General features: G+C 72.1%; 49 protein-coding genes and 1 riboswitch (1 of these 50 running past the window's edge). Of the genes, 37 read left to right on the top strand and 12 right to left on the bottom strand.

Translation table 11 applies throughout. The features are described from left to right. Positions 1-479: 479 nt before the first annotated feature. The 3 genes from G3I41_RS12165 to G3I41_RS12175 all read right to left on the bottom strand — a co-directional run bounded on the left by G3I41_RS12165 (position 480) and on the right by G3I41_RS12175 (position 4,770). Entirely contained in the window at positions 480-1,808 is a 1,329-nt protein-coding gene (locus tag G3I41_RS12165) for an SGNH/GDSL hydrolase family protein (protein ID WP_164400222.1), read from the bottom strand. 193 nt (positions 1,809-2,001) lie between these two features. Continuing rightward, complete coding sequence (gene metG, locus G3I41_RS12170) at positions 2,002-3,708, bottom strand: methionine--tRNA ligase (RefSeq protein WP_164400223.1); 1,707 nt, start codon at positions 3,706-3,708, stop codon at positions 2,002-2,004. 96 nt (positions 3,709-3,804) lie between these two features. Continuing rightward, complete coding sequence (locus tag G3I41_RS12175) at positions 3,805-4,770, bottom strand: hypothetical protein (protein WP_239081596.1); 966 nt, start codon at positions 4,768-4,770, stop codon at positions 3,805-3,807. A 167-nt stretch (positions 4,771-4,937) separates the two neighbouring features. On the opposite strand from G3I41_RS12175, the gene G3I41_RS12180 reads away from it, so the two are divergent. The 8 genes from G3I41_RS12180 (at position 4,938) to G3I41_RS12215 (ending at position 12,643) form a co-directional block, all read left to right on the top strand. Then, positions 4,938-5,186: a hypothetical protein gene (locus G3I41_RS12180; RefSeq protein ID WP_164400224.1), complete on the top strand. Its 249-nt coding sequence runs from the start codon at positions 4,938-4,940 to the stop codon at positions 5,184-5,186. A 24-nt stretch (positions 5,187-5,210) separates the two neighbouring features. Beyond that, on the top strand, positions 5,211-5,624 hold the full coding sequence (locus G3I41_RS12185; RefSeq protein WP_343242106.1) for an SseB family protein: 414 nt from the start codon (positions 5,211-5,213) through the stop codon (positions 5,622-5,624). Then, complete coding sequence (locus G3I41_RS12190) at positions 5,621-6,277, top strand: hypothetical protein (RefSeq protein ID WP_164400225.1); 657 nt, start codon at positions 5,621-5,623, stop codon at positions 6,275-6,277. Before G3I41_RS12185 ends, G3I41_RS12190 begins: the two co-directional genes overlap by 4 nt. A gap of 2 nt (positions 6,278-6,279) precedes the next feature. Further along, complete coding sequence (locus G3I41_RS12195) at positions 6,280-10,998, top strand: putative T7SS-secreted protein (RefSeq protein WP_343242107.1); 4,719 nt, start codon at positions 6,280-6,282, stop codon at positions 10,996-10,998. 110 nt (positions 10,999-11,108) lie between these two features. Further along, positions 11,109-11,441 carry a hypothetical protein gene (locus tag G3I41_RS36785; protein ID WP_164400226.1) on the top strand — a complete coding sequence of 111 codons (333 nt, stop codon included), beginning with the start codon at positions 11,109-11,111 and terminating at the stop codon, positions 11,439-11,441. Between the two features lie 163 nt (positions 11,442-11,604). Then, the gene (locus tag G3I41_RS12205) at positions 11,605-11,955 is read left to right on the top strand and encodes a hypothetical protein (RefSeq protein WP_164400227.1); all 351 of its coding nucleotides are present in this window, start codon (positions 11,605-11,607) and stop codon (positions 11,953-11,955) included. 15 nt (positions 11,956-11,970) lie between these two features. Further along, on the top strand, positions 11,971-12,264 hold the full coding sequence (locus G3I41_RS12210) for an RNA-binding protein (RefSeq protein ID WP_164400228.1): 294 nt from the start codon (positions 11,971-11,973) through the stop codon (positions 12,262-12,264). Between the two features lie 64 nt (positions 12,265-12,328). After that, positions 12,329-12,643 carry a hypothetical protein gene (locus G3I41_RS12215; RefSeq protein ID WP_164400229.1) on the top strand — a complete coding sequence of 105 codons (315 nt, stop codon included), beginning with the start codon at positions 12,329-12,331 and terminating at the stop codon, positions 12,641-12,643. 97 nt (positions 12,644-12,740) lie between these two features. On the opposite strand, the gene G3I41_RS12220 is transcribed toward G3I41_RS12215, so the two are convergent. The 4 genes from G3I41_RS12220 to gcvT all read right to left on the bottom strand — a co-directional run bounded on the left by G3I41_RS12220 (position 12,741) and on the right by gcvT (position 17,163). Further along, positions 12,741-14,123 (bottom strand): L-serine ammonia-lyase, encoded by a 1,383-nt coding sequence (locus G3I41_RS12220; RefSeq protein WP_164400230.1) that lies wholly within the window; start codon positions 14,121-14,123, stop codon positions 12,741-12,743. 165 nt (positions 14,124-14,288) lie between these two features. Beyond that, on the bottom strand, positions 14,289-15,548 hold the full coding sequence (gene glyA, locus G3I41_RS12225) for a serine hydroxymethyltransferase (protein ID WP_164400231.1): 1,260 nt from the start codon (positions 15,546-15,548) through the stop codon (positions 14,289-14,291). A gap of 20 nt (positions 15,549-15,568) precedes the next feature. Next, a complete protein-coding gene (gcvH, locus tag G3I41_RS12230) occupies positions 15,569-15,946 on the bottom strand; it encodes a glycine cleavage system protein GcvH (protein WP_164400232.1) in 378 nt (125 codons plus the stop codon). Between the two features lie 101 nt (positions 15,947-16,047). Continuing rightward, entirely contained in the window at positions 16,048-17,163 is a 1,116-nt protein-coding gene (gcvT, locus tag G3I41_RS12235) for a glycine cleavage system aminomethyltransferase GcvT (protein WP_164400233.1), read from the bottom strand. 142 nt (positions 17,164-17,305) lie between these two features. Further along, positions 17,306-17,399, bottom strand: a riboswitch (glycine riboswitch). A 184-nt stretch (positions 17,400-17,583) separates the two neighbouring features. Between gcvT and G3I41_RS12240 the strand changes: the two genes are divergently transcribed. The 10 genes from G3I41_RS12240 to G3I41_RS12285 all read left to right on the top strand — a co-directional run bounded on the left by G3I41_RS12240 (position 17,584) and on the right by G3I41_RS12285 (position 28,153). Further along, positions 17,584-18,267, top strand: a complete 684-nt coding sequence (locus G3I41_RS12240) for an AAA family ATPase (protein ID WP_164400234.1) — start codon at positions 17,584-17,586, stop codon at positions 18,265-18,267. A 124-nt stretch (positions 18,268-18,391) separates the two neighbouring features. After that, a complete protein-coding gene (locus G3I41_RS12245) occupies positions 18,392-19,162 on the top strand; it encodes an enhanced serine sensitivity protein SseB (protein WP_164400235.1) in 771 nt (256 codons plus the stop codon). Between the two features lie 116 nt (positions 19,163-19,278). Next, complete coding sequence (locus G3I41_RS12250) at positions 19,279-20,046, top strand: enhanced serine sensitivity protein SseB C-terminal domain-containing protein (protein ID WP_164400236.1); 768 nt, start codon at positions 19,279-19,281, stop codon at positions 20,044-20,046. A gap of 352 nt (positions 20,047-20,398) precedes the next feature. Next, positions 20,399-21,391 (top strand): ABC transporter permease, encoded by a 993-nt coding sequence (locus G3I41_RS12255; RefSeq protein WP_164400237.1) that lies wholly within the window; start codon positions 20,399-20,401, stop codon positions 21,389-21,391. Positions 21,392-21,435: 44 nt separating this feature from the next. Next, complete coding sequence (locus G3I41_RS12260; RefSeq protein WP_164400238.1) at positions 21,436-23,205, top strand: ABC transporter substrate-binding protein; 1,770 nt, start codon at positions 21,436-21,438, stop codon at positions 23,203-23,205. An 89-nt stretch (positions 23,206-23,294) separates the two neighbouring features. Then, positions 23,295-24,284, top strand: coding sequence for an ABC transporter permease (locus G3I41_RS12265; RefSeq protein WP_164400239.1), 990 nt, complete (start codon positions 23,295-23,297; stop codon positions 24,282-24,284). Continuing rightward, the gene (locus G3I41_RS12270) at positions 24,281-25,396 is read left to right on the top strand and encodes an ABC transporter ATP-binding protein (protein ID WP_164400240.1); all 1,116 of its coding nucleotides are present in this window, start codon (positions 24,281-24,283) and stop codon (positions 25,394-25,396) included. The genes G3I41_RS12265 and G3I41_RS12270 overlap by 4 nt, the downstream gene beginning before the upstream one ends. Then, the gene (locus G3I41_RS12275; protein ID WP_164400241.1) at positions 25,393-26,580 is read left to right on the top strand and encodes a dipeptide ABC transporter ATP-binding protein; all 1,188 of its coding nucleotides are present in this window, start codon (positions 25,393-25,395) and stop codon (positions 26,578-26,580) included. The genes G3I41_RS12270 and G3I41_RS12275 overlap by 4 nt, the downstream gene beginning before the upstream one ends. Positions 26,581-26,598: 18 nt before the next feature. Further along, on the top strand, positions 26,599-27,258 hold the full coding sequence (locus tag G3I41_RS12280) for a trimeric intracellular cation channel family protein (protein ID WP_164400242.1): 660 nt from the start codon (positions 26,599-26,601) through the stop codon (positions 27,256-27,258). A gap of 58 nt (positions 27,259-27,316) precedes the next feature. After that, entirely contained in the window at positions 27,317-28,153 is an 837-nt protein-coding gene (locus G3I41_RS12285; protein WP_164400243.1) for a thioesterase family protein, read from the top strand. 45 nt (positions 28,154-28,198) lie between these two features. Here the strand turns inward: G3I41_RS12285 and G3I41_RS12290 are convergent, their stop codons facing one another. Continuing rightward, positions 28,199-28,849, bottom strand: coding sequence for a TetR family transcriptional regulator (locus G3I41_RS12290; protein ID WP_164400244.1), 651 nt, complete (start codon positions 28,847-28,849; stop codon positions 28,199-28,201). A 114-nt stretch (positions 28,850-28,963) separates the two neighbouring features. Between G3I41_RS12290 and G3I41_RS36370 the strand changes: the two genes are divergently transcribed. From G3I41_RS36370 to G3I41_RS12300, 3 genes are all read left to right on the top strand, one after another. After that, a complete protein-coding gene (locus G3I41_RS36370) occupies positions 28,964-29,116 on the top strand; it encodes a hypothetical protein (RefSeq protein WP_203600827.1) in 153 nt (50 codons plus the stop codon). Further along, entirely contained in the window at positions 29,113-29,382 is a 270-nt protein-coding gene (locus G3I41_RS12295) for a DUF4190 domain-containing protein (protein WP_164400245.1), read from the top strand. Before G3I41_RS36370 ends, G3I41_RS12295 begins: the two co-directional genes overlap by 4 nt. 87 nt (positions 29,383-29,469) lie before the next feature. Next, positions 29,470-30,639 carry a cysteine desulfurase family protein gene (locus tag G3I41_RS12300; protein WP_164400246.1) on the top strand — a complete coding sequence of 390 codons (1,170 nt, stop codon included), beginning with the start codon at positions 29,470-29,472 and terminating at the stop codon, positions 30,637-30,639. On the opposite strand, the gene G3I41_RS12305 is transcribed toward G3I41_RS12300, so the two are convergent. After that, complete coding sequence (locus G3I41_RS12305) at positions 30,636-31,316, bottom strand: N-acetylmuramoyl-L-alanine amidase (RefSeq protein ID WP_164400247.1); 681 nt, start codon at positions 31,314-31,316, stop codon at positions 30,636-30,638. The genes G3I41_RS12300 and G3I41_RS12305 overlap by 4 nt on opposite strands. Positions 31,317-31,377: 61 nt before the next feature. On the opposite strand from G3I41_RS12305, the gene mnmA reads away from it, so the two are divergent. From mnmA to gatB, 10 genes are all read left to right on the top strand, one after another. Next, positions 31,378-32,508 (top strand): tRNA 2-thiouridine(34) synthase MnmA, encoded by a 1,131-nt coding sequence (mnmA, locus tag G3I41_RS12310; RefSeq protein WP_164400248.1) that lies wholly within the window; start codon positions 31,378-31,380, stop codon positions 32,506-32,508. Between the two features lie 185 nt (positions 32,509-32,693). After that, on the top strand, positions 32,694-33,233 hold the full coding sequence (locus G3I41_RS12315; protein ID WP_073963830.1) for a TIGR00730 family Rossman fold protein: 540 nt from the start codon (positions 32,694-32,696) through the stop codon (positions 33,231-33,233). A 38-nt stretch (positions 33,234-33,271) separates the two neighbouring features. Then, positions 33,272-33,961 (top strand): SDR family oxidoreductase, encoded by a 690-nt coding sequence (locus G3I41_RS12320; RefSeq protein WP_164400249.1) that lies wholly within the window; start codon positions 33,272-33,274, stop codon positions 33,959-33,961. Positions 33,962-34,096: 135 nt separating this feature from the next. Then, positions 34,097-35,122 (top strand): methionine synthase, encoded by a 1,026-nt coding sequence (locus G3I41_RS12325; RefSeq protein WP_164400250.1) that lies wholly within the window; start codon positions 34,097-34,099, stop codon positions 35,120-35,122. A 30-nt stretch (positions 35,123-35,152) separates the two neighbouring features. After that, on the top strand, positions 35,153-37,369 hold the full coding sequence (ligA, locus tag G3I41_RS12330) for an NAD-dependent DNA ligase LigA (RefSeq protein ID WP_164400251.1): 2,217 nt from the start codon (positions 35,153-35,155) through the stop codon (positions 37,367-37,369). 230 nt (positions 37,370-37,599) lie between these two features. Next, positions 37,600-39,777, top strand: a complete 2,178-nt coding sequence (locus G3I41_RS12335; RefSeq protein WP_164400252.1) for a bifunctional diguanylate cyclase/phosphodiesterase — start codon at positions 37,600-37,602, stop codon at positions 39,775-39,777. Between the two features lie 282 nt (positions 39,778-40,059). After that, positions 40,060-40,356, top strand: coding sequence for an Asp-tRNA(Asn)/Glu-tRNA(Gln) amidotransferase subunit GatC (gene gatC, locus G3I41_RS12340; RefSeq protein ID WP_018102521.1), 297 nt, complete (start codon positions 40,060-40,062; stop codon positions 40,354-40,356). 5 nt (positions 40,357-40,361) lie between these two features. Beyond that, complete coding sequence (gatA, locus tag G3I41_RS12345; protein ID WP_164400253.1) at positions 40,362-41,864, top strand: Asp-tRNA(Asn)/Glu-tRNA(Gln) amidotransferase subunit GatA; 1,503 nt, start codon at positions 40,362-40,364, stop codon at positions 41,862-41,864. A gap of 8 nt (positions 41,865-41,872) precedes the next feature. Continuing rightward, positions 41,873-42,106, top strand: a complete 234-nt coding sequence (locus G3I41_RS12350) for a hypothetical protein (protein WP_203600854.1) — start codon at positions 41,873-41,875, stop codon at positions 42,104-42,106. Between the two features lie 15 nt (positions 42,107-42,121). Continuing rightward, positions 42,122-43,630: an Asp-tRNA(Asn)/Glu-tRNA(Gln) amidotransferase subunit GatB gene (gene gatB, locus G3I41_RS12355; protein ID WP_164400255.1), complete on the top strand. Its 1,509-nt coding sequence runs from the start codon at positions 42,122-42,124 to the stop codon at positions 43,628-43,630. 58 nt (positions 43,631-43,688) lie between these two features. Here gatB and G3I41_RS12360 read toward each other — a convergent pair whose 3' ends face one another. Beyond that, positions 43,689-45,500 carry a protein kinase gene (locus G3I41_RS12360; protein ID WP_203600829.1) on the bottom strand — a complete coding sequence of 604 codons (1,812 nt, stop codon included), beginning with the start codon at positions 45,498-45,500 and terminating at the stop codon, positions 43,689-43,691. 280 nt (positions 45,501-45,780) lie between these two features. On the opposite strand from G3I41_RS12360, the gene G3I41_RS12365 reads away from it, so the two are divergent. The 4 genes from G3I41_RS12365 (at position 45,781) to G3I41_RS12375 (ending at position 52,232) form a co-directional block, all read left to right on the top strand. Continuing rightward, entirely contained in the window at positions 45,781-47,994 is a 2,214-nt protein-coding gene (locus G3I41_RS12365; RefSeq protein ID WP_164400257.1) for an MMPL family transporter, read from the top strand. Between the two features lie 64 nt (positions 47,995-48,058). Continuing rightward, positions 48,059-48,634, top strand: coding sequence for a hypothetical protein (locus G3I41_RS12370; RefSeq protein ID WP_164400258.1), 576 nt, complete (start codon positions 48,059-48,061; stop codon positions 48,632-48,634). Between the two features lie 217 nt (positions 48,635-48,851). Continuing rightward, on the top strand, positions 48,852-49,028 hold the full coding sequence (locus G3I41_RS36375) for a hypothetical protein (RefSeq protein ID WP_203600831.1): 177 nt from the start codon (positions 48,852-48,854) through the stop codon (positions 49,026-49,028). 75 nt (positions 49,029-49,103) lie between these two features. Then, on the top strand, positions 49,104-52,232 hold the full coding sequence (locus G3I41_RS12375; protein WP_164400259.1) for a helix-turn-helix transcriptional regulator: 3,129 nt from the start codon (positions 49,104-49,106) through the stop codon (positions 52,230-52,232). A gap of 29 nt (positions 52,233-52,261) precedes the next feature. On the opposite strand, the gene G3I41_RS12380 is transcribed toward G3I41_RS12375, so the two are convergent. Together G3I41_RS12380 and G3I41_RS12385 are read right to left on the bottom strand one after the other, a co-directional pair. Then, positions 52,262-53,413 carry a PQQ-dependent sugar dehydrogenase gene (locus G3I41_RS12380; RefSeq protein WP_203600858.1) on the bottom strand — a complete coding sequence of 384 codons (1,152 nt, stop codon included), beginning with the start codon at positions 53,411-53,413 and terminating at the stop codon, positions 52,262-52,264. Positions 53,414-53,678: 265 nt separating this feature from the next. Further along, positions 53,679-54,635: an aldo/keto reductase gene (locus G3I41_RS12385; RefSeq protein WP_164400269.1), complete on the bottom strand. Its 957-nt coding sequence runs from the start codon at positions 54,633-54,635 to the stop codon at positions 53,679-53,681. A gap of 175 nt (positions 54,636-54,810) precedes the next feature. Here G3I41_RS12385 and G3I41_RS12390 point away from each other — a divergent pair, with 175 nt between their 5' ends. Then, positions 54,811-55,773: a 2-hydroxyacid dehydrogenase gene (locus G3I41_RS12390; protein ID WP_164400260.1), complete on the top strand. Its 963-nt coding sequence runs from the start codon at positions 54,811-54,813 to the stop codon at positions 55,771-55,773. Positions 55,774-56,054: 281 nt separating this feature from the next. Further along, positions 56,055-57,671, top strand: the 5' portion of a protein-coding gene (locus tag G3I41_RS12395; protein ID WP_164400261.1) for an EAL domain-containing protein. Its footprint extends 1,239 nt past the window's final position; the window shows 1,617 of its 2,856 coding nt (coding positions 1-1,617); it begins with the start codon at positions 56,055-56,057; the stop codon falls past the right edge of the window.

A 57,671-nucleotide genomic window follows, 5' to 3' on the forward strand; every position in this document is an offset into this window, starting at 1 on the left:
GGTCGCGGTCCGGCCGTGCGCGCGTCCGCCCCGGCGGACCTGAGCCGGCGGGGTGGCCGGTCGTCGTCGGACACCCGGCCGTTCCCTCCGGGCGGCCGGACGCGGCCCGCACGGCCGGAACACGCCATGGGCGTGCCGGGGACGGGGTGGCTGGCATGGCTCTCCTCTTTCCTCCGCGCGGACCGGGCGACCGGAGCCGGGCCCAGGGCAGCGCGCCGCCTGACGTGCGCGGCGGTCGCGTCACCCCTCGTCACGTCCAGTGAACTCCCCGCGAGCACGTGAGGGAAGGAGCAGGTGACCGAAAATGTGTGATCGGCGCGAACTCCTGGGCAGTTATGAGCAGTTGGATTACTCCTGAGCCGCCCGCGCGTCGGACGGCGGCGGGCGCCGCATGGCCGGTTCGGTGAGTCGCACCGGGGGAACGCGAAAGGCGGGTCCGCGCACCCGGAACCGGTGCGCGGACCCGCCCTGCGAGGCGGTCAGTTGTAGCCGAAGCCCGCCGGGAGCGGCGACGGCTCGAACAGCCGGGCCGGGACGGCCTCGGCGAGGGCCCGGTAGCCGGCCGGGTTCAGGTGCAGGTGGTCGCCCACGTCCAGCGAGGCGCGGAGCGCGGCGGGCCGGTGCGGGTCGCGCACCGCCCGGTCGAAGTCCAGCACCGCGTCGAACCGCCCGCTGGTGCGGATCCAGGAGTTGACCGTGCGCCGGGCCTCCTCGCGGTACCCGTCCGGGTCGTCGTAGCCCGTGTTGCCGCCGAAGGGCGTCAGCGTCGCCCCGTACACCCGGATGCCCTGCGCGTGGGCGCGGGTGATGATCTGGTCGTACGCGGTGATGACGGCCTCGGCCGTGCGCTTCTGGGCCTCCGGGGTGGCGTCCGCCGTGCCGATGTCGTTGACGCCCTCGAAGACGATCAGCCGGTCCGTCCCGCTCTGCGCCAGGACGTCGCGGTCGAACCGGGCCAGCCCGTTGGGGCCCAGGCCGTCGGCGAGCAGCCGGTTGCCGCCCGCCGCCTGGTTGACCACGGACGTCCGGGCCGTCAGCCGCCGCTGGAGCACGTCCGGCCAGCGGTCGTTCCCGTTGGTCGTGGAGCCCCGGCCGTCCGTCAGCGAGTCCCCGAGCACGGCCGTCGCCGATGTGGTGCCCCGGGCCCAGACCTCGACGCCGCTGAGGAGGTACCAGTGGTCGGTGGTCGTCGCGCCGGGCAGGTCCCCGTCCCGTACGTGGTCGCCGCGCAGCAGGTACGAGGTCGTGCGGGAGCCCGGGTGCGAGGTGAGGGCGGTGGACGCCTGCCCGGTCGCCAGGTAGACCGTCGCCGTGAGGTTGGACCCCGGGGCGACCCGGAAGTCCAGCGGGTCGGAGACGGCCTGCGCCCCGGCCGGTACGTCGATGGACGCCGAGCCCCGGAAGGTCACCGTGTGCGAGGTCCCCGGACGGATCGCCCCGGTCCCCGCCTTCCCGTTCAGCGGGAGGGCCACGGAGACCTCGGTGATCGGCAGCACCGCACCGCCGAACGCGTTGGAGAACCGCAGCCGGATGTGGTCGCCGCCCGCCGAGACGTGGACGGTCTGCCGCAGCGTCGTGTCCGTCAGCACCGAGTCGTCGCCGGTGAAGGGGGCCGGGGGCATGTTCGACGGTTCCGTCAGCTGCGGCATCGACGTCCAGGTGCTGACCCAGTGCGCGCCGCGTTCCCGGGGGCCGGGCGCGCCGCCGGAGTGCGCGTCACCGGCGCCGAGGGCCGGGGCGACGGCCGCGAGGGTCGCGCACAGCGCCCCCGCGGTGATCAGGCTGAGGAGCGACGTTCTTCGCTTCATGGCGGTGTTCCCTCTGCGTGGTGGGGTTCTCCATGCACACGTGCGTGCCCCGGCCGGGCATGCGGCAGGCTAGCGCCACCGGAACTTTCGGTCAACGGTTCGAAATGTTTCGACGCAGTTCGGCGCAGGGCCCGAACGCGAAGTCGCCCGGCCGTTAGGACCCGGCCGGGCGACGACGTACGACTGTGCGGGACTACTGGGCGCCGAAGCGCGAGCGCCACGCCTCCAGGTCCTCGTCGGTGATCTTGGCGAAGAGCACCGGCGGCACCGTGAAGGCGGTCCCGGCCGGCACCGACGCCAGGGCGCGGGCCTCGTCGGCGCTCACCCAGGTCGCCGTGTCGTCCGCCAGGGCGAACGCCTCGCGCATGGCCCGCGCGGACGAGGGGATGAACGGCTCCGAGACGACCGCGTACAGGTGGATCAGGTTCATCGCGGTGCGCAGGGTGAGCGCGGCGCCCTCCTGGTCGGTCTTGATCTCCAGCCAGGGGGCCTTCTCCTCCAGGTAGGAGTTGCCCGCGCTCCACAGCGCCCGCAGGGCCTGGGCCGCCTTGCGGAACTGGAGCGCCTCCATGTGGCCCTCGTACTCCGCGAGCAGCCGCGCGATCTCCTCGCCCAGCTTCCGCTCGGCGTCCCCGGCCTCCTTGCCCGCCGGCACCTCGTCGCCGAACCGCTTGCGCGAGAAGGACAGCACCCGGTTCACGAAGTTGCCGAGGGTGTCGGCCAGGTCCTTGTTCACCGAGGTGGCGAACAGCTCCCAGGTGAAGGACGTGTCGTCCGACTCCGGGGCCTGCGCCATCAGGAAGTAGCGCCAGTAGTCGGCGGGCAGCAGTTCGAGGGCGGTGTCCGAGAAGATGCCGCGCTGCTGCGACGTCGAGAACTTGCCGCCGTAGTAGTTCAGCCAGTTGAACGCCTTGACGTGGTCGACCCGCTTGACCGGCTCACGGGTGCCGATCTGCATGGCGGGGAACATCACCGTGTGGAACGGGACGTTGTCCTTGGCCATGAACTGCGTGTACCGGACGTCGGACGCCTCGTACCACCAGGACCTCCAGTCCCGGCTCTCCGGCTCCAGGTCCGCCCACTCCTTCGTCGCCCCGAGGTACTCGATGGGGGCGTCGAACCAGACGTAGAAGACCTTGCCCTCGGCCGCGAGCTCCGGCCAGGTGTCGGCCGGGACGGGCACGCCCCAGTCCAGGTCACGGGTGATCGCCCGGTCGTGCAGGCCCTCGGTGAGCCACTTGCGGGCGATCGAGGACGCCAGGTGCGGCCACTCGTCGCTGGTCTCGTCGATCCACGCCTCGACCTCGCCGGACAGCTTCGACTGGAGGAGGAAGAGGTGCTTGGTCTCCCGGACCTCCAGCTCGCCGCTGCCGCTGATCGCGGAGCGCGGCTCGATCAGGTCCGTCGGGTCCAGGACACGGGTGCAGTTCTCGCACTGGTCGCCGCGCGCCTTGTCGTACCCGCAGTGCGGGCACGTACCGACGATGTAGCGGTCCGGCAGGAAGCGGTCGTCGGCGATCGAGAAGACCTGGCGGATCGCCCGCTCCTCGATGAAGCCGTTCTCGTGCAGCTTGCGGGCGAAGTGCTGGGTGATCTCGCGGTTCTCGGCGGAGGAGCTGCGCCCGAAGTAGTCGAACGCGAGCCCGAACCCGTCGTAGACCGCCTTCTGCGCGTCGTGCTGCTGCGCGCAGAACTCGGCCACCGGCAGTCCGGCCGCCTTCGCGGCCAGCTCCGCCGGGGTGCCGTGCTCGTCGGTGGCGCAGATGTACAGCGCCTCCTCGCCCCGCTGGCGCAGATACCGAGCGTAGACGTCCGCCGGGAGCATCGACCCGACCAGGTTCCCCAGGTGCTTGATCCCGTTGATGTAGGGAAGCGCGCTGGTGATCAGGTGTCGAGTCATCGTCGGATGCTCCCAATTTCTACTGTGTGGGTGCCTCTGTCGCAGGCCGTTCGCATCCTATCGAATGGGGACCAGGCCCCTTTACCGGATTTCCGGCTACTCGCGCAGTGCGACGCCGTGGCGCGTGCGCAGGCGGTGGATCTCCCACCAGGCCAGGGCCGACACGGACGCGGGGCCGCCGACCAGGGCCAGGACCTGGACGAGCGCCGGCCCGGGCGGCGGGCCGCTCACCACGAAGCCGATGATCATGAACTCCCACACCAGCACCCCGGTGAGCAGGGCGGGCAGGGCCGCGTGGACCTCCGAGGTGCTGAAGCCGCTTCGCACGACCGGTCCGGAGGCGAACAACACGAAGAGCACGATCCAGGCCATGGCCAGGTAACCGACGAGCGTGAGGAGGAAGCCCAGCAGGGCGGACTCCGCCCCGGTGCCGGTCTCCGCCCGGGTGATGCCCCAGGCGAGAAGGACCGCGAGCAGCGGGATCAGGCTGCACGCGCCCAGGTACCACAGGGCCGACCGTCCGGCGGCGCGCAGCCGCGGCCGCATGGCCGCCCGCTTCGCCGGCGAGGCCCACCGGTAGATCAACGCGACCACGAGGGGGGCGCTGAGGAGCAGCAGCCAGGGAGTGGCCATCAGCCGTATCACGTACTGCTCCTGGGCCTCGGCCATGTCTCCCGGCTTGCCGTACGCGATCAGCAGCAGGACCGAGATGGCGGCGGCGGCCCAGGCCCGCGCCCGCTGCGCCTGCACCAGGTCGGGGTCGCTGAAGCGGCGCCCGTGCACCGGGAAGGCCCTGCGTGCCTGTCGCCGGGCCGACCTGGCCAACGGGTAGGCGGCCAGTAGGGGCAGCGTCATCCCCCAGGTGCACGGAAGCAGGATCAGCGCCCAGACGCAGCCGTGGACGCGCTGCCGCCTGCCTCTGAGCAGCTCACCGAGGGTCGGCCAGTCGTCGCTGCGCAGCCGTTGCCACAGGGAAGGCCGCGGCGGGGCGTACGGAGGCGGGTACGGGCCGCCGCCCGGGGGCCAGGGCGGCGGGTAAGGGTTGTATCCCCCGGTACTCATGTCGCGTCCCTTCCCTGCCGTCATCGCGGTGACGAGCTGTCAACCAGTGGGGCGCGACGAGGATATGGGTGCTCAGGGGAATGCCCGGAGTGCGCCCTGGAATCGCCCGGCCAACGCCCCGCCGGGTCTGACGGGATCGCCGCACGCGCGCTGCGCACGCCCTGTTCGTGGGCATCGACGACCACCCGGACGCACCGCTGAGCGGCTGCGGCAACGAGGCGCGGATGGCGAAGAGTTGGTCCCTGGTCTGCCACGACAGCGCGCTCCCGGGCGGGGAGCTGCTGCGGGACACCGAATTCGGCGCCCTGCCCGACGGCGGGGGAACGGCCCTCACCGCATTTTCGCGAGGGCGGACAGGCGCAGGACCCGGCGAGAACCACCGGCCCCGCCGGGCCTCCTCGTCTACGGTGGCGTGAGTCGCCGCCGAAGGGGGAGGGGCCGTGGAGCGATCAGGTGCAGGGCCGGCCGAGCGCATAGCCGAGCGGAGGAGTGGCGCCGGGGACCCGCGGGCGCTGGTCGGTGAGATGCGGCGCGCGGTCCTTTTGGTGCCGATGACCGGCGACCGGCTGTGGTCCGCGCGGATGGGCGGGGTGCGGTGGATCCACGGCTTCACGGACGAGGTGGCGCTGGCCCGGTTCGTCCGGCACCACCTCCCGGGCGACGAGCCCGTGGAGTACGCGACGCTGTTGGGCGCGCGGATCGTGGACGAGATCGTGCCTGCCCTGGGCGAGCCCGCCGGTCTCGCGGTGGACATCGCGACGGAGGACGGGGCGATGTTCTTCCCGCCGGTCGTCGGCATCGTGCCGGAATCGGCCGCCGTCGACACCGGCGAGGCGTCGGAGGTGCGGGCATGAGCGGCGACGGCGCGGATCTGCACCTGGACAAGACGTCGGTCGCCAAGTTCACCAAGGGCCTGAACACGACGATCGACGAGCTGGGGGACCTCGGCGGCGCCACCGGTTCGGTGACGGGCAAGGGGTTCTCGGAGCTGGCGATGACCGGGATGGAGACCGGGCACCACGGCCTCTCGGTGGACTTCGAGGACTTCTGCGAGCGCTGGGAGTGGGGCGTACGGGCCCTGGTACGGGACGCGAGCGGGATCGCGAACCGGCTGGGCCTGGCGGCGGGTACGCAGTGGGCGAACGATCAGTACCTCGCGGGCACGCTCAAGGTGGGCGCCAACGCCGTGTTCGGCGGGAACCCGCACGCGACCGAGGAGGAGATCGCGCGGCAGGACTGGGGCGACGTCTTCACGCCGGACTACCTGAAGCCGGACTACAGCCCCGAGTCATTCGAGAAGGCCGGCCAGGACATGGAGCAGACCTGGAAGGACACCGGCCGCACGGTCCTCACGGAGGGCACCGGCGGCCGTCGGTCCGACATGTTCAACAGTGCGCTCGGGATCTCCGACCAGCAGTTCGACGGCATGCTGGACGAGACGTTCGGCCCGTCGCCGGAGGAACGCGCGCAGCAGGCACAGCAGCACAGTGAGCCGGGGGGCAACTGACCGTGGGTATCGGCGACATCATCAGCGACCTCACGCCGGACTCGGTCGAGGACGCGGTCGAGGACGGACTCGAGTGGGCCGGTGACCGGGTCGAGGACGTGGGGAACTGGACTGCCGACCGGCTGGACGACGTCGGCTGGGAGTCCGGTGCGGACTGGGTGCGCGAGCAGTCCCGTTCGGTCGCCAACCGGCTGGGCGCCGAGGCCGACGAGATGGACCTGGGGCAGACCGAGGACAAGACCAAGCTGATCTACGGCAGCCCCGGCAAGATCGACGCCACGGTGACGAAGCTCCGCGCGTTCCAGTCGGCCTTCGACGGCACCGGGGACGGGCTCAAGGGGCTGAACTCGGGCGAGCTCAAGGGGGAGACGGCGAACGCCCTGCGCACCGCCGTGAGCACGCAGCCGCCGAAGTGGTACGCGGCAGCCGACGCCACCACCAAGGCGCTGGGGGCGCTCGACGCGTTCGCGGACACCGTGAACTGGGCGCAGGGCCAGGCGCAGACCGCGATCGACAAGTGGAAGGAGGGCGTGAAGGCGTCCGAGGACGCGGCGGACGTCCACCGCAAGAAGGTGGACGACTACAACAGCGCCGTCGACCGATACAACGCCCAGCCCGCCGACAAGCGCGACCCGTCCTCACTGCCGCCGAGGCCGGCTTCCACGTTCACGGACCCCGGCAAGAAGCTGATGCAGGACGCGCAGGACATCCTCACCGAGGCCCGCCGACAGCGGAACACGGCAGCGGAGACCGCCCGCACGGCGGTGCGGGCCGCCCGCGACATGGCGCCGAAGAAGCCGTCGTACGCCGAGCAGGCGCGGGACGGGTTCGAGGAGTCCCAGGTCATGGGCATGCACCTGGACGGCGGGATCATCAAGGCGTCGGCGGGCATCGCCAATTTCGTGCGCGGCATCAACCCGATGGACCCGTACAACCTGACGCACCCGGCCGAGTACGCGACCTCGCTCAACAGCTTGGCCGCCGGTCTGGTGGTCGCCGCGAACGACCCGGTCGGCACCGGCAGCCGGATGGTCAAGGACTTCATGAAGGACCCGGCCGAGGGCGTCGGCCGGCTCATCCCGGATCTCGCGCTGACCGTTGCCACGGGCGGCGGCGGCGCCGCGGTGAAGGGCCTGCGCGTCGTCGACGAGGCGTCCGACATCGCCCGGCTGCGCAAGGTGGCGGACGACGCCCCGGAGGGCACCCACACCCGCAAGCCCGGCGAGCGCGTCACCGACGGCACCGACCCGGTCGACCTGGCCTCCGGCCGGATGTTCCTGCCGCAGACCGACGTCGTGATCCCCGGCATCCTGCCTCTGCTGTTCACCCGCCGCACCGAGTCCGGCCTGACCGCCGGCCGCTTCATGGGGCCCTCCTGGACCTCCACCGTCGACGAGCGCTTGCTGATCGACTCCATCGGCATCCTCCACGTCACCGCCGACGGCCTCCTGATCCGCTACCCGCACCCGGCCCCCGGCGCGCCCGTCCGGCCCGAGACGGGGCGGGCCCGCACGCTGCTTGCCCGCGACGCGAACGGCGACTACACGGTCACCGACCTCGACAGCGGCCTGGACCTCGACTTCGACGGGCCGCGCGGCGCGGAGCCCGGCGGCGACGGCGTGGCCTGGCTCGCCGACCTCACCGACCGCAACGGCCACCGGATCACCGTCGACCGCGACGAGGAGGGCCTGCCGCTGGCCCTGGTCCACTCCGCGGGCCGGCGGCTCGCCCTGACGACCGCCGACGGCCGGATCACCGCCCTGTCCCTGACGGGCGCGGGCGAGGACGGCGCGGACCTGCTCCTGATGAGCTACGGCTACGAGGACGGCGACCTCACCACCGTCACCAAGCCGTCCGGCGCCACGACCACCTTCGTCTACGACGACCGCCGCCGCGTCATCGCCTGGATCGACTCCAACGGCAGCCGTTACGACTACGTCTACGACGACCAGGACCGCGTCGTCGCGGAGGGCGGCGAGGCCGGGCACGTACAGATCACCCTGGCGTACACCGACCCCGACCCCGAGACCGGCCACCGCACCACCACGCTCACCACCGCCGACGGCCACACCACCCACCACCTTTTCGGCCCCGGCTGCCGCCGGCTCGCCGTCACCGACCCGCTCGGGCACACCACCCGGTTCACCCACGACCCGCACGGCAACCTGCACTCCCGCACCGACCCGCTGGGCCTGCGCACCGCCTTCGCGTACGACGAGGAAGGCCGGCTCGTCGCCACCACCGCGCCCGACGGCGGCGAGCTGCGCACCGTGCGCGACCCGTCCGGCCTGCCGGTGGAGATCATCGGCCCGGACGGCAACCGCGTGCTCCAGGAGTTCGACGAACGCGGCAACCGCACCGCGATCACCGACCCGGCCGGGGCCACCACCCGCTGCACCTACGACACCGCCGGCCGGCTCACGTCGGTCACCGACGCCCTCGGCGCCACCACCCGCGTGGAGTGCGACGCCGCCGGCCTGACCGTACGGGTGACCGACCCCGGCGGCGCCGTCACCCGCACCGAGCGGGACGCCCTCGGCCGGCCGGTCCGCATCACCGACCCGGCCGGCGGCGTCACCCGCCTGGAGTGGCACCCCGACGGCAAGCTCGCCCGGCGCACCGCACCCGACGGGGCCACCGAGTCGTGGACGTACGACGGCGAGGGCAACGCGCTCACGCACACCGACGCGTCGGGCGGCGTCTCCCGCTTCGAGTACACCCACTTCGACCTCCTCGCCGCCCGCACCGGACCGGACGGCGCCCGCTACGAGTTCGAGCACGACCGCGCGCTGCGCCTCACTCGCGTCACCAACCCGCAGGGTCTGGCCTGGAGTTACGCGTACGACGCGGCCGGCACCGTCACGTCCGAGACCGACTTCGACGGCCGCACCCTCACGTACGAGACGGACGCGGCAGGCCGCCTCACCGCCCGCACCGACGCCCTCGGCGGCACGATCACCTTCACACGCGACCCGCTCGACCGGGTCCTCCGCAAGGACGTCGACGGCCGGGTGACGACGTACGCCTACGACCGGGCGGGGCGCCTGCTCGAAGCCGTGGGCCCGGAGAGCGAGATCCGCTACCAGTACGACCGCTCGGGCAGGACCAAGACGGAACTGGTGGACGGCCGTCCCCTCTCCTACGCGTACGACGCGCTGGGCCGCCGTACCCGGCGCGTCACACCCACGGGCCACGTGACCTCCTACACGTACGGTCCCGACGGCCGCGCCCACAGCCTCACCAGCGGTGGCCACCGCATCGGCTTCACCCACGACGCCGCCGGGCGCGAACTCACCCGCGCCTACGACGACGCGCTGACCATGACCTCCGCCTGGGACGAGGCCGGACGCCTCACCGCCCAGCACATCGACGCCGGGACCCGCGCCGTCAACAGCCGCGTCTACACCTACCGCGCCGACGGCCACCTCATATCCGTCGCCGACCGGAAGTCCGGCACCCGCACCTTCGACCTCGACGCGGCGGGCCGCGTCACCGCGGTCCACGCCCGGAACTGGACCGAGCGCTACGCCTACGACGACGCCGGCAACCAGACCTCCGCCACCTGGCCCTCCGCCCACCCCGGCACCGAGGCCACCGGCTCCCGCGCCTACACCGGCACCACCCTCACCCGCGCCGGAGACGTCCGCTTCGAGTACGACGCGCTGGGCCGGGTCACCCTGCGCCGCAAGACCCGGCTCTCCCGCAAGCCCGACGCCTGGCGCTACACCTGGGACACGGAGAACCGCCTCACCTCCGTCACCACCCCCGACGGCACCCGCTGGCGCTACCGCTACGACCCGATCGGGCGCCGTACCGCCAAACAGCGCCTGACCGCCGACGGGAACGTGGCCGAGGAGACCCGGTTCACCTGGGACGGGCTCACCCTCTGTGAGCAGACCACCCACCAGCCCGACGACCCGAACTCGGTCGCCCTCAGTTGGGACCACCGCGGCCTCGCCCCGCTGTCCCAGACCGAACGCATCCTCACGGCCGACGACCGGCAGACGGAGATCGACCGTCGCTTCTTCGCCATCGCCACCGACCTCGTCGGCACCCCCACCGAACTCATCGACGGGACCGGCCACATCGCCTGGCGCGCCCGCGCCACCCTCTGGGGCACCACCGCCTGGTCCCGCACCAGCACCGCGTACACCCCCCTCCGCTTCCCCGGCCAGTACTACGACCCGGAATCCGGCCTCCACTACAACGTCTTCCGCCACTACGACCCGGAAACCGGCCGCTACGCCTCCCCGGACCCGCTGGGTCTGGCGCCGGCGCCCAACCCCGTCACGTACGTGGACAACCCCTGCACCTGGGCCGACCCCTTGGGCTTGGCGCCGGACTACCCGGGCGACGGTCCGGCCGTTGGCGAGTACACATCCAAGGGTGAGGGAAAGGACCTCAAACGCTCGGCGATGGTCGGCGACGACCAATGGCACTTCAATACCGGTCACGGCTATGCCCGTGAGCACACTGGGCCGGGCGGGATTACAAACACTCCGAGCTCCACCAACTTGGGCCCGGACCGGATCGAACGAGCGATCGTTTCCGATGTGTACGCGTACATGAGAGACGGCGGGAGCGTCCCTCGTCCCGGCACCCCCGAGTTCACCGGCCCGCTCGACAGGTCCGTGCAGTTGGACGGACACAACTTCGGCTATCGGGTCATTCACCGGCCCGACGGTGCCTATCAGCTGTCCACCTACTGGCTGAACCCGTAGTGAGCGGTTCATCGAGTTGCAAACTGACTGCTAAGGTCTGGGCGCCTGTCCCGCCAACGGACGCCGCCGCCGTCCGGAAAATCGGTGAAACCCGTTAGGAGAAGCACACAGTGCCCGACCCGACCCTCGCTGCCAGGAGCCTCAGCCGGGCCATCGACAGCGCCGACAGCCGGCAGATCAACGAAGCCACCCGCGATTTCGTCGAGAAGCTCACCTTCGCGACGGCCGACGAGATTCTCGCCATGCTTCGAGAGGTCCTTGCCGAGGACTGGATGGCGCTGCCGCCCTGGGCGCGGAATCTCGCCTACCGCCTGGCCTGCCTGCAACGTCCCGATGACCCGCGACTGCTCCGGGAAGCGGCCGCCGACCTGCTGTGCTTCGGACCCGACTGGGACGCGTTCGCCGAGGAACTCAAGGGGCGTGCGGCGGAACTGGAACAGTGACCGTCCCGCGGAGATCCCAGGGACGGTCCGTTGGGTGAGCGGGGAAGGCCCTGACAGTGCAGGGAGAAGCGAACGCGCTGGTCAGGGCCTGTGCGGTCAGCACTTGATGATGTTCACCGCGAGCCCGCCCCCGGCCGTCTCCTAGTGCTTGGTGAAGGCAGACATGTACCGAGAGTTCCTGACCCCCGACGACAAAGAGATCTACGAGGCCACCGGCCAATGGCCGGACGCGGACGAGAGCGGTGCGCGGGTCCTCACCCTGCACGATGAAGCGGGGCAGTCGGTCTCCTTCTCCTACGACGCGGTGGGGGGATCGGTGAGGATCCGCTGGGCGAACGATCAGGGGGCCGAGGTGCTGGACATCTTCCGTGAAGGCGCGACGCGTCTCTCCTTCACCTCGGGGAATTCGTCCAAGGGAATTTCCATTGAATTCCACATGGGCGAGTGCGCGGGCACCATGGAGATTCAGGTGACGCCCCGAATTTCGGTGCGCGACCGCCTGTTGTTCCAATAGGCAGCCTGGGAAGACGTGAAGCTTCGGCAGCTGGTCGGCAGCAGGGTGTACGGGGTGGTCCGTGTGCGGCGCCCGTTCGGAGTGTTCATCGGGTGGGACGGCGCTCCCGAGGTCATCGCATTCCTGGACATCGCCTCGTACAACCCCGATCCACCGGTGGACGAACTGCCCGAGGTCGGAGAAGGAGTCTCCGGCGAAGTGACTTTCCACGACGACCGAAAGAGGCAGATCCGAGTGCGGGTGGGCGCACCGTTCTGGAACGACGACGCCGGACGGACGGACACGGGCGGGAGCTCAGGTGCGGACTGAACCCGGCACCCCCGGCGAGTCAGCAGAACCTGCCAGGAGAGCGAGAGTCGCCCGGCCCGGCCCCGTGGCCAGGCGCCTGAGCCGGGCCATCGACAGCGCAGACAGCCGGGAGATCAACGAAGCCACCCGCGATTTCATCGAGGAGGTCACCTTCGCGACGGCCGCCGAGATTCTCGCCATGCTCCGCGAGATCCTGGCCGAGGACTGGATGGCGCTGCCGCCCTGGGCGCGGAATCTCGCCTACCGCCTGGCCTGCCTGCAACGTCCCGATGACCCGCGACTGCTCCGGGAAGCGGCCGCCGACCTGCTCTGCTTCGGACCCGACTGGGACGCGTTCGCCGAGGAACTCAAGGAACGCGCGGCGGAACTGGAACAGTGACCGTCCCGCAGAGATCCCAGGGACGGTCCGTTGGGTGAGCGGGGGAAGGCCCTGACAGCGCTGGAAGAAGCGAACGCGCTGGTCAGGGCCTGTGCGGTCAGCACTCGATGATGTTCACCGCGAGCCCGCCGCGGGCGGTCTCCTTGTACTTGACGCTCATGTCCGCACCGGTCTCCTTCATGGTCTTGATGACCTTGTCGAGGGAGACCTTGTGGCTGCCGTCGCCGCGCAGGGCCATCTTCGCCGCCGTGACCGCCTTCACCGCGGCCATGCCGTTGCGCTCGATGCACGGGATCTGGACGAGGCCGCCGACCGGGTCGCAGGTCAGGCCCAGGTTGTGCTCCATGCCGATCTCGGCGGCGTTCTCCACCTGCTCGGGGGAGCCGCCCAGGACCTCGGCGAGGGCGCCGGCGGCCATGGAGCAGGCGGAGCCGACCTCGCCCTGGCAGCCGACCTCGGCGCCGGAGATGGAGGCGTTCTCCTTGAACAGCATGCCGATCGCGCCGGCGGCCAGCAGGAAGCGGACGATGCCGTCCTCCTTCTCGGCCTCCGTGCAGCCGCCCGCGGCGAAGTTGATCCAGTAGTGCAGGACGGCCGGGATGATGCCGGCCGCGCCGTTCGTCGGGGCGGTGACCACGCGGCCGCCCGCCGCGTTCTCCTCGTTGACCGCCATCGCGTAGAGGGTGATCCACTCCATGGCGTGCGTCTGGGGGTCGCCCTCCGCGCGCAGCTGGCGGGCGGTCTTGGCGGCGCGGCGGTGGACCTTGAGGCCGCCGGGCAGGATGCCCTCGCGGGACATGCCGCGCGAGACGCACGCCTGCATGGCGCGCCAGATGTCCAGGAGCCCGGAGCGGATCTCGTCCTCGGTGCGCCAGGCGCGCTCGTTCTCCAGCATCAGCGAGGAGATCGAGAGGCCGGTCTCGCGGGCCAGTCGCAGCAGCTCGTCGCCGGTGCGGAAGGGGTGCTTCAGGACCGTGTCGTCGAGCACGATCCGGTCCTCGCCCACGGCGTCCTCGTCCACGACGAAGCCGCCGCCGACCGAGTAGTACGTCTTCTCCAGGAGCGTGGCGCCGTCGGCGTCGTACGCGAAGACGGTCATGCCGTTGGCGTGGTACGGAAGCGCCTTGCGGCGGTGCAGGATCAGCTGCTCGTCCGCGTCGAAGGGGATCTCGTGCATCCCGAGCAGGTTGATCCGGCCGCCGGAGCGGATCGCCTCGACCCGCTCGTCGGCCGTCTCGACGTCGACGGTGCGCGGGGACTCGCCCTCCAGGCCGAGCAGGACCGCCTTGGGGGTGCCGTGGCCGTGGCCCGTGGCGCCGAGGGAGCCGTACAGCTCGGCCCGGATCGAGGCGGTGTGGGCGAGCAGGCCCTCGTTCTTCAGGCGGCGCGCGAACATACGGGCCGCGCGCATCGGGCCGACCGTATGGGAGCTGGACGGGCCGATGCCGATCGAGAACAGGTCGAAGACCGAGATGGCCACGGGGGGACTCCTAAGGGTTGGTAGACGCCGTTGTCTGCCGGGTGGTGCGGTACGGGCGTGGGCGGCCCGGAGTGCATGAGACAAAACGGGGGACAAGGGACGGGGCACCCGCCCACTGTTCAGTGTGCGGGTGCCCCTCCCGTAGGCGCGAATGCGCCGGGTCGGCTACTTCAGGCCGGGGTACAGCGGGAACTTCTCGGCGAGCTTCGCGACCCGGGCCTTCAGGTCGTCCGCGTCGTGGGACGGCTTGAGGGCCGAGGCGATGATCTCGGCGACCTCGGCGAAGTCCTCGGCACCGAAGCCGCGGGTGGCCAGGGCCGGGGTGCCGATGCGGAGGCCGGAGGTGACCATCGGCGGGCGCGGGTCGTTGGGGATGGCGTTCCGGTTGACCGTGATGCCGATCTCGTGGAGCCGGTCCTCGGCCTGCTGCCCGTCCAGCTCCGAGTTGCGCAGGTCCACCAGGACCAGGTGCACGTCGGTGCCGCCGGACAGGACGGAGACGCCCACCTCGGTGACGTCGGGCTGGACCAGGCGCTCGGCCAGGATGCGGGCGCCCTCCAGGGTGCGCTGCTGGCGCTCCTTGAACTCCTCGCCCGCCGCGACCTTGAACGAGACCGCCTTGGCGGCGATCACGTGCTCCAGCGGGCCGCCCTGCTGACCCGGGAAGACCGCCGAGTTGATCTTCTTGGCGAGCTCCTGGGTGGAGAGGATCACACCGCCGCGCGGACCGCCGAGGGTCTTGTGCGTGGTCGTGGTGACGACGTGGGCGTGGGGCACCGGGTTGGGGTGCAGGCCCGCGGCGACCAGACCGGCGAAGTGCGCCATGTCGACCATCAGGTACGCGCCGACCTCGTCCGCGATGCGGCGGAAGGCGGCGAAGTCCAGCTGACGCGGGTACGCGGACCAGCCGGCGACGATCAGCTGCGGCTTCGCCTCCTTGGCCAGGCGCTCGACCTCGGCCATGTCCACGACACCGGTGTCGTCCACGTGGTACGGGACCACGTTGTAGAGCTTGCCGGAGAAGTTGATCTTCATGCCGTGGGTCAGGTGACCGCCGTGCGCCAGGTTCAGGCCCATGATCGTGTCGCCCGGCTTCAGCAGCGCGAACATCGCGGCGGCGTTCGCCTGCGCACCGGAGTGCGGCTGGACGTTCGCGGCCTCGGCGCCGAAGAGCGCCTTGATCCGGTCGATCGCGATCTGCTCGACCACGTCGACGTGCTCACAGCCGCCGTAGTAGCGGCGGCCGGGGTAGCCCTCGGCGTACTTGTTGGTCAGGACGGAGCCCTGCGCCTCCATGACCGCGACCGGAGCGAAGTTCTCCGAGGCGATCATTTCGAGCGTGGACTGCTGGCGCAGGAGCTCGGCGTCGACGGCGGCGGCGACGTCCGGGTCCAGCTCGTGGAGTGAGGAGTTGAGAAGCGACATCAGGTGGTCCCTTGGGGTCTTTAGTTGCCGGAGAACTCGGTGTACTCGTCGGCGGAGAGCAGGCCCTTCGGCTCCTCCGCGACGCGCACCTTGAACAGCCAGCCGCCTTCGAACGGAGCGGAGTTCACCAGCGACGGGTCGTCCACGACGGCCTGGTTGGACTCCGTGATCTCACCGGACACCGGCGAGTACAGGTCGCTGACCGACTTGGTCGACTCCAGCTCGCCGCAGGTCTCGCCCGCGGTCACCGTGTCACCGACCTCGGGGAGCTGCGCGTAGACGACGTCACCGAGCGCGTTGGCCGCGTGCTCGGTGATGCCGACGGTGGACACGCCGTCCTCGGCGGGCGACAGCCACTCGTGCTCCTTGCTGTACCGCAGCTGCTGGGGGTTGCTCATGGTCTGAATTCTCCTGTACGCGGGGAGTGCGGATGAACGGTGGTCTTGCGGTGTGAGACGGGACCGTGTCACGTACGCGACACCGGCCGGGTCCTACGGTTCTACTTCTTGCGCTTGTAGAAGGGGAGCGCCACGACCTCGTACGGCTCGTGGCTGCCTCGGATCTCCACCGCGACTCCGGCGGTGCCCGGCTCGGCGTGCGCCGCGTCGACGTACGCCATGGCGATCGGCTTGCCCAGGGTGGGGGAGGGGGCGCCCGAGGTGACCTCGCCGATGACCTGACCGCCGGCGACGACCGGGAACCCGGCGCGCGGCACCCGGCGGCCCTCGGCGACCAGGCCGACGAGCTTGCGGGGCGGGGCGGTCTCGGCGCGCTCCGCGGCGGCCTCCAGCGCCTTGCGGCCGACGAAGTCGCCGTCCTTCTCGAACTTCACGACCCGGCCGAGCCCGGCGTCGAACGGGGTCAGCGAGGTCGTCAGCTCGTGCCCGTACAGCGGCATGCCCGCCTCCAGGCGCAGCGTGTCACGGCAGGAGAGGCCGCACGGGATCAGGCCGTGCGCGGCGCCCGCCTCGGTGAGCGCCTTCCACAGCTGCTCGGCGTGGCCGGGCGCGACGAACAGCTCGAAGCCGTCCTCGCCGGTGTAGCCGGTGCGGGCGATCAGCGCGGGCACCCCGGCGACGACCCCGGGCAGCCCGGCGTAGTACTTCAGGCCGTCCAGGTCGGCGTCGGTCACGGCCGCGAGGATCGCCGGGGACTCGGGGCCCTGCACGGCGAGCAGCGCGTACGTGTCGCGGTCGTCGCGGACCTCGGCGTCGAAGCCGGCGGCGCGCGCGGTGAGCGCGTCCAGGACGAGCTGGGCGTTGCCGGCGTTGGCGACGACCATGTACTCCGTGTCCTGGAGGCGGTAGACGATCAGGTCGTCCAGGATGCCGCCGTCCTCGGCGCAGATCATCGTGTAGCGGGCCCGGCCGGTCGAGACCGTGCCGATGTTGCCGACCAGCGCGTAGTTCAGCAGGTCCACCGCCTGCGGGCCGGTGACCGTGATCTCGCCCATGTGGGACAGGTCGAAGAGGCCGGCCTTCGTGCGGACGGCGTTGTGCTCGTCGCGCTCGCTCGCGTACCGCAGCGGCATGTCCCAGCCCGCGAAGTCGGTCATGGTGGCGCCCAGCGAACGATGCAGTGCATCGAGGGCGGTGAGACGGGGGGTGCTGCTCATGAAAGGGCTCCCAGGGCATGACGACGGCGAGGACGATCCCTCCCCATCTGTCATCGGAACCTGAGAGGTTCGCCGAGAGGCCCCGCGAGGGTCGGCTTGCACCTTGGGTGGAGCCGCCGGGCGGCTCGCTTTTCAGATATGCCTCATCCACGCGGTACGGGGCCTGAGAGATTCAAGGGAGGATCTTGCTCCTTCGGCGCCCGGCGCGGTGACCGGGACTCTCCCGCGCGGATTCAAGCGGCCTGTATGCAGTTGGCGGGGTCATCATCGCACGCATTCCGGGGGAGCGGTGCGCCGGGAGCGGTGCCGCTCGTCACGGTCCTCCGGCGGGTCGGACGGTTGTGTCGCATTACCTTTTCTTTACACTTCTGGGGTAGATACCGGTCCTGCACGCGTCGGCCGTACGGCCAGGGGGAGGCGATGACGTTGCGCTACGCGACGACCGCGGGAACGACCAGCGCCGCACTGCCCGCGCAGTCCGGCTCACCGCCCCGGCAGGCGGTGGGCACGCATCCGCCCGTCGTCCGGGACCTGCGCGGCCGGGCCGGGCGCGGCCCGCGCGTCCTGCGCTTCGCCGCCGGGGACGTGGTGGTGGTCTCCGGACTCCCCGGCAGCGGAAAGTCGACCCTGCTCGCCCGTACCGCCCCGGCCCACGCGGTCGACTCCCAGGACACCAGGGACCGCTGGGCCCACCGGCTGCCCCGCTTACTCCCGTACGTCCTCTACCGCCCGCTCGTCCGCCTCGCCCACTACCGGGGACTGCGGCGGGTGCTGCGCTCCGGCGCCTCCGTCGTCGTCCACGACTGCGGTACGCAGAGCTGGGTCCGCGCCCTGCTCGCCCGCCATGCCCGGCGCCGGGGCACCGGCCTGCACCTGGTCCTGCTCGACGTCTCCGCCCGGACCGCGCGCGAGGGCCAGCGCGAGCGCGGCCGGGGCGTTTCCGCGTACGCCTTCGCGCGGCACCGCAGAGCCGTGGGGCGGCTGCTGCGGGACACCGAGGCGGGACTGCTGCCGCGCGGCTGCGCCTCGGCCGTCCTGCTCGACCGCGAGGCGGCCGGGGCGCTCACGCGCATCACGTTCGCAGACGCACAGACCGACGGCTGAAAACGGACCGTCCAACAGCCGGACAGTAGCCGGGGAGGGCGGTTTCCGGACGGGCCCCAGGGCCGACGGAGGCCGGGCGAGGCCGTACCCTCTTGCTGCACGGCACCGGGGCGAGAGGGAAGCAGTGGACATTCCGGCACAGGCCGGGAGCCTGCCGCAGGGCGGCTGGCCGGCCAACGAACTCGAAGAGGTGCTGGGCGCCTCGCTCGGCACCCCGGAGGCGGGCGGCCGCCTGCTGGAGGTGCTCGGCCGCAGCCACGTCTGGGTGCCGTTGCCCAACGGCGGCGGACCCGACGCCCGGGACCTCGATCTGCCCGCGATGGAGATCGACGGCACCGCGTACGTCCCCGTCTACAGCTCCGAGCACCAGTTCCTCACCTGCGTCGGCGACCGGATGTCCTTCACCGTCGCCCCCGCCGTCGAGTTCGCCCGCGGTCTGCCCCCGCGGCTCGGCATCGCGGTGAACCCGGGCGGCGCCGTCGGCCTGCCGCTGCCGCCGCCCGCCGTCGCCGAGCTGTGCCGGGCCGGGCGCACCCCGCTCGACGGCCCGGCCACCGGGGGCCGGGTCCGGCTGTACGAGCCGGACTGGAAGGAGGAGCCCGTCGACTTCCTGGCCGCCGCGGCCGGCGAGTTCCAGGAGAGCGGCGTCGTCCGCACCGCCCGCCGGGTCCTGGCCAGCGTCGAGGGCGACGACCCCGTGCTCTTCGTCGGCGTCGAGTTCTCCACCTGGGACGGCGCCGGACAGAGCGCCCCGATGGACGCCCTGGGCCGGGCGCTGGGCCGCGTCGCGGTGCCGTGGCCGGTCAACCTCGTCCTCCTCGACGTGGCGCAGGACCCGGTCGCCGACTGGATGCGCGACCGGGTGCGGCCCTTCTACACGCGCGTCCCGGAGTGACGGGGGGCGGTCGGCGGCGTCAAGCCGGTGACGGCGCGGCCGCATAAGCTGGTTTGATGGCCGAAGGCCGATGCCCGGTGGCCGAAGCAGAGGATCTACGAGGGGCGGGACCCAGGGTGAGTGCGTCAGGCACCGCGGCGGCCGGTCAGGTCGAGCACATGCTGCGACAGGTCGCGCCCGGGCGCTACGACGCGTACGAGGCGCTCCTCCAGGCCCTGTCGGCCGGCCGGGTCTGGATGCTCCTCTGGCACGGCCGCCCCGGCGCCCCCGACGCCCAGTACGGGAACATGGAGGTCGAAGGGCTCGGCTACGCCCCGTGCGTCACCTCCCCCCAGGAGCTCACCGCCAGCGGCTGGAGCCGGGACCACGAGGTGGTCGCCGGACTGGACATCGCCCGCGCCCTCTACCCCGACCGCTGGGGCGTCTGGCTCAATCCGCACGCCCCGGGCGGCGGAGTCGGCATCCCCTGGCTGGATCTGCGCCGCATCGCGACCGGCCTCGACCGGATGCCCGCCGGTCCGCTCAGGATCAGCGAACCGGCCATCGAGATCCCGCAGTTCTACGCCCAGCTCGCGCAGAACGCCCACCACACCCCCGCGATCCGCTCGCTGCGCCGCGCCTGGGTGCAGCCCGCGCTCGGCGCCCCGTACCTCGCCGTCGGACTCGACCTGTACGACACGAGCAGGCCGTCCGTCGACGCGGTGCGCGGGATGATGCGCCAGTCGATCGGCGCCGTCCCCGAGGGCCTGCCGGTCTCCACGGTCGCGATGTCCGACGAGTACGACCCGGTCGCGATGTGGTTGCGCGTCAACTCCCGCCCCTTCTACGACCGCGAGGCGCACGCCGCGCCCGGGTACGGGTATCCGCAGGCGCCCGCGTACTGAGTGCGCGTCAGGTCCCCGTCGAATCGGGGGCATTGCGGGCACTTCGGCGTTCATGTGCGAAGTGGTCGTTATCGCTGTTTTGTGACCGAGAAGCCCGATTGCCGAGTCCGGCTGTTCGGATACCGGAAGCATTTTGGCGTCATCACGTTTGAGCAAACATTCCCCGTGAGGTCTGGCGGGTGTGCACGCAGTGGCTGAAGACTCCCTCGCAACAGGTGCTCTGTGCCCGTAGTCGCCCCCCTTTTCCAGGTCCGGGCCCGACGGGCGCCGTCACTCGAATCGGGCTATGTAGGAGCCGCTACCGCGGCGGTCACGGGCCGGCCACCGCCGGTCGAGAGGGGTCTCCAGCGCAATGACGGCACCTATCGAGACCACCAGGGCGGATACCCGGCCCGAAGCGGTGCTGGAAGGCGCGGGCCGCAAGGAGATCGAGGGCCGTTCGCTCGGCCGCATCGCCTGGACCCGTTTCAAGCGGGACAAGGCGGCGATGGCCGGTGGCATCGTTGTCGTCCTGCTGATCCTCACCGCGGTGCTCTCCAAGCCGCTCCAGTCGCTCCTGGGGCTCGACCCCAACGCGTTCAACCAGAGCCTGGTCGACCCCGTGATGCTGGCGCCCAAGGGCGACTTCGGCGGGATCAGCTGGGACCACCCCTTCGGCGTCGAACCGCAGACGGGCCGCGACATCTTCGCGCGCATCCTCGAAGGCTCCTGGGTCTCGCTCGTGGTCGCCGTCGGCTCCACCCTGCTCTCCGTCGTCATCGGCGTCGTCATGGGTGTCGTGGCCGGGTTCTACGGCGGCTGGGTGGACAGCCTGATCAGCCGGCTGATGGACACCTTCCTCGCCTTCCCGCTGCTGCTCTTCGCGATCTCCATCTCCGCCTCCCTCCAGGGCAACGCCTTCGGGATGGAAGGGCTCACTCTGCGGATCGCGGTCCTGATCTTCGTGATCGGCTTCTTCAGCTGGCCGTACATCGGCCGCATCGTCCGCGCGCAGACGCTGTCCCTCCGCGAGCGCGAGTTCGTGGAGGCCGCCAGGTCGCTGGGCGCCCGGGGGCCGTTCATCCTCTTCCGCGAGCTGCTCCCCAACCTGGTCGCGCCGATCCTCGTGTACGCGACGCTGCTGATCCCCACGAACATCCTCTTCGAGGCGGCCCTGTCCTTCCTGGGCGTGGGTATCGCACCGCCGCAGGCGTCCTGGGGCGGCATGCTCACGCAGGCGGTCGACCTCTACGAGGTGGACCCGATGTTCATGGTCATCCCCGGCATGGCGATCTTCATCACCGTGCTGGCCTTCAACCTGCTGGGGGACGGGCTGCGTGACGCACTCGACCCTCGTGGCAAGTAAACGCGGCAGTGCCGCACAGGACTAGCGAGGGGGCTTTCCTCAGCATGCAGAACAGAAAGACAGCGGCGCTCGTCGCCGTCGCGATCGCGGTGTCGCTCGCCGCCACGGCGTGCAGCAAGGACTCGGACGGCGGCAGCGGCAAGGGCGGCGGTGGCGGCGGTGGCAGCGCCAAGGCCGACGCCGGTCTGACGAGCATCGTCAACCCGAGCACCAAGAAGGGCGGAACGGTCACCTACGAGCACTCCAGTGGCCCGGACTCCCTCGACCCCGGCAACACGTACTACGGCTGGGTGCAGAACTTCTCCCGTCTGTACGCCCGTTCGCTGGTGACGTTCAAGCCGGCCGCCGGCAAGGACAGCCTCCAGGTCGTCCCCGACCTCGCCACCGGCCTCGGCAAGGCGAGCGCGGACGCGAAGACCTGGACGTACACGCTCCGCAAGGGCGTGAAGTTCGAGGACGGCTCCGAGATCACCTCGCAGGACGTCAAGTACGCCGTCGAGCGATCCAACTTCGCGCCGGAGGCCCTGTCCAACGGCCCGACGTACTTCAAGGCGTACCTCGAAGGCGGCGACAAGTACAAGGGTCCGTACAAGGACAAGTCGTCCGAGGGTCTGAAGTCCATCGAGACCCCGGACAAGTACACGATCGTCTTCCACCTGAACAAGCCGTTCGCGGACATGGACTACCTGGCCGCGTTCTCGCAGACCGCGCCGATCCAGCAGAAGGCCGACAAGGGCGCAAGCTACGTCCAGAAGATGGTCTCCTCGGGTCCGTACAAGTTCTCGGCGTACGACGAGAGCAAGGGCGCGACCCTGGTCCGCAACCCGGAGTGGGACCCGAAGACGGACCCGATCCGCAAGGCGCTGCCGGACAAGATCCAGCTCAAGTTCAACGTCAACCCCACCACCGTCGACGAGCACCTGCTCAACGACGAGACCACCGCGGACATCGCGGGCACGGGTCTGCAGTCCAAGACCCAGCCCAAGGTCCTGGTCAAGGCGGCGGAGAAGGCGAAGACGGACAACCCGTACGCCGGCGCCCTGCAGTACCTCGCGCTGAACGTCAACGTGAAGCCGTTCGACAACGTCGAGTGCCGCAAGGCCGTCCAGTACGCCGTCGACAAGAAGAGCATGGTCGACTCGATCGGCGGCCCGGTCAAGGGCGACCCGGCCAGCACGGTCATCCCTCCGACCGTCGCGGGCTACAAGAAGTTCGACCTGTACCCGACCGAGGGCAGCAAGGGCGACGCGGCCAAGGCCAAGGAGCACCTGACCAAGTGCGGTCACCCGGACGGCTTCAAGACCACGCTGACGGCCCGTTCCGACCGTCCTGACGAGGTCACCGCCGCCACGCAGCTGCAGAACAGCCTGAAGGCGATCGGCATCACCGCCGAGATCAAGCAGTTCCCGGCGGACAAGTACTTCACCGACTTCGCGGGCGTTCCGGCCTGGGTCCACAAGAACAACGCGGGCATGATGATGATGGCCTGGGGCGCCGACTGGCCGACCGGCTTCGGCTTCCTCGACCAGATCGTCAACGGTTCGGCCATCAAGCCCTCCGGCGGCACCAACCTGATGGAGCTGAACGACAAGGGGATCAACGAACTCCTCGTCAAGGGCATCGGCACCGTCGACACCACGCAGCGCAACGCCACGTGGGGCGAGGTCGACCAGAAGGTCATGGAGAACGCCTCGGTCGTTCCGCTCTTCTACCGCAAGAACCTGCTCTACCGCCCGGACTCCGCGGCGAACGTCACCGTCACCGACGCGTACCTCGGCATGTACGACTACGTGCTCATGACGTCCACCAAGTAGCGCCTGTTCATCAAAAGCATCCCCTGAAAGGCAGGTGAAGGCGCCGGGCGGCGGGGTTTCCCGCCCCACCCGCCCGGCGCCGCACGGCTGTGGCTGCGTACATCATCCGACGCGTATTCGCCGCGGTGTTGCTGCTGCTGGTGGTCAGCGCAGTCACGTTCGCGATCTTCTTCCTGGTGCCCCGCCTCGGCGGGCAGACCCTCGACTCCATGGCCGCCCAGTACGTGGGGAAGAGCCCCGACCCCGACGTCATCGCGGCGGTCAAGAAGAACCTGGGGCTGGACCAGCCCCTGTACCTCCAGTACTGGCACTTCATCAAGGGCATCGTGGCCGGCGCCCAGTACCAGTTCGGCCCCGACCCCGTCATGTGCAACGCCCCGTGCTTCGGCTACTCGTTCAAGACGCACACCGAGATCTGGCCGCAGCTCGTGGACCGGGTCCCGGTCACGCTCTCGCTGGCCGTCGGTGCCGCCGTCATCTGGGTCGTCTCGGGTGTCGCCATCGGTGTCGTCTCCGCGCTGAAGCGGGGCTCGCTCTTCGACCGCCTCTCCATGGGCGTCGCCCTCGCCGGCGTCTCCCTCCCGATGTTCTTCACCGGCCTGGTCGTCCTCGCGCTCTTCGGCAACGGGGAGTACGTGCCCATCACCGAGGACCCGGTCGCCTGGGCGGGCAGCCTGGTCCTGCCCTGGTGCACGCTCGCCCTGCTGTACTCCGCGCTCTACGCCCGGCTCACCCGGGCCGGGATGCTGGAGACCATGAGCGAGGACTACATCCGGACCGCGCGCGCCAAGGGCCTCCAGGAGCGCACGGTGGTCGTCAAGCACGGGCTGCGGTCCGCGCTCACCCCGCTGGTCACGATCTTCGGCATGGACTTCGCGCTGCTCCTCGGCGGCGCGGTCATCACCGAACGCGTCTTCTCCTTCCAGGGACTCGGCGCCTTCGCGATCCAGGGCGTGACCACCGCCGACCTGCCCAAGGTGATGGGCGTGACCCTGGTCGCGGCCTTCTTCATCGTCATCTGCAACCTGCTGGTGGACCTCGTGTACGCCGCGATCGACCCCCGGGTGAGGCTCTCATGAGCGGCGCGACCAAGAAGGACTCGGCCAAGGACTCGGCCGCGAAGGACTCCCGGACGGAGGGGACCGTCCCGGCCCCCCGCTCGGGCGACGGCCACCCGTTCCTCTCCGTGCGCGACCTCAGCGTCCACTTCGACACCGACGACGGCCTGGTCAAGTCCGTGGACGGGGTCAGCTTCGACCTGGAGGCCGGCCAGACCCTCGGCATCGTCGGCGAGTCAGGCTCCGGCAAGTCCGTGACCTCGCTGGGGATCATGGGCCTGCACACCTCGGAGCGGGCCCGGATCGGCGGCGAGATCTGGCTGGAGGGCGAGGAGCTGATCGGCTCGGGCGCCGAGCGCGTACGACGGCTGCGCGGGCAGAAGATGGCCATGATCTTCCAGGACCCGCTGTCCGCCCTGCACCCGTACTACACGATCGGCGCGCAGATCGTGGAGGCCCACCGGGTCCACCACAAGGTCGACAAGAAGACCGCGAAGAAGCGCGCCGTCGAGATGCTGGACCGCGTCGGCATCCCCGAGCCGCACCGTCGGTTCGACGACTACCCGCACCAGTTCTCCGGCGGCATGCGCCAGCGCGCGATGATCGCGATGGCCCTGGTCAACAACCCGCAGCTGCTCATCGCCGACGAGCCGACGACCGCCCTCGACGTCACCGTCCAGGCGCAGATCCTCGACCTGATCCGCGATCTGCAGAAGGAGTTCGGCTCCGCGGTCATCATGATCACCCACGACCTCGGTGTCGTCGCCGAGATCGCGGACGAGATCCTCGTGATGTACGCGGGCCGGTGCGTCGAGCGCGGCTCCGCCGAGAAGGTGTTCTACGAGCCCCAGCACCCGTACACCTGGGGCCTGCTCGGCTCGATGCCGCGGATCGACCGGGAGCAGACCGAGCGGCTGATCCCCGTCAAGGGATCGCCGCCCAGCCTCATCAACGTCCCGCCGGGCTGCGCCTTCCACCCGCGCTGCCCGTACGCCGACGTCCCGCCCGACAACCTCACCCGCACCGAGCGTCCCGAGCTGAAGCAGGTCGGCGACGGGCACTACTCCGCGTGCCACATGTCGCGTGAGCAGCGCGAACGGATCTGGACCGAAGAGATTGCGCCGAAGCTGTGACTGAGCTGAACAAGAAGACTCCCGCGCCGGCCGCGGCCGGGTCGGACGGGTCCGGCCCCGAACCGCTCCTCAAGGTGGACGGCCTGGTCAAGCACTTCCCGATCACCAAGGGCGTGCTGAAGCGCAAGGTCGGCGCGGTCCAGGCGGTCGACGGGCTCACCTTCGACGTGCGCCCCGGGGAGACCCTGGGCGTCGTCGGCGAGTCGGGCTGCGGCAAGTCGACCATGGGCCGGCTGGTGACCCGGCTGCTGGAACCGACCGGCGGCAAGGTCGAGTTCCAGGGGCGCGACATCACCCACCTGTCCGCCGGGCGGCTGCGGCCGATGCGGCGCGACATCCAGATGATCTTCCAGGACCCGTACGGCTCGCTGAACCCGCGCCACACGGTCGGCGGGATCGTCTCCACCCCCTTCCGGCTCCAGGGCGTCAAGCCCGAGGGCGGCGTGAAGGCGGAGGTCCAGCGGCTGCTGGAGCTGGTCGGGCTCAACCCCGAGCACTACAACCGCTACCCGCACGAGTTCTCCGGCGGCCAGCGCCAGCGCATCGGCATCGCCCGGGCGCTCGCCCTCAAGCCGAAGCTGGTCGTCGCGGACGAACCGGTCTCCGCGCTGGACGTGTCGATCCAGGCGCAGGTGGTGAACCTGCTGGACGACCTCCAGGACGAGCTCGGGCTCACGTACATGATCATCGCGCACGACCTGTCGGTGATCCGCCACGTGTCGGACCGCATCGCGGTCATGTACCTCGGCAAGATCGTCGAGCTGGCCGACCGCACGTCGCTGTACCAGGCGCCGATGCACCCGTACACCAAGGCGCTGATGTCCGCGGTGCCGGTGCCCGATCCGCGCCGGCGCGGTGCCAAGAGCGACCGCATCCTGCTCAAGGGCGATGTGCCGTCGCCGATCTCACCGCCCACCGGCTGCCGGTTCCACACCCGGTGCTGGAAGGCGACGAAGGTCTGCGGGACGACCGAGCCGCCGCTGCTCCAGCTGAAGACCGGGCACCAGGTGGCCTGCCACCACCCGGAGAACGGCGAGGACCAGGTGCCGGGCGACGCGCCGCTGGTCGCGGACGTCATCACGGTCCGCTCGGCGCCCGCGGACGAGCCCGCGGCCGAGGCGCCGGAGGGGCCCGCGAAGGCCGCCGAGCCCTCCGAACCCGCCCCGGACGGTACGAAGGAGTAGTACGGGCACAATTGCCCGGTGCTCAACGAACTGTTCACGCCCTCCGTCCAGCACGCGCTCGACATCGTGGGGATCTTCGTCTTCGCGATCTCGGGCGCCCTGCTCGCCGTACGCAAGAACTTCGATGTCTTCGGCATCGCGGTGCTCGCCGAGGCGACGGCGCTGGGCGGAGGGCTGTTCCGTGATCTGATCATCGGCGCGGTGCCGCCCGCCGCCTTCACGGACCTGGGGTACTTCACCACCCCGCTGCTCGCCGCCGGTCTGGTCTTCTTCCTCCACCCGCACGTGGAGCGCATCCAAGCCGGCGTGAACGTCTTCGACGCCGCCGGTCTCGGGCTGTTCTGCGTCACCGGCACGGTGAAGGCGTACGACTACGGGCTCGGCCTCACCTCGTCGGCGGCGCTCGGCCTGGCCACGGCGGTCGGCGGCGGCGTGCTGCGCGACGTGCTGGCCAACGAGGTGCCGTCGCTGCTGCGCTGGGACCGGGACCTGTACGCGGTGCCCGCCATGGTGGGCGCCACCGTCATCGCGCTCTGCATCCGCTTCGACGCCCTCAACGCCCTGACCAGCGGCGCGGCCGTCATCACCGCGTTCGTCCTGCGCCTCCTCGCGCTCCGCTTCCACTGGCGGGCCCCGCGCGCCCACAACCGGCGCTCGGCGCGCGCGGAGGAGGCGTGACGTACATGGAGAACCAAAAAGCTACCGCTCAGTAATACAATCGGTGTACGGTGCCTCCATGGCACAGGCAACCATCGGGGACAGCGAGTTCGACCGGGACACCGCGGTCACCCTGCGCGAAGAGGGCGTCTACGACGCGGAGCTCTCGGCGGGCTGGACGATCATCCAGGCCGTGAACGGCGGCTATCTGCTGGCGATGCTGGGCCGTGCGCTCGGCGAGGCCCTGCCGCACGCGGACCCGTTCTCCGTCTCCGCGCACTACCTCACCGCGTCCGTGCCCGGCCCGGCGGTGATCCGGACCCAGACCGTCCGCACCGGCCGCACCCTCTCCACCGGTCAGGCGTCCCTCTTCCAGTACGCCGAGGACGGCACCGAGGTCGAGCGCATCCGCGTCCTCGCCACCTACGGCGACCTGGACGCCCTCAGCGACGACGTCCGCACCTCCGCGAAGCCGCCGGCCATCCCTCCGCGTGAACACTGCCTCGGCCCCAGCGACGGCCCGGCGCCCATCCCGGGCAGCTCCGCGATCACCGACCGGCTCGACATCAAGCTGGACCCGGCGACCATCGGCTGGGCGATCGGGCAGCCCTCCGGCAAGGGCGAGATGCGCGGCTGGTTCGGGCTGGCCGACGGCCGCGACCCCGACCCGTTCTCCCTGCTGCTCACCGTGGACGCGCTGCCGCCCACCTCGTTCGAGCTGGGGCTCAAGGGCTGGACGCCCACCATCGAGCTCACCACGCACATCCGCTGCCGTCCGGCCCCGGGCCCGCTCCGCGTCTCCATCACCACCCGCAACCTGGCGGGCGGCTTCCTGGAGGAGGACGCGGACGTCTGGGACAGCGCCGACCGCCTGGTCGCCCAGTCCCGCCAGCTCGCCCGCGCCCCGCGCGGCTGACCCTCCCGGTTCTCCCCGCGCGGCCGGCCGTCCCGGTCCTCGTTCTCAGGCGCCCTGTGCCGGCTCGTCGAGCCAGTGCAGGGCGCCCAGCGCGATGAGCCGGAGCCGGCGCCCGGCCGTGCGGGCCACCCGCTCGTCGTCCGCCGGGCCCGCGTCCAGCAGGGCCGACGCGGTGATCACCATGTGGTCCACGTAGAGACCGCCCAGCATCAGCAGGTCCTCCTCGCTCCAGCCCTCGGACCCCGATTCCGCCGCGAGGGCCGCCGCCACCTCCTCGGCGAACAGCCGCAGCTGCGCCGCGATGGCCTCGCGGACCGGGCCGACCCCGCCGTGCTGCTCCCGCGCGATGAAGCGGAAGTGTGCGGGCTGCTCCCGTACGTGGCGCCGTATCAGCTCCACGCTGCGGTCGAGCCGGACCTCGCTGTCGCCCGTCCCGGCGAGTACCGCGCCGATCATGCCGTGCAGGCTGCCCAGGGTCTGTTCGACCAGGGCCACCCCGAGAGCGGGCACGCTCCCGAAGTGCCGGTAGAAGGCCGTGGGCGTGATGCCGGCCGCCCGGGTCACCTCGCGCAGCCCGAGGCTGCTCAGGCTCTGCTCCGCCAGCAGCCCCAGGGCGGCGTCGAGCAGCGCCTGGCGCGTCTTCAGCTTCTGGCTCTCGCGGGTGCCGTTCCCTCGGATGCCGGCGGTGTGACTCATGCCATTCAGTAAACAACTGTTCTCCGGACCGGGGAAGGGGTGGAGAGGTTTAGACTCGGAAGTCAGTGAACAGTTGTTCTCTGAATGGTCCGTCCGCACAGGGAAAGGCCGAACATGATCGTCCTCGTCGCCGCACTGCTCCTGCTGGGGATCGTGCTGGGAGCGGTGGCTCAGATCCCCCTTCCGCTGTCGCTCGCCCTCGGCGCCCTCATCGGCTGCTGGCTCCTGGTCTTCGCCGTACGCGAGCGGGCGCGGGGCACCCGATGAGCGCGCCGGTGCACGCCGCCCCGCGCTCCCGCCGGGACGCCGACGGGCTCGCCGTCGCCTCGTTCGTGCTGGGGCTCGTCGGGCTGCTGGTGATGAACCTCCTGCTGGGCCCCGCCGCCATCGTCATGGCGCTCGTGGCCCTGGCCCGCTCCACCGAACGGCGCGGCCGCGCCTTCCTCGGCCTCGCGCTCGGCGTCGCCGACCTGGTGGTCCTCGCCTTCCTGGTCACCGGAAACGGCACCGTCTCCTGGGGCTTCGGCGGCTGACCGGCACCGCCGCACGCGGTGCGCGGGCCCCGGGAGCCCATGCGCCCGCCATACGCCCCGGCCGGGGCTCGTAGAATCGAGCCCACCATGGCTTACCTCGACCACGCCGCGACCACGCCGATGCTTCCCGAGGCGATCGCGGCGATGACCGCGCAGCTCGCCGTCACGGGCAACGCGTCCTCACTCCACGCCGCCGGGCGCCGGGCCCGCCGTACCGTCGAGGAGTCCCGGGAATCCCTCGCCGACGCCCTCGGCGCACGCCCCAGCGAGGTGGTCTTCACCTCCGGCGGCACCGAGTCGGACAACCTCGCGGTGAAGGGCCTGTACTGGGCCCGCCGCGACGCCGACCCCCGCCGCACCCGGGTCCTCGCCAGCCCCGTCGAGCACCACGCCGTCCTCGACGCCGTCGACTGGCTGGCCGCCCACGAGGGCGCGGCCGTCGAGTACCTCCCCGTCGACCGGTACGGGCGCGTCCATCCCGAGGCGCTGCGCGAGGCGGTCCTGCGCGATCCCGACGACATCGCGCTGATCACCGTGATGTGGGCCAACAACGAGATCGGTACGATCCTGCCGGTACGCGAACTCGCCGAGGTGGCGCGCGAGTTCGGGATCCCGATGCACGCCGACGCGGTCCAGGCCTTCGGCCAGCTCGATGTGGACTTCGCCGCGTCCGGGCTCGCCGCGATGACCGTCAGCGCGCACAAGATCGGCGGGCCCACCGGTGTCGGCGCGCTGCTGCTCGGCCGCGAGTACACCCCGGTGCCCGTGCTGCACGGCGGCGGGCAGGAGCGCCATGTGCGCTCGGGCACCCTGGACGTGCCGGGCATCGCCTCGTTCGCCGTCGCCGGAAGGATCGCCGCCGACCGGCACGAGGACTTCGCCCGGGAGACCGGCGCGCTCCGCGACGAGCTGGCCGCCGCCGTCCTGGCGGAGGTCCCCGACGCCCTCCTGGGCGGCGACCCGGCACCGGGCGGCCGGCTGCCGGCCAACGCGCACTTCACCTTCCCCGGCTGCGAGGGCGACTCGCTCCTGCTGCTGCTGGACGCCCAGGGCATCGAGTGCTCCACCGGCTCCGCCTGCACCGCCGGGATCGCCCAGCCCAGCCACGTCCTGCTCGCCACGGGCACCGATCCGGACCTGGCCCGGGGCACCCTGCGCTTCTCGCTCGGCCACACCTCGACCAAGCAGGACGTCCAGGACGTGGCCCGGGCGATCGGCCCGGCGGTGGAGCGGGCGCGGTCGGCGGGGCTCAGCTAGGACTTCTCCGCGGCGGGGGCCGAGGCCGCGCGGCGGACCAGCTCCAGGTAGCGGTCCCAGTCCCAGCCGCGGCCCGGGTCCGTGTGGTCGGCGCCCGGGACCTCCACGTGCCCGATGATGTGCTCGCGGTCCACGGGGATGCCGTACCGCCCGCATACCGACGCGGTGAGCTTCGCCGACGCCCCGTACATCGCGGCGGTGAAGTCCTGCGGACGCTCCACGAAGCCCTCGTGCTCGATGCCCACGCTGCGTTCGTTGTACGAGCGGTTGCCCGCGTGGAACGCCACGTCCAGCTCGCGGACCATCTGCGTCACGTGTCCGTCCCTGCGCACCACGTAATGCGCCGCCGCCCGGTGTCCCGGGTCCTGGAAGGCGCGGACCGCGCTGTCGAAGCCGCCCTGCGTGACGTGGACGACCACCCGGTCGATCCCGTAGTCGTCGGGGCGGTCGGCCCGCCGCCAGTTCGCCTCCGAGGCCGCCACCCACTTCGCCCCCGCGTAGTCCACCGCCCCCGGAGTGCGCGGCTTCTCCACGCCCGGCAGCCGCCACCAGGCGCGCTTCAGCCGGTCCCGCGCCAGCACCGCCGTGCCCACGGCCGTGACGGCACCGCCGATCAGCACCGAGCGCCGGCTGATCCCGGTCCCGGTGCCGCCGCCGTCCGTCCCCTTGGTCCCCATGAGACGGACAACGCTTATCCGCGAGCTTTCGGTTCCCGCCCGCACGTACCCTGGTGGGGCTATGACTCAGACTCCCCAGCGCCCCCTCCGCGTCCTCGCCGCCATGTCGGGCGGTGTCGACTCCGCCGTCGCCGCGGCCCGCGCCGCCGAGGCGGGCCACGACGTGACCGGTGTGCACCTCGCCCTCTCCGCGAACCCGCAGTCCTTCCGGACCGGTGCCCGGGGCTGTTGCACCATCGAGGACTCCCGCGACGCCCGCCGCGCCGCGGACGTCATCGGCATCCCCTTCTACGTCTGGGACCTGGCGGAACGCTTCCGCGAGGACGTCGTGGAGGACTTCGTCGCCGAGTACGAGGCGGGGCGCACCCCCAACCCGTGCCTGCGCTGCAACGAGAAGATCAAGTTCGCCGCCCTCCTCGACAAGGCCCTCGCGCTCGGCTTCGACGCCGTGTGCACCGGCCACTACGCCACCGTCGTCACCGGCGCGGACGGCAACCGGGAGCTGCACCGCGCCTCGGACATGGCCAAGGACCAGAGCTATGTGCTCGGCGTCCTGGACGAGCGCCAGCTCGCCCACGCGATGTTCCCGCTCGGCGACACCCTCACCACCAAGGACGAGATCCGCGCCGAGGCCGAGCGCCGGGGCCTCGCGGTCGCCAAGAAGCCCGACAGCCACGACATCTGCTTCATCGCGGACGGCGACACCCAGGGCTTCCTCGCGGACCGCCTCGGCGGCCGGGCGGAGGGCGACATCCTGGACGAGTCCGGTACGAAGGTGGGCACCCACGAGGGCGCCTTCGGCTTCACCATCGGCCAGCGCAAGGGCCTGCGCATCGGCCACCCGGCCCCCGACGGCAAGCCGCGCTACGTCCTGGACATCTCCCCGGTGAACAACACGGTGACCGTCGGCCCCGCCGAGGCCCTGGACGTCACCGCGCTCACCGCGATCAAGCCCCGCTGGTGCGGGACGCCCCCGTCCGGCCCCGGGACGTACACCGCCCAGCTCCGCGCCCATGGCGGCGAGACCGAGGTGACCGCAGAGCTGACCGACGCCACCCTGCACGTCGCGTTCGCCGAACCGGTGCGGGGCGTCGCCCCCGGCCAGGCGGTCGTGCTGTACGACGGCAGCCGCGTGGTCGGCTCCGCGACGATCGCGACGACGGTGCGCCGGGAGCGCGCGGCGGCGGGCTGAGCGCCGTACGCACGGCAGAGCCCCGCGCGGCCACGCCCGACCCCAGTACGGGCCTGGCCGCGCGGGGCGCTCAAGGGTGTGCGCGCCACGGATTCCAGGGTCCGCCACACCGGCGCCCGCCGCATCCCGGCCGCCGTGTTCCCCCGGCCGTGGGCCGACAGGCGGGGGGCCTTACCGTGGCAGCCATGAACATCTGCGTCTTCCTCTCCGCCGCCGACCTCCCCGACCGCTACACCGTCCCCGCCCGTGAGTTCGCCGAGCTGCTGGGGCGCGGCGGGCACACCCTGGTCTGGGGCGGTTCCGAGAGCGGCCTGATGAAGGTCGTCGCGGACGGCGTCCAGGAGGCGGGCGGGAAGCTCGTGGGGGTCTCCGTGGACTTCCTGGCCGCCAAGGCGCGTACCAACGCGGACGAGATGGTCATCGCCCGCGACCTCGCCGAGCGCAAGGCGCTCCTGCTCGCGAAGTCCGACGCGATCGTGATCATGGTCGGCGGCACCGGGACGCTGGACGAGGCGACCGAGATCCTGGAGCTCAAGAAGCACGGCAAGCACACCAAGCCGGTCGTCCTGCTCAACACCGCGGGCTTCTACGACGGCCTGCGCGAGCAGTTCCAGCGCATGGAGGACGAGGGGTTCCTGCCCCTCCCGCTGACCGAGCTGGTCTTCTTCGCGGAGGACGGCGTCGGCGCCCTGGCCTACCTGGAGGAGTCGGCCGGCCTGCAGTGACGTACGGGGCCCGGGTGGCGGATGCGACGATGGGGGCCATGTCCACTCACCTCATCACCGGTGCCGGTTCCGGCATCGGCGCAGCGGTCGCCCGGCGCCTCACCGAGCGCGGCGACGACCTCGTCCTGCTGGCCCGCGACGCGGGCCGCGCCAAGGAACTCGCCGCGCTCCACCCCGGCGCCCGCACCCTCGTCGGCGACCTGTCCAACCCGGACCGGCTCTCCTGGGCCCTCGCCCAGCAGACCGTGCCGGAACGGCTCGACTCGCTGCTGCACATCGCGGGTGTGGTCGAGCTCGGCCCGGTCGGTGAGCTGACCCCCAAGGCGTGGCACTACCAGCTCAACGCCAACCTCGTCGCGCCCGCCGAGCTGACCCGCCTCACGCTGCCCCAGCTGCGCGTCGCCCAGGGCCACGTCCTGTTCGTCAACTCCGGCGCCGGCCTCTCCGCCGGCCCCGAGTGGAGCGCGTACGCCGCCAGCAAGCACGGGCTGAAGGCGCTCGCGGACTCGCTGCGCCACGAGGAGCACGGCAACGGCGTCCGCGTCACCACCGTCTACCCGGGCCGCACGGCCAGTCCCATGCAGGAGAAGGTCCACCGGCAGGAGGGCAAGGAGTACGACCCCGCCCGCTGGATCGACCCCGAGTCCGTCGCCACCACCATTCTGATGGCGCTCGACCTGCCCCGGGACGCCGAGGTCAACGACCTCACCGTGCGCCCCGGCCGCTGACCCCCGGGCCTTACGACCTCGCCCGCGATTGTCGGCGGCGTCACGGCGCCTGGGACCTCCGCCTTGGATCCGAAGGCCCCAGGCGGTGCTCCTTCTTCCGCCGACGATCGCGGGCGAGGTCGTTACCCTTCTCGCGTGAGCGAGATCAGCGTGTTCAGGGACTGCCCGGCCACCGGGATCGGATCCATGCCCGGGGGAGACGCCCGGGAGGCGGCCAAGACCGTCGCCGGCTCCTTCGGCGACGGCGAGGGCATGCCGTACCTGGCGGAACTCCCGGCGCGCGGGCCCGGGGCCGACATGACCGGTCGCACGGTCGGGCTGCTCTCCGAGCTGTACGGGCACGTCGAGCCGAGCGGCTGGCGGATCAGCGACCGGCCCGGCCGCGACACCCGCCGGGCCCGGTCCTGGCTGGGGGAGGACCTGGACGCCCTGGAGGAGTTCACCCAGGGCTACGAGGGCCCGCTCAAGGTCCAGGCCGTGGGGCCCTGGACCCTCGCCGCCGCCCTGGAACGCCGGGGCGGCGAGGCGTTCCTCGGCGACCCGGGTGCCTGCCGCGACCTCGCGGACTCGCTCGCCGAGGGACTGCGCGGCCACCTCGTCGAGGTGCGGCGCCGGGTGCCCGGGGCGCGGATCGCCCTCCAGCTGGACGAGCCCTCGCTCACCGCCGTGCTGCGCGGCCGGGTCAGGACCGCCAGCGGCTACCGCACGTACCGGGCCGTGGACCGCCAGGTCGTGGAGGCCACCCTGCGCGAGGTCCTCGCGGCGGCCGGGGAGACCGCCACGCTCGTGCACACCTGCGCCCCCGAGGTGCCGTTCGCGCTGCTGCGCCGGGCCGGGGCGGACGGCATCTCCTTCGACCTCTCCCTGCTCACCGAGCGTGAGGAGGAAGCGGTGGGGGAAGCCGTCGAGGGCGGCACCCGGATGTTCTTCGGGGTCGTACCGGGCACCGACCCGGCCTCGGGCCGATTGTCCGACCCGGGCGGTAGCGTCATGGGTGTCAGGACGCTGTGGCGCAGGCTGGGGCTGAATCCGGGGACTCTGACCGAGTCCGTGACGGTCACCCCCTCGTGCGGACTCGCGGGCGCGTCGCCCGGGTACGCACGGGCCGCGCTCGCCCACTGCGCCCGGGCCGCGAGATCGCTCGCAGACAACCCTGAGTAGCGGGACGCTGGGTAACGGGAGGACGGGACGATGGCCGGCGAAGAGCAGACAGCGGTGCCAGTCGAGGCGCGGGAGAGGCACAAGCTCCTCGCGGAGCAGATCGAGGAGCACCGCTTCCGGTATTACGTGAACGACCAGCCGGTCGTCAGCGACGCCGAGTTCGACCGGCTGCTGCGGGAGCTGGAGGCCCTGGAGGAGTCCCACCCGCCGCTGCGCACCCCGGACTCGCCGACCCAGAAGGTCGCCGGGCCGTACCGCACGGAGTTCACCTCGGTCGAGCACCGCGAGCCGATGCTCTCCCTGGACAACGCCTTCGACGACGAGGAGCTGGCCGCCTGGGGCGAGCGCATCGCCCGGGACGTCGGCTCGCCCGGCTACCACTTCCTGTGCGAGCTCAAGATCGACGGCCTCGCCGTCAACCTCACCTACGAGCACGGCGTGCTGACCCGCGCCGCGACCCGGGGCGACGGCCGCACCGGCGAGGACATCACGCCCAACGTCCGCACCATCGCCGACATCCCGCACCGGCTCAAGGGCGACCGCATCCCGCCGCTCGTCGAGGTCCGCGGCGAGGTCTTCTTCCCGATGGAGGGGTTCGAGGAGCTGAACGCCCGGCTGGTGGAGGCCGACGACAAGCCCTTCGCCAACCCCCGCAACGCGGCGGCCGGTTCGCTGCGCCAGAAGGACCCGAAGGTCACCGCGACCCGCCCGCTGCACATGGTGGTGCACGGCATCGGCGCCCGCGAGGGCTTCGACATCGACTGCCTGTCGCACGCCTATGAGCTGCTGCACGAGTGGGGCCTGCCCACCGCCAAGTACAACAAGGTGGTCGACTCCCTCGACGGCGTACGGGAGTTCATCGCGTACTTCGGCGAGCACCGGCACTCCGTGGAGCACGAGATCGACGGTGTCGTCGTCAAGCTGGACGAGATCCCGCTCCAGGGCCGCCTGGGCTCCACCTCCCGCGCCCCGCGCTGGGCCATCGCCTGGAAGTACGCGCCGGAGGAGGTCAACAGCAAGCTGGTCAACATCCGTGTCGGCGTCGGCCGCACCGGCCGCGTCACCCCGTACGCCCAGGTCGAGCCGGTCGTGGTGGCGGGTTCCGAGGTCGAGTTCGCGACCCTGCACAACCAGAACGTGGTCCGGGCGAAGGGCGTCCTGATCGGCGACACGGTGGTGCTGCGCAAGGCCGGTGACGTGATCCCGGAGATCCTCGGCCCGGTCGCCGACCTCCGTGACGGCACCGAGCGGGCGTTCGTCATGCCGACCCACTGCCCCGAGTGCGGCACGGAGCTCAAGCCCATGAAGGAGGCGGACGTCGACGTCCGCTGCCCCAATGCCCGCTCCTGCCCCGCCCAGTTGCGCGAGCGCGTCTCCTACCTCGCCGGCCGCAAGTGCCTCGACATCGACCACTTCGGTTACGTGGTCGCCGCCGCGCTGACCGCCCCGCTCGAGCCCGCCGAACCGCCGCTGCGCGACGAGGGCGACCTCTTCGGGCTGACCGTGGAGCAGCTGCTGCCGATCCGGGCCTACGTCCTCGACCCGGACAGCGGGCTGCCCAAGCGCGACCCGAAGACCGGCGAGGAGAAGATCGCCCGGGTCTTCGCCAACCAGCAGGGCGAGCCCAAGAAGAACGCCCTCGCGATGCTCGACGGCATCGCGGCCGCCAAGGAGGCCCCGCTGGCCCGCATCCTCACCGGGCTCTCCATCCGCCACGTCGGCCCGGTCGCGGCCCGGGAGCTGGCCCGCCAGTTCCGGTCCATGGACCGCATCGAGAAGGCCACCGAGCAGGAGCTGGTCGACGCCGAGGGGGTCGGGCCGATCATCGCCGCCTCGGTCAAGCAGTGGCTGGCCGAGGACTGGCACCGCGAGATCCTGCGCAAGTGGCGTGAGGCCGGCGTCCGGATGGAGGACGAGGGGGCCGGCGAGGACGAGGGCCCCCGCCCCCTCGAAGGGCTCACCGTCGTCGTCACGGGCACGCTGACCGGGCACACCAGGGATGGCGCGAAAGAGGCCCTGCAGAGCCGGGGCGCGAAGGTCACCGGTTCCGTTTCCAAGAAGACCGCCTTCGTCGTCGTCGGAGACAACCCCGGCTCCAAGTACGACAAAGCGGTCCAGCTGAAGGTCCCCGTCCTGGACGAGGCCGGCTTCGCCGTCCTGCTCACCGAGGGCCCGGACGCGGCCCGCGACGCGGCGGTCCCCGCCGGGGAACCGGCCCCGGAGGCGGATGGCACGTCCGGAGGGTGAACGGCCGCCGGCACGCGGCCGGCCTCACCCGATCGGCGCATACCAGATGCTGACGGACAGTCGGTTCGCATTCGGGCAAGAGCGGTAGACCGCTGCCCGTAGCAGCCCTCCGCGGCCTACTGTGGTCAGACGCGCCCTCGACCTTGGCCACCGGGCGGGGCCGGGACGCGTCGTGACCCGGAACGCATGCATCGGGTGACATCGGCATCGCCGGCTGTGAGAGGGACGGAATGAAACCGACCGAGAGCGCCGCACCGGTGGCGCGGCTGCAAGGTTTCGCGGGACCCGCGCCCAAAGTGGGCGCCGTCCTGCTGGCCCTCGCCACGATCCAGCTCGCGACGGGCTTCTCCCGGGCCCTCGGCGAGGGGCGCGCCCTCTTCCCGGACGGCCGGGCCGGCTGGTCGCTGGCCGTCCTCACCGGCATCGTCGTCGGCCACCTCGTCGCGCTCGGCCGCGACCGCTGGTGGGGGGGCACCGGCTCCGGCGCCGCCCTCACCCTGGCCGTCCTGCTGCTGTACGGCTGGGTGCCCGCCGGTCTGGTCAGCCTCGTCGTGGTCGTCCTCGTCGGCGTGGCCCGCAGACACCGCTGGTGGCAGGGGCTGCTGCACGGCGCCGTGGACATCCTCGGGGTCGGCGCGGCGGCCCTGGTGCTCGCCGCGTTCGGCGAGGTGCCGTCCGTCGAGACGCCCTGGCGGCCACTCGACTGGGGCATCGACGCCGTCCCCGAAGTCCTGCTCGCCGCCTCCGCCTATCTGCTGGTGACCCGGGTCCTGCTGTGGTATTCGCGGGCCCAGCCCGGCGGTGGCCTGCCCACCGTCGCCCGCACCGCGATGCTGCGCCAGGGTCTCGTCGCGGTCGCCCTGCTCGGCATCGCCCCGCTGATCTGCGTCGTCGCGATGGCCCGGCCGGTCCTGCTGCCGCTCTTCGCCGTACCGCTGATCGCGCTCGACTCCACGCTGTGGATCGCCCGCGCCCGGGCCGAGGAGCAGCTGAAGGACCCGCTGACCGGGCTGCCCAACCGCCAGTGGCTGCTGGAGCGGACCTGGGCCGCGCTGGAGGAGGCGGAGGGCGTCGGCAACCGGGTCGCCCTGGTCCTCATCGACCTCGACCGCTTCCGGGCCGTCAACGACACCCTCGGCCACCTGGCCGGCGACCGGTTGCTGCTCCAGATCGCGGAGCGGCTCCGGCTCGCCCTGCCGCGCGGCGCGGAGGCGGCCCGGCTGGGCGGCGACGAGTTCGCGGTCCTGCTGCCCACCGCCGACTCCACCACCAGCGCCCAGCGCGTCGCCCGCCACCTGGTCGCCGAGCTGTCGTCCCCGCTCGACCTGGACGGGCTGACCCTGGTCCTGGAGGCCAGCGCGGGCGTCGCCGTCTTTCCGGACCACGCGGTGGACGCGGAGGGGCTGCTGCGCCGGGCCGACGTGGCGATGTACCAGGCCAAGCGGGACCGCACCGGTGTGGAGGTGTACGAGTCCAAGCGCGACAGCAACACCCCGGACCGGCTCGGCCTCCTCGGCGACCTGCGCCGCGCGCTGGACGCGGGCGAGGTGGAGCTGCACTACCAGCCCAAGGTCCGTTTCGACGGCCAGGTCGCCGGGCTCGAAGCGCTGGTGCGCTGGGTGCACCCGGAGCGCGGACGAGTGCCCCCGGACGAGTTCATCGCCATCGCGGAGTCCTCCGGGCTGATGCCGCACCTCACCGAGTACGTCCTGGAGACGGCGCTCGCCCAGGTCGCCCGGTGGCGGGCCCAGGGCCTCTTCGTCCCGGTCGCCGTCAACGTGTCGCCGCGCGACGTGCACACCCCCGGGTTCGCCGGCGGCGTCGCGGCCCGGCTCGCCCGGCACGGCGTCCCGGCGGGCGCTCTCCAGCTGGAGATAACGGAACACGTGCTGCTGGAGGACCCGCAGCGCGCGGCGGACACGCTCGCCGGGCTGACCGGGCACGGCGTGAAGATGTCCCTGGACGACTTCGGCACCGGGTACTCCTCGCTGGTCCATCTGCGCCGGCTGCCGGTCAGCGAGCTGAAGATCGACCGCTCCTTCGTGGCGCGGCTCGCCATCGACCACGAGGACGCCGAGATCGTCCGCTGCACCATCGACCTGGCCCACTCGCTCGGCCTGCTGGTCGTGGCCGAGGGCGTCGAGGACGACGAGACCTGGGAGCGGCTGCGTGACCTGCGGTGCGACGCGGTCCAGGGCTGGCTGGTGGCGGCCGCGATGCCGCCCCAGGAGACCACCGCCTGGCTGCGTGCCCGGGGCGAGCACGGGTGGCGCCGCCCGGCCGAACTCGCGGCAGCGGCGGGGGCGCCCGCCCCCGCTCCCGCCCCGGCGCCCGTAGCGGCCCCGGCGGCCGAGCTGGAACAGCGCCCCTCGGGCCGCCCGGCGGGCCCGCGTCCGGCGACGACGTAGCGGCCTCCCGTACAGACGACGGAGCGGCCCCCTGCAAACCCTGTCCTCAGCCGTGTGGCCGACCCCATAGGATTGGGGGCCGGCGGCACATTTCCACCTGCCGCGCGACGCCTGGCACGCACGCTCGCCGCGTTGCCGAAACGCCCGAGTGGCTCCGCCACAAGGGCGCTCCGGCGCCTTGCGAGCGCACGCGCCAGACGCCGCGCGGCCCGTCCTCGGACGGACGGTGGGGACGTGCCGCCGGCCCCGGCAAACCACACACCAACCCCTGAGGATCGCTGCATGCCTGGCATCACGCGCGAGGAGGTCGCCCACCTCGCCCGGCTGGCGCGTCTGGAGCTGAAGGGCGAAGAGCTCGATCACTTCGCCGGACAGCTCGACGACATCATCGGCGCGGTCGCCCGCGTCTCCGAGGTCGCCGACCAAGACGTACCGCCGACCTCCCACCCGCTGCCGCTGACGAACGTCATGCGGGCGGACGTCGTCCGTCCGTCTCTCACCCCCGAGCAGGCGCTCTCCGGCGCCCCGGCCCAGGAGCAGCAGCGTTTCAAGGTGCCGCAGATCCTGGGGGAGGACTAGCAGCCATGACCGACATCAGCAGCATCATCAAGCTCACCGCGGCCGAGATCGCCGCGAAGATCGCCTCCGGCGAGCTCACCGCCGTCCAGGTCACCGAGGCCCACCTCGCGCGGATCGACGCCGTGGACGAGAAGGTGCACGCCTTCCTGCACGTCGACCGCGAGGGCGCGCTCGCCCAGGCCCGTGCCGTGGACGCCAAGAAGGCGGCCGGCGAGAAGCTGGGCCCGCTGGCCGGCGTGCCGCTCGCGCTCAAGGACATCTTCACCACGAAGGACATGCCGACCACCGTCGGCTCGAAGATCCTCGAGGGCTGGGTCCCGCCGTACGACGCGACCCTCACGCAGAAGCTGAAGGCGGCCGACGTCGTCATCCTCGGCAAGACCAACATGGACGAGTTCGCCATGGGGTCCTCCACCGAGAACAGCGCCTACGGCCCCACCGGCAACCCGTGGGACCTCACCCGGATCCCCGGCGGCTCCGGCGGCGGCTCCTCCGCCGCCCTCGCCGCGTACGAGGCCCCGCTCGCCATCGGCACGGACACCGGCGGCTCCATCCGCCAGCCCGCCGCCGTCACCGGCACGGTCGGCGTCAAGCCCACCTACGGCGGGGTCTCCCGCTACGGCATGGTCGCCTTCTCCTCCTCCCTCGACCAGGGCGGCCCCTGCGCCCGCACGGTCCTGGACGCGGCGCTGCTGCACGAGGCGATCGCCGGGCACGACCCGATGGACTCGACGTCGATCGACGCGCCGGTCCCGCCGGTCGTGGAGGCCGCGCGCAACGGCTCCGTCCAGGGCATGCGCGTCGGCGTCGTCAAGCAGTTCTCCGGCGAGGGCTACCAGGCCGGGGTCGTCCAGCGCTTCAACGAGTCGGTCGAGCTGCTGAAGTCGCTCGGCGCCACGGTCGTGGAGCTGGACTGCCCGACGTTCGACCTGGCGCTCTCGGCGTACTACCTGATCGCGCCGTCCGAGTGCTCCTCGAACCTCGCCCGGTTCGACGCCATGCGCTACGGCCTGCGCGTCGGGGACGACGGCACGAAGTCCGCCGAGGACGTCACCGCGCTCACCCGCGAGGCCGGCTTCGGCGACGAGGTCAAGCGCCGCGTCATCCTCGGTACGTACGCGCTCAGCTCCGGCTACTACGACGCGTACTACGGCTCCGCGCAGAAGGTCCGCACGCTGATCACGCGCGAGTTCGAGCAGGCGTTCGAGCAGGTGGACGTGATCGTCTCGCCGACCACGCCCACCACCGCCTTCCCGATCGGCGAGCGCGCCGACGACCCGATGGCGATGTACCTGGCCGACCTGTGCACCATTCCGACCAACCTCGCCGGCAACGCCGCCATGTCGCTGCCCTGCGGCCTGGCCCCCGAGGACGGCCTGCCCGTCGGGCTCCAGATCATCGCCCCCGCGATGAAGGACGACCGGCTGTACAAGGTCGGAGCCGCCGTCGAGGCCGCTTTCGTGGAAAAGTGGGGTCACCCGCTGATCGAGGAGGCTCCTTCGCTATGAGCGCCGCCATGACCAAGAAGGCCAAGAACTTCAAGAAGTCGAAGACCGGGCTGTACGTGTCGATGGGCACCACCGCCTTCGGCGCGCTCAGCGTCGCCAAGCAGGCCAGGCTGGCCCGCTCGGACAACGACACGCTGCGCCTCATCGACGCCGCCGTGTCCGCCGCGGCGATCGTGACCGGCCTCGCGATCCTGTATCGCGAACTGAAGCGTCTCGGCGACGACGACGTACTGCTGGGCTGAGAGGGAAAGTTTTCCGTGACTGTCATCGACCTGGAGTCGTACGAGGACGCCCTCGCGACGTACGACCCCGTCATGGGCCTTGAGGTCCATGTGGAGCTCGGCACCAAGACGAAGATGTTCTGCGGCTGCTCCACCGAGCTGGGGCAGGACGCCAACACGCAGACCTGCCCCGTCTGCCTCGGGCTGCCCGGCGCGCTGCCGGTCGTCAACGAGATCGGCGTGGAGTCCGCGATCAAGATCGGCCTCGCGCTGAACTGCGAGATCGCCGAGTGGTGCCGCTTCGCCCGGAAGAACTACTTCTATCCGGACATGCCGAAGAACTTCCAGACCTCCCAGTACGACGAGCCGATCGCCTTCAACGGCTATCTGGACGTCCAGCTGGAGGACGGCGAGGTCTTCCGGGTGCAGATCGAACGCGCCCACATGGAGGAGGACACCGGCAAGTCGACGCACGTCGGCGGCGCCACCGGCCGCATCCACGGCGCGTCCCACTCCCTGCTCGACTACAACCGCGCGGGCATCCCGCTCATCGAGATCGTCACCAAGCCGATCGAGGGAGCGGGCGCACGCGCCCCCGAGGTCGCCCGGGCGTACGTCGCCGAGCTGCGCGAGCTCATCAAGGCGCTCGGCGTCTCCGAGGCCCGCATGGAGATGGGCCAGATGCGCTGCGACGTCAACCTGTCGCTGCGCCCGCACGGCACCGAGACCTTCGGTACGCGCTCCGAGACGAAGAACGTGAACTCGCTGCGTTCCGTCGAGCGCGCCGCCCGCTTCGAGATCCAGCGCCACGCCGCGGTGCTGAACTCCGGCGGCACGATCGTGCAGGAGACCCGGCACTTCCACGAGGAGGACGGCTCCACCACGGCCGGCCGCATCAAGGACAACGCCGAGGACTACCGCTACTTCCCCGAGCCCGACCTGGTGCCGGTCGCCCCGGCCCGGGAATGGGTCGAGGAGCTGCGGGGCGGCCTCCCGGAGCTGCCGCGGGTCCGCCGCGCCCGGCTCAAGGAGGAGTGGGGCGTCTCCGAGCACGACATGCAGTCCATCCTCAACGCGGGCGCGGTCGACCTGATCGTCGCCACGACCGAGGCGGGCGCCCCCTCGGACCAGGCCCGGAAGTGGTGGATGGGCGAGCTGGCCCGCAACGCCAACGAGACCGGCCGCGGGCTGGACGAGCTCCCCGTCACCCCGGCGCAGGTCGCCCGGGTCGCCGAGCTCGTCGCCGCGGGCGACCTCAACGACAAGCTGGCCCGCCAGGTCCTGGAGGGCGTGCTCGCCGGCGAGGGCGACCCGGACACCGTGGTCGAGAAGCGCGGCCTGAAGGTCGTGTCCGACGAGGGCGCGCTGTCCACCGCCGTGGACGAGGCCATCGCGGGCAACGCCGCCATCGCGGACAAGATCCGCGGCGGCAAGGTCGCGGCGGCCGGCGCCCTGGTCGGCGCGGTCATGAAGGCGACCCGCGGCCAGGCGGACGCGGCCCGGGTGCGCGAGCTGATCCTGGAGAAGCTCGGCGTCGAGGGCTGACGCGTTTCCGCGTGACGCGGCGGTGCACCCGGCCCCGGGTGCACCGCCGTCGTGCGTCTCAGCGCTTCAGCACGGGGGAGCCCAGGGCCATGACGGCGCCGGAGCAGTTCTCGTCCACGCTGATGCGCAGCCGCAGGCGGTTCTCCACCTTCAGCGACAGCTTCTGCGGTTCGCCGAGCTCGATCGTGCCCGCCCAGAGGGGGGCCGTCTCGTCGTCCACCTTGATGGTGAGCCGCCCCGACTCCCAGTTGGAGCCGTCATCGATCCCGGCGGTGACCTCGAAGGTCTTCCACTCCCGGTTGAGGTCGAACTCCATGTACGGCGACGTGGTGCACTCCGGGGTGGCCAGGTAGGCGTCGTCGTACACATGCGTGTCGATCTTCGCCGAGCCCACCGTGAAGAGCTCCGGATCGGCCACGGTGCGCATCGTCGTCAGCGAGACCTCCGAGGCGTCGTCCACCGAGCCGGGCCCGGATTCCTCCGGGGACCCGGTGTCGGTCGCGCCGTCCTCCGCGCCCGGCTCCCCGGCCACGGGGGTCTCGGCTCCGGGCGTCTCCTCCTCCGTCGCGGGCGGGGTCTTCGGGGCGGACGACTTCGGGGAGGCGGTGCCCCCGGCCCTCGTCCTGTCGCCGTCGTCGTTCAGGGTCTGGAGGCCCCACGCGCCCAGCGCGGCGAGCACCACCACGGCGACCGCGGGAAGCGCGACCCGCAGCAGCCGGCGGCGCTTCTTCGGCGGCGGCCCGGCAGCGGAAGCGGGAGCGGGCACAGAGACCGGCCCCGGGAAGGGCTCGGCGGCGTAGGCGGCGGTCGGTGGTCCCGGATTGACCGTGGTGGGCAGCGGCACCCCGGGGTCGTGGGACGCGGTGATCGGCGGCGGGAAGGCGGGGGCGTCCACCGGCGGAGGGGCCAGGGGGCGTGGCGGTACCGCCGCCGGCGGGGCGTCCCGTACGGACTCCGCCGACGAGGTCCCGGTGACCGTGGTCGACACCACCGCCGAGCGGAAGTCCTTCATCCAGGAGGACAGGCTCTCCGGCCGCTGCCCCGGTCCGGCCGCGCAGACGGAGAGAATGCGCTCGCGGCGCTCCGGGGCGGCCGCCGCCACCTCCGGCAGGGCACTCAGCGCGGCCCGCAGCTGCTCGGGCGTACCGGGCGGGGCCTGGCCGCTGATCAGGAAGTAGGCGATCGCGCCGAACGCGTACCGGTCGGTGGCCGGGCTCCGCTTGCCCTCGAAGACCTCCGGGGCGGCGTAGCCGGGGGTGAACCAGACCTCGGCCGTCTGGTGGTCCGCGGTGAGCTTGCTCAGCCCGAAGTCCACCAGCGTGGCCTGGCCGTGGGCGTCGACCATGATGTTGCCGGGGGAGAGGTCGCCGTGGACGACCGTGCGGCCTGACGGGGTGGCCCGGCCGCTGTGCAGCCAGTCCAGCACGTCCGCGATCTGCTCCAGCGTTCGCAGGACCTCGCGCCGCTCGGCGTGGGAGGCGAGGGTCCGTTCGGCGCGCCAGTCGCGCAGGTCCAGCCCGTCGACGTGGTTCATGACCAGGACCAGGGCGCGCCCGGCGGCCGTCGAGGCGTTGCCGGCGCCGTGGATCGGGGGCCCCTCGAAGTGCTCGCGGACGCCGACGACCCCCGGTCGGCTCACAAAACGCAGTAACTCGGCCTGTTCCCGCCATTTCGTGCTGAGGCGCTGGAACTGCTCGACGGTGATCGTGGTCCTGGAGTCGAGCACCTTCACGACCACGGTCTCGGGTGCACCTTCCAGCTCGATCTCCGCCCGGTAGAGGACGGCCTCGCCGCCTCTGCCGATGGAATTGAGCAGGCGGTACCGGTCGGGTGCCGAATCCGGTCCGATGTGATGCGCGGCGCTGGTCAAGGATCCCCCCGGTGACGGTAGTTGGCGGTTCATAAGGTAGCCGCGCCGAATGGGGGAGCGGGGGCCGAAGTGCGTAACGGTGTGGGTGCGGGGCCGGAGTGGTCCGGCGAGCGGTGGTGTCGATGTCCCCCATAAGGGGATGCGCCCGCTGTGACCCTCCCCACGAATGGGGCAAATGATCTCGAATGGCTGCGAGAGTGGCCGTTCTCAGGTCATGCGTTCTCCCGCGGGCGGCTTCCGCCGGTCGGGAAGACCACGAACCCGCAGGGAGCGCGTCCCCTTGGCTGCCATCGCCCGCTGGTGCGTCACGCACCGCCTCATCGCCGTCCTGATCTGGCTGCTCGCCCTCGGGGGCACGGCCGTCGCCGCGGGGTTCGCGGGGTCCGTCTACTCCAACGACTACGAGGCGCCCGGCACCGAGTCCGGGCGGGCCGCGGAGCTGTTGAAGAGCGGGTTCACCGATCTCGGCGGCGACACCGACACCATCGTCTGGCACACCGGGGACTCCTCGGTCCGGGCCACCGACGTCGAGCAGAAGATGACCCGCACCCTGCACGCCGTGGAGCGGCTGCCCGGGGTCGGGGCGGTCGACAGCCCGTACACCGGGGCCGGGGCCGCGCAGATCAGCGCCGACGGGCACACCGCGTACGCCACCGTCACCTTCGACAAGCGCGCCGACGACGTGCCCGTGGCGCAGGCGCAGGCGGTCGTGGACACCGCGAAGGCGGCGGGGAGCCCGCATCTGCGCGTCGAACTGGGCGGTCAGGCCGTCGGGCTCACCGAGGCGCACGCCGCGCATCTCAGCGAGGTCGTCGGGGTGGCCGTCGCGGCCGTCGTGCTCTTCCTCGCCTTCGGCTCGCTCGCCGCGAGTCTGCTGCCCATCGCCACGGCGCTCGTCTCGGTCGGCACGGCGTACGCGGGCATCGTGCTCCTCGGGCACCTGATGACCGTCGCCGACTTCGCGCCCATGCTCGGCATGCTCATAGGGCTCGGCGTGGGCATCGACTACGCCCTGTTCATCGTCACCCGGCACCGCCGGGGGCTGCGGCGCGGCATGACCGTGCCGGAGGCCGCGCAGCACGCGGTGGCGACGACCGGGCGGGCCGTGGTCTTCGCCGGGGCCACCGTCTGCATCGCGCTCCTCGGCATGCTGATCCTCCGGCTGAGCTTCCTCAACGGCGTGGCCATCGCCGCCTCGCTCACCGTCGTCCTGACCGTGGCCGCCTCGGTGACCCTGCTCCCGGCCCTCCTCTCGCTCATCGGACTGCGGGCGCTCAGCCGGCGCGAACGGGCCCGGCTCGCCGAACACGGGCCGCAGCCCGAGACGCCCACCGGTTTCGCCGCCCGCTGGTCCGCCTTCGTGGAGCGGCACCCCAAGCTCCTGGGCGCCGTGGCCGCCGTGGTGATGCTGGTCCTCGCGCTGCCCACCTTCTCGCTCCACCTGGGCAGCTCCGACCAGGGCAACAACGCGGAGTCCTCGACCACCCGGCAGGCGTACGACCTGCTCGCCGACGGCTTCGGCCCCGGCGTCAACGGACCACTGACCGTCGCCGCGCACCTGGACGGCGCCGACGACCGCCTCGCGATGGACGCCCTGCCCGCCACCCTGCGCACGGTCGACGGGGTGGCCTGGGCCTACCCGGTGACGTACAACGCCGGAGGCGACACCGCGTACGTCACCGTCGTCCCCGACTCCGCCCCGCAGTCCCGCGCGACCAGCGACCTCGTGGAGCGGCTGCGTACGGACGTGCTGCCGAAGGCCGCCGACAACACCTCGCTGGAGACCCATGTCGGCGGGGTCACGGCCAGCTACGACGACTTCGCGCAGATCATCATCGGCAAGCTGCCGCTCTTCATCGGTGTCGTCATAGGGCTCGGCTGCCTGCTCCTGCTGCTGGCCTTCCGCTCCGTCGGCATCCCGCTGAAGGCGGCGGCGATGAACGTCGCGGCGGTCGCCTCGTCGTTCGGCGTCGTCGTCGCGGTCTTCCAGTGGGGCTGGGGCAGCGAGCTGCTGGACCTGGGCAGCGCGGGCCCGATCGAACCCTTCCTGCCGGTGATCATGGTCTCCGTGCTCTTCGGCCTCTCCATGGACTACCAGGTCTTCCTGGTCGGCCGGATGTACGAGGAGTGGCGGGAGACCCGCGACAACCGGCGCGCGGTCCGGGTGGGCCTCGCCGAGACGAGCCGGGTCATCAACTCGGCCGCTGTGATCATGATCTCGGTGTTCCTCGCCTTCGTCCTCAGCGGCGACCGCGTCATCGCGATGTTCGGCATCGCCCTCGCGGCCGCCGTCGCCCTGGACGCCTTCGTCCTGCGCACCCTGCTCGTCCCGGCCCTCATGCACCTGCTGGGCGGCGCCAACTGGTGGCTCCCCGGCTGGCTGGAGCGCCGCCTGCCCCGCCTGAGCATCGAACCGCCGGACCGCCCGGTGGCACGGATGCCGGTGCCCGGCGTGCGGACGTACGAGGACGAGCCGGCCGAGCGCGTCCACTGACCGCCCGCCGGGGCGACCGGACGCGTTAAGGGGCCTCTCATCTGCGGCACCTAGCGTGCGCCGCATGAACCCCACCACGCCCGAAGCCGTCGCCGACGGCGCGAAGACGACCGACGAGACGACCGGGAAAGCGACCGAGGAAACGACCGGCGGGACGGCCGGCACGACCGGCCGCGGCACCGCGGAGATCGACGCGGACGCCGTCGAGGAGAGGGACGACGACACCGGCGAGGAGACCTCCGGCCGGCTCGCCGCCGCCTCCGCGGCCGTCGTCTCCGCCGGACTCGGCGTCGTCGGCCTCACCGGCGCCTGGAGCGGCCGGGTCGCCGCCGAGCGCGAGACCCTGATCGGCCAGATCAAGACCTCGTCCGGCGGCTCGGCGGCCCAGCAGATCAACGAGATATACGGCGACGCCTGGCACGCCACCGCCCTGGTCAACGGCCTCTTCGGGCTCCTCGCCCTGCTGGTCGGCGGCTACGTCCTGGTCCGGCCCGCGTTCGGCGCCCCGGCCCGGCAGCCGCAGGCCGGCTGGGTCCGCGCGGTCGCCCGGGGCGGCCTGGCCCTCGGCGCCCTCGGCGTGCTGATCTCCGCAGCGATGTACTTCGACCTCATCGTCGCCCTGCCCACCACGGCCGGATAGGACGGTTCCGGGCGCCGGGCGGCACGGCCTAAGGCATGTCCGGGTGCCTTCACCGGTCCTGAGCGGTGGTGAGCCCCCGGGCCTAAGGCACCCGTACGCCACAGATGCGGAACACGCCCGATGCGGCGCACCCCCCTGGGAGACGAGAGTGGTGGCACGGCAGAGGAACTGCCGCCACCGAGGCCCGCGAGGGCCCTCACCCCAGGGGGACATCCCGATGTTCGAGTACGAACTCCACAAGGCCATGCACGCCGAACTCCTCCGCCGCGCCGGCCTCCAGCGCCTCGCCGGAGAAGCGACCCGCGCGCGCCGCTCCCGCCGGACCCTCCGCAAGGAATCCGGAAGGACGGTGAGTACCGGCGGCGTACGGGACCGGTTCACGCACGCCGCGTAGGGCGGGGCGGTGGACCGGGGCCGGGGGCCCTTCAGCCCCCGGCTTATTCCGTCCGCACTGTCGGACCCGTGTGCGATGCTCGGGCCCGTGGAGACCAGGTCAGTCAGCCCCGTCTTCGTCGGCCGCACCGGCGAACTCAACTCGCTCACCGGCGCGCTCACCCGCGCCACCAAGGAACCCTCCGGCGCCGCCGGAGGGTTCCTTGGTGCGCCGCAGGCCCTGCTCATCGGCGGCGAGGCGGGCGTCGGCAAGACCCGCCTCGTCGAGGAGTTCCTCGCCGTCGCCGCCCGCCGCGACGCGGTCGTCGCCGTCGGCGGCTGCGTCGAGATCGGCGCCGACGGTCTGCCGTACGCCCCTTTCTCCACCGCCCTGCGCGCCCTGCGCCGCGCCCTGCCCGACGAGATGGCCGCCGCCTGCTCCGGCCAGGAGGGCGAACTGGCCCGGCTGCTCCCCGAGCTGGGCGAGACCGGCCGCGACGGCAACGACGAGCTCGGCACCGCCCGCCTCTTCGAACTGACCGTCCGGCTCCTGGAACGCCTCTCCGCCGACCGGGCCGTCGTCCTCGTCCTGGAGGACCTGCACTGGGCGGACTCCTCGACCCGCCACCTCCTCGCCTACCTCTTCCGCACCCTGCGCAGCGGACGGCTCGTCGTCGTCGGCACCTACCGCGCCGACGACATCCACCGCCGCCACCCCCTGCGCCCGCTCCTCGCCGAGATCGACCGGCTCCGCACCGTCCGCCGCATCGAGCTCTCCCGCTTCACCCGCTCCGAGGTCCGCCGCCAGCTCACCGGCATCCTCGCGGGCACCCCCGACCCCGCCCTGGTGGACGAGATATTCGAGCGCTCCGACGGCAACGCCTTCTTCGTGGAGGAGCTGGCCTGCATCCTGGAGTGCGGCGACGGGGACGGCGACGGCCTGCCCGAATCGCTGCGCGACCTCCTCCTCGTCCGCGTCGAGGCCCTGTCCGCCGACGCCCAGAAGGTCGCCCGGATCGTCGCCGAGGGCGGCTCCGCCGTCGAGTACGAACTCCTCGCCGCCGTCGCCGGCCTCGGCGAGGACGACCTCATCGCGGCGCTGCGCACCGCCGTCGGCGCCAACCTGCTCCTGACCACCCCCGAGGGCGACGGCTACCGCTTCCGCCACTCCCTGGTCCGCGAAGCCGTCAGCGACGACCTCCTCCCCGGCGAGCGCTCGCGCCTCAACCGCCGGTACGCGGAGGCGCTGGAGGCCGACCCCGCCCTCGTCTGCGACGGCGAGCGCGCGACCCGCCTGGCCAGCTACTGGTACGGGGCGCACGACCCCGCCAAGGCGCTGCCCGCCGTGCTGAAGGCATCGGTCCGGGCCCGCCACCGCAACGCCTACGCCGAGCAGCTGCGCCTCCTGGAGCGCGCCCTCGAACTGTGGGACGACGCCCCCGAGGACGTCCGCCGCATCCTGCGCCCCATCGACTACGCCGAGGTCTACCCGTCCTGCGGGCGGGACACCTCGACCCCGCTGACCTACCTCGACCTGATGGCCGAGGCCACCGTCGCCGCCCGCCTCGGCGGAGAGCGCGAACGGGCCTTCGCCATCTGCAAGAAGGCCCTGCGCATCCTGGAGGGCGAGGACGACGCACTGCGCGCCGCCTGGTTCTGGGTCCAGCGCTCCCGCCTCGTCCAGGACCTCACGCGCGGCGACGGCTGGGAGGAGCTGGCCACCGCCGAGCGGCTGGTCCGGGGCCTGCCCCCGTCCGCGGTGCACGCGGACGTCCTGATGATGGTGGCCGGCTGGGGCGCCCTGCACCGCCCCGGCGCCGAGACCCTGGCCGCCGCCGAACGGGCCGTGGAGTACGCCCAGCTCGTCGGCGACGAGTACATCGAGCTGCACGCCCGGCTCACCCGGGGCTGGCTGAACGCGGACGCGGGCGCCGTCGACGAGGGCATCGCCGAGATGTACGCCGTGCGCGACCGGGCGGACGAGCTGGGCCTCATCGACATCATGGGCCGCGCCAGCATCAACCTGCCCTCCACCCTGGAGGCCATGGGCCGCTCCCTCGAAGCGGTGGCCGCCGCCGACCACGGCATCCGCATCTGCCACGAGCACGGCGTCGCGGACATGGAGGCGTGGGTCCGCACCAACCAGGCCATGTCGCTGTTCTCGCTGGGCCGCTGGGACGAGGCCGCGGCCACCACGGAGGCCGCCGCCCGCAAGTCGCTGTCCCGCAAGTCCCAGGGGCTGGTCGCCTCCCGGCGTACCGAACTCGCCCTCGTCCGGGGCGACCTCGCCGAAGCCGAACGGCAACTCGCGCTGACCCGGCGCTCCTTCGGCTCCAGCGACCCCCAGCCCCAGCACTTCATCAACCCCGTACGCCACGCCGTCCAGATCGCCGTGGCGCAGGGCCGGCTGCCCGAGGCGCGCGCCGCCTTCGAGGCGCAGGCCGCCGAGGGCTTCCCCACCGGCACCCAGCGCTACGCCTTCCCGATGCTGCACGCCGTCGCGGCGGCCGAGGCCGACGCCCGGGGCCTGCCCGCCACCGAACCGGGCCGCCCCGCCGTCCTCGACCTGGTCCGGGGCCACCTCAAACGGCTGCCGGTCCTGGTCCCGGTCTGGTCCGCCTACGCCCTCCTGATCGAGGCGGAGCTGGCCAGGGCCGAGGGCGTCGACACCCCGGACCACTGGGAGGGCGCCGCCCGGGCGTTCACCCCGCTGCACCGCCCGTACGAACTGGCGCAGATCCACCACCGCTGGGCGGAGGCCCTGCTCGTCGCCTCCGGTGACCGGGCCACCGCCACCGGCCTGCTGCGCGACGCGCACACCACCGCCGTCCGGCTCGGGGCCCGCCCGCTCACCGAGACCATCGAACTGCTGGCCGGCCGCGCCCGCATCGCCCTGGCCGGCGCGGGCGGCGGCGCCGAGGAGATACCGGCCGCGGTCGTCGTCCCGGACGGGCCCGGGCCCGCCCGGGACCCCTCCGACGAGCAACTGCGGTCCGCGGCGGCCGCGGTGGAGTCCTTCGGGCTGACCCCCCGCGAGCAGGACGTGCACCGGCTGGTCGCGGCGGGCCTCACCAACCGCCGGATCGCCGAGGAGCTGTACATCTCGCCGAAGACCGCGAGCGTCCACGTCTCCAACATCCTGGCCAAGCTGGGCGTGACCGGCCGCGGCGAGGCCGCCGCCCTGGCCCACCGGCTGCGGCTGTATCCGGTACCGGAGCAGCGGTGAAGCGTCCGCCGGGAATTGCGGGACAGCCCTTAGGTGACCCGCACCAGCAGGATCCTGTCGTCCCCCGGCTTCGGCGTGCCCCGGCTGTCCGTCTCGCTCGTGACCAGCCACAGCTTGTCGCCGCCCGCCGCGAGGACCGTGCGCAGCCGGCCGTACTCGCCCTCCAGGAACGCCTGCGGGTCGGCCAGCGGCTCCTTCGCCGCCCCGTCCTCGCGGGAGAGCGGGACGCGCCACAGCCGCTCGCCCCGCAGTCCCGCCATCCAGATGGAGCCCTTGACGTACGCGATGCCGCTGGGCGACGCCTCGGAGGTCTTCCACTGGGCGACCGGGTCGCGGAAGCCCTCCTCGTGCGCGGTGCCCTCGACGTCCGGCCAGCCGTAGTTGCCGCCCGGCTCGATCAGGTTCAGCTCGTCCCAGGTGTCCTGGCCGAACTCGGAGGCCCACAGCCGCTTCTCCGCGTCCCAGGCGAGACCCTGCACATTGCGGTGCCCGTACGAATACACCACGGAGTCGCCCTCCGGGTTGCCGTGCAGCGGCTCGCCGTCGGGCGTCATCCGCAGGATCTTGCCCGCCAGGGACTCCTTGTCCTGGGCCCGGCCCTCGTCGCCCGTCTCGCCCGTGCCCGCGTACAGCGCGCGGTCGGGCCCGAAGGCGATCCGGCCGCCGTTGTGGATCTGGCCCTTGGGGATGCCGCGCAGAATGGTGTCCGGGGCGCCGAGCAACTGGCCGGGGGAGCCGTTCTCGTCGTAGATCATGCGTGCGATGCGGTTGTCCGACGCGGTGGTGAAGTACGCGTACACCTGGTGGTCCGTGCCGAAGTCGGGCGATACGGCGAGGCCGAGCAGCCCGCCCTCGCCGGCCGGGGCGACCCCGGGGACCGTGCCGAGGAGCTTCTTCTTGCCGGTCTCCGCGTCGATGCGGGTGATGGTGCCCTTGTCCCGGGAGCCCACCAGGAGGTCACCGCCGGGGAGCGCGGCCAGCCCCCACGGGGAGTTCAGCCCCTCGGCGAGCGTCGAGACCACCTTCGCCGAGCCCTTGGCCGGGGGCTGGTCGGCCGGGGGGCGCGAGACGGACGGCGACGGGGAGGGGGACCCGGAGGCCGGCCCGGAGGGGGAGTGCGCCGGTGAACTCGCGCCCACCGGACTTCCCGTGTCCCCGTCGGAGCCGCACCCGGCGGCCATCAGCAGGGCCCCGGCCGCCAGCACGGCCACCGCACCCCGCCGTGCCCTGGGGCCGCCCCGGCCCCGCCCCGTACGCCCCTCGGAGCCCTGCACTGATCCCAACACCACACCTGTCCCTTCAACGGCCGCCTGTCCCCCGTTCTTACACCGAGCGGGCGCGGACCGGGGCGCTTTCCGGTCCGGCGGAGGCCGTGCGTCCAGGGCCTGTCCGGCGGATCTTCGCGGGCTGATCCACGGAGATCCGCCGGACAGGTTAAGGATCAAGCTAGTCCCAGGACTCGCGCGGCGCCGGCAGCCGGTCGATCTCCGCCAGATCGTGCTCCGTCAGGGCCAGCCCGGACGCGCCCGCGTTCTCCACCGCCCAGTCCTCCCGCTTCGTTCCGGGCACCGGCACCACCTGGGGCCCCTGGTGCAGCACCCAGGCCAGGGCCACCTGCGCGGGCGTCGCCCCGTGTCGTTCGGCGACCCGGCGCAGCCCCACCACCAACGGCTGGTTCGCCGCCATCATCTCGGCCGTGAACCGGGGATGCCGGGCCCGCAGGTCCTCCGGTTCGAACCCCTGCCCCGGCGTCAGCGTCCCCGTGAGGTAGCCGTTGCCCAGCGGCATCGCGGCCAGGAATCCCACGCCCCGGGCCGCGCACCACGGCAGCAGCGACTCCAGCGCCTGCGGCGACCACACCGACAGCTCCGCCTGCACCGCGCTGACCGGGAACACCTGCTGCACCCGCTCCAGTTGCCGGATCGTTCCGTCGTGCGTCCGGGCGCCCGAACGCCGCGACGCCCGCGCGCCGACCGCGCACAGGCCCAGCGCCCGCACCTTGCCCGCGCTCACCAGCTCCGCCATCGCGCCCCACGTCTCCTCGACGGGTACCTCGGGGTCGGCGCGGTGGAGCTGGTAGAGGTCGATCACATCGGTCTGGAGCCGCCGCAGCGAGGCGTCGCAGGCCCGGCGCACGTATCCTGGCCTGCCGTTGGCCACGATGTGCTGATCCCCCACCAGGAGACCGCACTTGGTGGACACGAACGCCTCGGCCCGACGGCCCTTCAGCGCCCGCCCCACCAACAGCTCATTGGTGAAGGGGCCGTACATGTCGGCGGTGTCGAGCAGATCGACGCCCGCGTCCAGCGCCGCGTGCACCGCCCGCAGCGCACGGTCGCCCCGCTGCTGCGAGGCGCTGTACGCCCAGCTCATCGGCATGCAGCCGAGACCGACCGCACCCACGGCGAGCGCCGCCGCACCGAGACTCCTGCGCTCCAACTCCCCGAACCCCTCCCTGGGCCGTGTCCGTGCGGTCCCGTCCGGCCTCCGGGCGTGCGACGGGACCGCACGGGCACGGCCTCGCACCCACAACAACCTAACCTCTGCGTCCCGGAGGGCTTCGCATAGCCTCCTGACCATGACTTCCACCACGCATTCCGCCCCCGCCCCCGAGGTCTGGCTGCCCCTCCCGGCCGACGGGATCGAAGGGCTCCCCGAGGGCCTGACGTACCACTTCTGGGACGGCGGGAAGGACTACCCGGCCGACCCCGCCGACTGCGCCTACTACGTCGTCCCCTACATGAAGGGCATGGAGGTCGCGGTCCGGCCGCTCGGTGCGATGAGCCGCGTCCAGGTCGTGCAGACGCTGTCGGCGGGCACCGACCACGTCGAGCCGGGCCTCGCCGGACTGCACGCGGGCGTGCGGGTGTGCAACGCCAAGGGCGTCCACGAGGCGTCCACCGCCGAGCTGGCCCTCGCGCTGATCCTGGCCTCGCTGCGCGGCCTCCCCGGCTTCGTGCGCGGCCAGGACGACGAGGAGTGGCGGTCCGGCTTCTACCCGGCGCTCGCCGACAAGTCCGTGCTGATCGTGGGGTACGGATCGATCGGCGCGGCCATCGAGGACCGGCTCGCGCCGTTCGAGTGCGCGCGGGTCGCACGCGTCGCGCGCTCCGCACGGACAACCGCACGCGGCCCCGTACACACACTCGACGACCTCCCGGCCCTGCTGCCCGAGGCCGACGTGGTCGTCCTGTCCACCCCGCTGAACCCCTCCACGCAGGGGCTGGTGGGCGCGGAGTTCCTCGCCGCGATGCGCGACGGGGCGCTCCTGGTCAACGTCGCGCGGGGCGGAGTGGTCGACACCGAGGCCCTGTTGTCCGAACTCCGGTCCGGCCGGCTGCGCGCCGCCCTCGACGTCACCGACCCGGAACCGCTGCCTTCCGGCCATCCCCTCTGGCATGCTCCGAACGTCCTCATCACCCCGCACGTCGGCGGCAGCACCTCCGCGTTCCTGCCGCGAGCCAAGCGGCTGATCGCCGGACAGCTCACCCGCTTCGCCGCGGGGCAGCCGCTGGACAACGTCGTACGCACCACCGGCTGACCACGCAACGAGCACGTCCGGCTCCCCTCCGTGGCCACAACTCCGCAGGTCGTCACGGAGAGTAGAGGAACTATGTCCCTGAGTGACGAGTCTGGTGTATCGTCCCGAAAGGGGTGTCGCGCCGTGGCAGGGACGGCGCCGGGGAGCCAGTCACACGCGAGGGGGCGACGGGCGATGGACGGCCGATGGGCGAACGATCCGACACGACGGGGCCGACGACGGCGGGCGGAGGGCCCGGTGAGCCGGCGCCGCAGCCGGCCGGGGGCCTCGGGAGGCCCGCGGTGAGCGCCCCGGCGAGCACCCGCGGAGCGTTCCTCGCCCGGCAGTCCGGGCCGGGCCGTACCTCCGCGCTGCTCCCGCAGCTCGTCCTCGGCCTCGTCTGCGGCGGTTACGCGGTGGGCGCGGCCACCGGCTGGGGCTCGGCCCAGGTCGCCCTGTTCATGGGGGACTTCGGCCTGAGCGCCGCCGCCCTCGCCGCCGCCGTCTCCTGCTTCCTCTTCGCCCGCGTCGCCGATCCGAGGTTCCGCCCGGCCTGGCTGCTGTTCGCGCTCTCCTCGCTGATGGCCTGCGCGGGCAACGCCGTCTGGGGCTGGTACGAGTGCGTGCGCGAGGTCCGCGTCCCGAGCCCGTCCCTCGCCGACGTCTTCTTCCTCTGCTTCGCGCCGCCCGCGATCGTCGGACTCCTCGTCCTCGCCAAGCGGCCCGTCACCCGCGCCGGCTGGGTCTGCCTGGCCCTCGACTCCTGGCTGATCGGCGGCTCGCTGCTCACGCTGTCCTGGAGCCTCGCCCTCGCCCACACCGCGCACGTCGCGGACGTCGAGGGCGACAGCGTGGCCCGCGCCGCACTCTCGCTGGCCTACCCGCTGCTCGACATCGTGCTCGTCTCGATGGTCCTCGCCCTGCACTTCCGGCGCTCCAGCGTCAACCGCGCCGCGGTGAACACCGCCATCGCCGCGCTCGCCCTGACCGTGCTGTGCGACGCCCTGTTCACCTCGCCGCTGCTCCGCCAGACCTACCACTCGGGCCAGTTGCTCGACGCCGGCTGGTTCGCCGGCTCGCTGCTCCTCGCGTATGCCCCCTGGGGTGCCGCGCGCGACGCGGAGAACGCCGTCCGGGACCGGGCCGAGGGCGAGGACCCGGGCGTCCCGCCCACCGCCAGCCGCCCCATCGCCGGCTCACTGGCCGCGCTGACCCCGTATCTCGCCGCGGCCGTCTGCACCCTGGGCATCCTGTACAACGTGATCGAGGGCCGCCGGGTGGACCGCGTCGTCGTCCTCACCGGATGCGCGGTGGTCCTCGCGCTCGTGGTCCGCCAGGGCATCATGCTCCTCGACAACATCGCCCTCACCCAGGAACTGGCCCAGAAGGAGAACCACTTCCGCTCCCTGGTGCAGGGCTCCAGCGACGTCATCATGATCGCCGCGCCCAGCGGTGTCCTGCGCTACGTCAGCCCCGCCGCCGCCGGTGTCTACGGGCGGGACGCGGACGAGCTGGTCGGCGCCGAGCTGTCCTCGGTCATCCACCCCGACGACCTCGGCCGCGTCGTCCACGAGGTCCGGCGCTTCCTCGCCGCCCCGCCGGGCGAGGAGCCCGCCACGCGCATCGAGTGCCGTTTCCGGTCCGGCTCCGGCGACTGGCTCAACGTCGAGTCCACCGTCAACCGCCACCAGGGCGGCCTGCTCCTCAACAGCCGGGACGTCACCGAACGCGTGCGGCTCCAGGCCCAGTTGCAGCACAACGCCGAACACGACCCGCTCACCGACCTGCCCAACCGGGCCCTGTTCACCGCCCGGGTCCGCCAGGTGCTCTCCGGCCGCCGCGCCGGGGACGCGGGCACCGCCGTCCTCTTCATCGACCTGGACGGCTTCAAGGCGGCCAACGACCGGCTCGGCCACCAG

The organism is Streptomyces sp. SID9727, assembly GCF_010550605.1.
In the GTDB taxonomy this organism is placed as follows: domain Bacteria; phylum Actinomycetota; class Actinomycetes; order Streptomycetales; family Streptomycetaceae; genus Streptomyces.

Coding starts and splice junctions, on each gene's coding strand:
- gcvH (WP_164400232.1), bottom strand. CDS start 15,946: ATGAGCAACCCCCAGCAGCTGCGGTACAGCAAGGAGCACGAGTGGCTG.
- G3I41_RS12335 (WP_164400252.1), top strand. CDS start 37,600: ATGAAACCGACCGAGAGCGCCGCACCGGTGGCGCGGCTGCAAGGTTTC.
- G3I41_RS12390 (WP_164400260.1), top strand. CDS start 54,811: ATGACTTCCACCACGCATTCCGCCCCCGCCCCCGAGGTCTGGCTGCCC.
- G3I41_RS36375 (WP_203600831.1), top strand. CDS start 48,852: ATGTTCGAGTACGAACTCCACAAGGCCATGCACGCCGAACTCCTCCGC.
- glyA (WP_164400231.1), bottom strand. CDS start 15,548: ATGTCGCTTCTCAACTCCTCACTCCACGAGCTGGACCCGGACGTCGCC.
- G3I41_RS12315 (WP_073963830.1), top strand. CDS start 32,694: ATGAACATCTGCGTCTTCCTCTCCGCCGCCGACCTCCCCGACCGCTAC.
- G3I41_RS12300 (WP_164400246.1), top strand. CDS start 29,470: ATGGCTTACCTCGACCACGCCGCGACCACGCCGATGCTTCCCGAGGCG.
- G3I41_RS12165 (WP_164400222.1), bottom strand. CDS start 1,808: ATGAAGCGAAGAACGTCGCTCCTCAGCCTGATCACCGCGGGGGCGCTG.
- gcvT (WP_164400233.1), bottom strand. CDS start 17,163: ATGAGCAGCACCCCCCGTCTCACCGCCCTCGATGCACTGCATCGTTCG.
- G3I41_RS12295 (WP_164400245.1), top strand. CDS start 29,113: ATGAGCGCGCCGGTGCACGCCGCCCCGCGCTCCCGCCGGGACGCCGAC.
- G3I41_RS12240 (WP_164400234.1), top strand. CDS start 17,584: ATGACGTTGCGCTACGCGACGACCGCGGGAACGACCAGCGCCGCACTG.
- G3I41_RS12175 (WP_239081596.1), bottom strand. CDS start 4,770: ATGAGTACCGGGGGATACAACCCTTACCCGCCGCCCTGGCCCCCGGGC.
- mnmA (WP_164400248.1), top strand. CDS start 31,378: ATGACTCAGACTCCCCAGCGCCCCCTCCGCGTCCTCGCCGCCATGTCG.
- G3I41_RS12375 (WP_164400259.1), top strand. CDS start 49,104: ATGCTCGGGCCCGTGGAGACCAGGTCAGTCAGCCCCGTCTTCGTCGGC.
- G3I41_RS12255 (WP_164400237.1), top strand. CDS start 20,399: ATGACGGCACCTATCGAGACCACCAGGGCGGATACCCGGCCCGAAGCG.
- G3I41_RS12285 (WP_164400243.1), top strand. CDS start 27,317: ATGGCACAGGCAACCATCGGGGACAGCGAGTTCGACCGGGACACCGCG.
- G3I41_RS12320 (WP_164400249.1), top strand. CDS start 33,272: ATGTCCACTCACCTCATCACCGGTGCCGGTTCCGGCATCGGCGCAGCG.
- G3I41_RS12350 (WP_203600854.1), top strand. CDS start 41,873: ATGACCAAGAAGGCCAAGAACTTCAAGAAGTCGAAGACCGGGCTGTAC.
- G3I41_RS12205 (WP_164400227.1), top strand. CDS start 11,605: ATGTACCGAGAGTTCCTGACCCCCGACGACAAAGAGATCTACGAGGCC.
- gatC (WP_018102521.1), top strand. CDS start 40,060: ATGCCTGGCATCACGCGCGAGGAGGTCGCCCACCTCGCCCGGCTGGCG.
- G3I41_RS12270 (WP_164400240.1), top strand. CDS start 24,281: ATGAGCGGCGCGACCAAGAAGGACTCGGCCAAGGACTCGGCCGCGAAG.
- G3I41_RS36370 (WP_203600827.1), top strand. CDS start 28,964: ATGATCGTCCTCGTCGCCGCACTGCTCCTGCTGGGGATCGTGCTGGGA.
- G3I41_RS12370 (WP_164400258.1), top strand. CDS start 48,059: ATGAACCCCACCACGCCCGAAGCCGTCGCCGACGGCGCGAAGACGACC.
- metG (WP_164400223.1), bottom strand. CDS start 3,708: ATGACTCGACACCTGATCACCAGCGCGCTTCCCTACATCAACGGGATC.
- G3I41_RS12305 (WP_164400247.1), bottom strand. CDS start 31,316: ATGGGGACCAAGGGGACGGACGGCGGCGGCACCGGGACCGGGATCAGC.
- ligA (WP_164400251.1), top strand. CDS start 35,153: ATGGCCGGCGAAGAGCAGACAGCGGTGCCAGTCGAGGCGCGGGAGAGG.
- gatA (WP_164400253.1), top strand. CDS start 40,362: ATGACCGACATCAGCAGCATCATCAAGCTCACCGCGGCCGAGATCGCC.
- G3I41_RS12290 (WP_164400244.1), bottom strand. CDS start 28,849: ATGAGTCACACCGCCGGCATCCGAGGGAACGGCACCCGCGAGAGCCAG.
- G3I41_RS12190 (WP_164400225.1), top strand. CDS start 5,621: ATGAGCGGCGACGGCGCGGATCTGCACCTGGACAAGACGTCGGTCGCC.
- G3I41_RS12380 (WP_203600858.1), bottom strand. CDS start 53,413: ATGGCCGCCGGGTGCGGCTCCGACGGGGACACGGGAAGTCCGGTGGGC.
- G3I41_RS12260 (WP_164400238.1), top strand. CDS start 21,436: ATGCAGAACAGAAAGACAGCGGCGCTCGTCGCCGTCGCGATCGCGGTG.